The 42718-nt window shown below is 34.5% G+C and carries 41 protein-coding genes, 1 tRNA gene, 1 pseudogene and 1 other annotated feature; of the genes and pseudogenes, 7 read left to right on the top strand and 36 right to left on the bottom strand.

Annotation, left to right across the window (positions count from 1 at the left end; genetic code table 11):
* From F5ESL0233_RS08345 to F5ESL0233_RS08340, 6 genes and pseudogenes are all read right to left on the bottom strand, one after another.
* Positions 1 to 89 (bottom strand): annotated as a pseudogene (locus F5ESL0233_RS08345) (xylulose 5-phosphate 3-epimerase); the annotation flags it as partial.
* Entirely contained in the window at positions 79 to 1623 is a 1545-nt protein-coding gene (locus F5ESL0233_RS00210; protein ID WP_122058173.1) for an FGGY-family carbohydrate kinase, read from the bottom strand. The pseudogene F5ESL0233_RS08345 and the gene F5ESL0233_RS00210, both read right to left, overlap by 11 nt.
* A gap of 11 nt (positions 1624 to 1634) precedes the next feature.
* The gene (locus F5ESL0233_RS00205) at positions 1635 to 2636 is read right to left on the bottom strand and encodes a hypothetical protein (protein WP_122058171.1); all 1002 of its coding nucleotides are present in this window, start codon (positions 2634 to 2636) and stop codon (positions 1635 to 1637) included.
* 115 nt (positions 2637 to 2751) lie between these two features.
* Complete coding sequence (locus F5ESL0233_RS00200; protein WP_118898159.1) at positions 2752 to 3708, bottom strand: NAD(P)-dependent oxidoreductase; 957 nt, start codon at positions 3706 to 3708, stop codon at positions 2752 to 2754.
* Positions 3709 to 3723: 15 nt separating this feature from the next.
* Positions 3724 to 4695, bottom strand: a complete 972-nt coding sequence (locus tag F5ESL0233_RS00195) for an amidohydrolase family protein (protein WP_122058170.1) — start codon at positions 4693 to 4695, stop codon at positions 3724 to 3726.
* Between the two features lie 19 nt (positions 4696 to 4714).
* The gene (locus F5ESL0233_RS08340) at positions 4715 to 5854 is read right to left on the bottom strand and encodes a PTS transporter subunit IIC (protein ID WP_233554946.1); all 1140 of its coding nucleotides are present in this window, start codon (positions 5852 to 5854) and stop codon (positions 4715 to 4717) included.
* Positions 5855 to 5986: 132 nt separating this feature from the next.
* Here F5ESL0233_RS08340 and F5ESL0233_RS00185 point away from each other — a divergent pair, with 132 nt between their 5' ends.
* Positions 5987 to 6991 (top strand): substrate-binding domain-containing protein, encoded by a 1005-nt coding sequence (locus tag F5ESL0233_RS00185; protein WP_122058168.1) that lies wholly within the window; start codon positions 5987 to 5989, stop codon positions 6989 to 6991.
* A 739-nt stretch (positions 6992 to 7730) separates the two neighbouring features.
* Positions 7731 to 7787 (bottom strand) — a sequence feature (sodium ion sensor (DUF1646 type); this cis-regulatory element may regulate processes involved in with the transportation of sodium ions).
* 192 nt (positions 7788 to 7979) lie between these two features.
* On the opposite strand, the gene F5ESL0233_RS00180 is transcribed toward F5ESL0233_RS00185, so the two are convergent.
* Positions 7980 to 8408: a hypothetical protein gene (locus F5ESL0233_RS00180; protein ID WP_147442577.1), complete on the bottom strand. Its 429-nt coding sequence runs from the start codon at positions 8406 to 8408 to the stop codon at positions 7980 to 7982.
* Between the two features lie 16 nt (positions 8409 to 8424).
* Positions 8425 to 8640 carry a helix-turn-helix transcriptional regulator gene (locus tag F5ESL0233_RS00175; RefSeq protein WP_090093380.1) on the bottom strand — a complete coding sequence of 72 codons (216 nt, stop codon included), beginning with the start codon at positions 8638 to 8640 and terminating at the stop codon, positions 8425 to 8427.
* Positions 8641 to 8855: 215 nt separating this feature from the next.
* Here F5ESL0233_RS00175 and F5ESL0233_RS08485 point away from each other — a divergent pair, with 215 nt between their 5' ends.
* From F5ESL0233_RS08485 to F5ESL0233_RS00165, 3 genes are all read left to right on the top strand, one after another.
* Positions 8856 to 9035 (top strand): S26 family signal peptidase, encoded by a 180-nt coding sequence (locus F5ESL0233_RS08485; protein ID WP_370448327.1) that lies wholly within the window; start codon positions 8856 to 8858, stop codon positions 9033 to 9035.
* Positions 9036 to 9106: 71 nt separating this feature from the next.
* A complete protein-coding gene (gene lepB / locus F5ESL0233_RS08480; RefSeq protein ID WP_370448326.1) occupies positions 9107 to 9337 on the top strand; it encodes a signal peptidase I in 231 nt (76 codons plus the stop codon).
* 110 nt (positions 9338 to 9447) lie between these two features.
* The gene (locus tag F5ESL0233_RS00165) at positions 9448 to 9732 is read left to right on the top strand and encodes a hypothetical protein (protein ID WP_122058164.1); all 285 of its coding nucleotides are present in this window, start codon (positions 9448 to 9450) and stop codon (positions 9730 to 9732) included.
* Between the two features lie 332 nt (positions 9733 to 10064).
* Here F5ESL0233_RS00165 and F5ESL0233_RS00160 read toward each other — a convergent pair whose 3' ends face one another.
* The 10 genes from F5ESL0233_RS00160 to F5ESL0233_RS00110 all read right to left on the bottom strand — a co-directional run bounded on the left by F5ESL0233_RS00160 (position 10065) and on the right by F5ESL0233_RS00110 (position 18007).
* Positions 10065 to 10718: an ATP-binding cassette domain-containing protein gene (locus F5ESL0233_RS00160; protein WP_090093275.1), complete on the bottom strand. Its 654-nt coding sequence runs from the start codon at positions 10716 to 10718 to the stop codon at positions 10065 to 10067.
* A complete protein-coding gene (locus F5ESL0233_RS00155; protein ID WP_147442576.1) occupies positions 10711 to 12720 on the bottom strand; it encodes a bacteriocin-associated protein in 2010 nt (669 codons plus the stop codon). The genes F5ESL0233_RS00160 and F5ESL0233_RS00155 overlap by 8 nt, the downstream gene beginning before the upstream one ends.
* Positions 12721 to 12922: 202 nt before the next feature.
* Positions 12923 to 13384 carry a lactococcin 972 family bacteriocin gene (locus tag F5ESL0233_RS00150; protein WP_122058161.1) on the bottom strand — a complete coding sequence of 154 codons (462 nt, stop codon included), beginning with the start codon at positions 13382 to 13384 and terminating at the stop codon, positions 12923 to 12925.
* Positions 13385 to 13943: 559 nt separating this feature from the next.
* The gene (locus F5ESL0233_RS00140) at positions 13944 to 14525 is read right to left on the bottom strand and encodes a phage integrase SAM-like domain-containing protein (protein ID WP_122058160.1); all 582 of its coding nucleotides are present in this window, start codon (positions 14523 to 14525) and stop codon (positions 13944 to 13946) included.
* Between the two features lie 64 nt (positions 14526 to 14589).
* Positions 14590 to 14811, bottom strand: a complete 222-nt coding sequence (locus tag F5ESL0233_RS00135) for a hypothetical protein (protein WP_122058158.1) — start codon at positions 14809 to 14811, stop codon at positions 14590 to 14592.
* A complete protein-coding gene (locus tag F5ESL0233_RS00130) occupies positions 14781 to 15203 on the bottom strand; it encodes a hypothetical protein (RefSeq protein WP_122058157.1) in 423 nt (140 codons plus the stop codon). Before F5ESL0233_RS00130 ends, F5ESL0233_RS00135 begins: the two co-directional genes overlap by 31 nt.
* Before the next feature lie 34 nt (positions 15204 to 15237).
* Positions 15238 to 16065, bottom strand: a complete 828-nt coding sequence (locus F5ESL0233_RS00125; RefSeq protein WP_122058155.1) for a replication initiation factor domain-containing protein — start codon at positions 16063 to 16065, stop codon at positions 15238 to 15240.
* A gap of 95 nt (positions 16066 to 16160) precedes the next feature.
* Positions 16161 to 16958 (bottom strand): ATP-binding protein, encoded by a 798-nt coding sequence (locus F5ESL0233_RS00120; protein ID WP_122058153.1) that lies wholly within the window; start codon positions 16956 to 16958, stop codon positions 16161 to 16163.
* Positions 16933 to 17457 (bottom strand): hypothetical protein, encoded by a 525-nt coding sequence (locus F5ESL0233_RS00115; RefSeq protein ID WP_147442575.1) that lies wholly within the window; start codon positions 17455 to 17457, stop codon positions 16933 to 16935. Before F5ESL0233_RS00115 ends, F5ESL0233_RS00120 begins: the two co-directional genes overlap by 26 nt.
* Before the next feature lie 16 nt (positions 17458 to 17473).
* Positions 17474 to 18007 (bottom strand): hypothetical protein, encoded by a 534-nt coding sequence (locus F5ESL0233_RS00110; protein ID WP_122058150.1) that lies wholly within the window; start codon positions 18005 to 18007, stop codon positions 17474 to 17476.
* Between the two features lie 351 nt (positions 18008 to 18358).
* Between F5ESL0233_RS00110 and F5ESL0233_RS00105 the strand changes: the two genes are divergently transcribed.
* Positions 18359 to 19036 carry a hypothetical protein gene (locus F5ESL0233_RS00105; protein WP_122058149.1) on the top strand — a complete coding sequence of 226 codons (678 nt, stop codon included), beginning with the start codon at positions 18359 to 18361 and terminating at the stop codon, positions 19034 to 19036.
* A gap of 4 nt (positions 19037 to 19040) precedes the next feature.
* Here the strand turns inward: F5ESL0233_RS00105 and F5ESL0233_RS00100 are convergent, their stop codons facing one another.
* From F5ESL0233_RS00100 to F5ESL0233_RS00080, 5 genes are all read right to left on the bottom strand, one after another.
* Positions 19041 to 19718 (bottom strand): DNA methyltransferase, encoded by a 678-nt coding sequence (locus F5ESL0233_RS00100; RefSeq protein ID WP_122058147.1) that lies wholly within the window; start codon positions 19716 to 19718, stop codon positions 19041 to 19043.
* Between the two features lie 5 nt (positions 19719 to 19723).
* On the bottom strand, positions 19724 to 20527 hold the full coding sequence (locus F5ESL0233_RS00095; protein WP_158593108.1) for a DUF2971 domain-containing protein: 804 nt from the start codon (positions 20525 to 20527) through the stop codon (positions 19724 to 19726).
* A 10-nt stretch (positions 20528 to 20537) separates the two neighbouring features.
* The gene (locus F5ESL0233_RS00090) at positions 20538 to 21227 is read right to left on the bottom strand and encodes a hypothetical protein (RefSeq protein ID WP_122058144.1); all 690 of its coding nucleotides are present in this window, start codon (positions 21225 to 21227) and stop codon (positions 20538 to 20540) included.
* On the bottom strand, positions 21224 to 25672 hold the full coding sequence (locus tag F5ESL0233_RS00085) for an Eco57I restriction-modification methylase domain-containing protein (protein ID WP_122058143.1): 4449 nt from the start codon (positions 25670 to 25672) through the stop codon (positions 21224 to 21226). Before F5ESL0233_RS00085 ends, F5ESL0233_RS00090 begins: the two co-directional genes overlap by 4 nt.
* A gap of 307 nt (positions 25673 to 25979) precedes the next feature.
* Positions 25980 to 26052: transfer RNA gene (locus F5ESL0233_RS00080), tRNA-Thr, on the bottom strand.
* 148 nt (positions 26053 to 26200) lie between these two features.
* Here F5ESL0233_RS00080 and F5ESL0233_RS00075 point away from each other — a divergent pair.
* Together F5ESL0233_RS00075 and F5ESL0233_RS00070 are read left to right on the top strand one after the other, a co-directional pair.
* Positions 26201 to 26899, top strand: coding sequence for an MgtC/SapB family protein (locus F5ESL0233_RS00075; protein ID WP_090093291.1), 699 nt, complete (start codon positions 26201 to 26203; stop codon positions 26897 to 26899).
* Positions 26900 to 27015: 116 nt separating this feature from the next.
* Positions 27016 to 28215 (top strand): DUF2974 domain-containing protein, encoded by a 1200-nt coding sequence (locus F5ESL0233_RS00070; protein WP_122058141.1) that lies wholly within the window; start codon positions 27016 to 27018, stop codon positions 28213 to 28215.
* 65 nt (positions 28216 to 28280) lie between these two features.
* Here F5ESL0233_RS00070 and F5ESL0233_RS00065 read toward each other — a convergent pair whose 3' ends face one another.
* The 13 genes from F5ESL0233_RS00065 to dnaA form a co-directional block, all read right to left on the bottom strand.
* A complete protein-coding gene (locus F5ESL0233_RS00065) occupies positions 28281 to 28439 on the bottom strand; it encodes a YtxH domain-containing protein (protein ID WP_118895854.1) in 159 nt (52 codons plus the stop codon).
* A 168-nt stretch (positions 28440 to 28607) separates the two neighbouring features.
* Positions 28608 to 29990, bottom strand: coding sequence for a replicative DNA helicase (gene dnaB / locus F5ESL0233_RS00060; RefSeq protein ID WP_090093293.1), 1383 nt, complete (start codon positions 29988 to 29990; stop codon positions 28608 to 28610).
* Between the two features lie 38 nt (positions 29991 to 30028).
* Positions 30029 to 30484: a 50S ribosomal protein L9 gene (gene rplI / locus F5ESL0233_RS00055; protein WP_090093295.1), complete on the bottom strand. Its 456-nt coding sequence runs from the start codon at positions 30482 to 30484 to the stop codon at positions 30029 to 30031.
* A gap of 14 nt (positions 30485 to 30498) precedes the next feature.
* Entirely contained in the window at positions 30499 to 32517 is a 2019-nt protein-coding gene (locus tag F5ESL0233_RS00050; protein ID WP_122058140.1) for a DHH family phosphoesterase, read from the bottom strand.
* A gap of 141 nt (positions 32518 to 32658) precedes the next feature.
* Positions 32659 to 32895 carry a 30S ribosomal protein S18 gene (gene rpsR, locus F5ESL0233_RS00045; protein WP_090093298.1) on the bottom strand — a complete coding sequence of 79 codons (237 nt, stop codon included), beginning with the start codon at positions 32893 to 32895 and terminating at the stop codon, positions 32659 to 32661.
* A gap of 23 nt (positions 32896 to 32918) precedes the next feature.
* Positions 32919 to 33440, bottom strand: a complete 522-nt coding sequence (ssb, locus tag F5ESL0233_RS00040; RefSeq protein ID WP_090093299.1) for a single-stranded DNA-binding protein — start codon at positions 33438 to 33440, stop codon at positions 32919 to 32921.
* Between the two features lie 46 nt (positions 33441 to 33486).
* A complete protein-coding gene (rpsF, locus tag F5ESL0233_RS00035; protein WP_090093300.1) occupies positions 33487 to 33783 on the bottom strand; it encodes a 30S ribosomal protein S6 in 297 nt (98 codons plus the stop codon).
* Positions 33784 to 33992: 209 nt separating this feature from the next.
* Positions 33993 to 36482: a DNA gyrase subunit A gene (gyrA, locus tag F5ESL0233_RS00030; protein ID WP_122058139.1), complete on the bottom strand. Its 2490-nt coding sequence runs from the start codon at positions 36480 to 36482 to the stop codon at positions 33993 to 33995.
* A gap of 10 nt (positions 36483 to 36492) precedes the next feature.
* Positions 36493 to 38457, bottom strand: a complete 1965-nt coding sequence (gene gyrB / locus F5ESL0233_RS00025) for a DNA topoisomerase (ATP-hydrolyzing) subunit B (protein ID WP_090093304.1) — start codon at positions 38455 to 38457, stop codon at positions 36493 to 36495.
* Positions 38447 to 39586, bottom strand: coding sequence for a DNA replication/repair protein RecF (recF, locus tag F5ESL0233_RS00020; RefSeq protein WP_122058138.1), 1140 nt, complete (start codon positions 39584 to 39586; stop codon positions 38447 to 38449). Before recF ends, gyrB begins: the two co-directional genes overlap by 11 nt.
* An 11-nt stretch (positions 39587 to 39597) precedes the next feature.
* A complete protein-coding gene (gene yaaA / locus F5ESL0233_RS00015; protein ID WP_165777840.1) occupies positions 39598 to 39819 on the bottom strand; it encodes a S4 domain-containing protein YaaA in 222 nt (73 codons plus the stop codon).
* Positions 39820 to 40043: 224 nt separating this feature from the next.
* A complete protein-coding gene (gene dnaN / locus F5ESL0233_RS00010) occupies positions 40044 to 41174 on the bottom strand; it encodes a DNA polymerase III subunit beta (protein ID WP_122058137.1) in 1131 nt (376 codons plus the stop codon).
* Positions 41175 to 41347: 173 nt separating this feature from the next.
* Positions 41348 to 42718: a chromosomal replication initiator protein DnaA gene (gene dnaA, locus F5ESL0233_RS00005; protein WP_122058136.1), complete on the bottom strand. Its 1371-nt coding sequence runs from the start codon at positions 42716 to 42718 to the stop codon at positions 41348 to 41350.

Here is a 42718-nt window from a genome sequence, read left to right as displayed (position 1 = left end):
CCTAAGTCATGTGTTAATTCAAACGTTTCCCGCCAGGATAGATCTTGTGGTAAAGCTTTTTCGTAAATTCCGAGTGCATTAGTTGTCATGATGCACATTCAACTCCTTTTTTAACTTGCTTAAATTATTCCAGGCGCCATCTAGCGCTTGTAATAATGAACAATAAACTTGATACTTTTGATTATAAATCCTAGTTTCTTCACGGCATGGTTGATATTGAGCTGTTACTTTTGTCATTTTACCTACTGCAGTCGGTAGATCAGGATAGACACCACGGCCAACGGCACAAGTTATAGCTCCCCCTAAGCCTCCTAATTCAGTTGCAGCAGTAATTTCAACTGGCAAGTTTAGGATATCTGCAAACATTTGGACCCAATGCTTAGAGTTACATGCTCCACCAGACATTCTAATTGCAGTAGGATTATGACCCAATATTTTTAATAACTGATCCAGATGATAACGGTGGGCAAAGCAAATCCCTTCATAAACTGCTCGAATCATCTCAGTTTTAGTGGTCGAACTTTGCAAACCAATAAAGGCACCTTCAGCATTTGGATTTACATTACTACTTTCATATAAAAATGGAAAGAAAAATAATTGAGCATAATCTGCCTTGGTGGTATCTAGCATTTGCTCCAAATAATCATAAATTGACTTATGATTTTGCTTAGCATTTTGAATTTCATCTGCTAGCAAAATTTTGAGCATCATATCAAGATTACCGGCAGAAGTTGGACTTGATGCTTCAATTAAGTTATCACCAGTAGGAAAAATAGAATTCATTAAGCCTGAGTCAAGTGGCGCCAACTGGTGACTAGGAAAGATATTCATATTCCACGTTCCAGCAATCATACTAAATAAACTATCATCTAAGACACCAGTTGCTAGGGCACAAGCATCAATATCGAACATCCCGCCATAAACTGGTGTGCCACTGACTAACCCTGTTATTTTAGCTGCCTGACTTGTTATATGCCCTGCTAAATCAGTTGCATTAATCAATGGTGGTAACTTAGCAGAAATTTCTGAAATACCAAAGAAATCATATAATCTTGTATCGTATTGCTTAGTTGTCAAATTAATTAAATTATTACCAGATGCATCCCCTAGCTCCTGCAAAATATTACCGGTTAAAAGATACCGAATAAAATCTTTATTAGATAGGATATAGCCAATTTGATTGTACTTAGCCGGTTGATTATCTTTTAACCAACACAAAATAACCGGTGCCTGACTAACCATGACTTGTTGATGGCTAAGGGCATAAATTTTTACTAGTTGCTGATTTAACTCAGTCGCAATACCTTTAGCTCGATTATCCGTCGACAAAATACCATTCATAAATATTTTGCCTTCCTTATCAAGCGCATATAATCCTTTACCATGACCCACTACTGTAACTGCACTAATTTGCGTTGCTTTTAAGTGGGCATTATGCAAAGCCTCTTGAATCACACGACCAATATCTACTAATAAAGTTGACAATTTAATTTCTTGAAAGTCTGGTTGGGAAGATATACGTTTGGTTGGAAACGAAGCCAAGCCTAGTTGTTGCCCTAATTCATTGCAAATGACGACCTTAGTATTAGTTCCACCATTATCAATAGTCAAAAAATAATTCATTGTACTTCACCTTATTTGTCACAAATTTGATAGATGGCCACTTCATTAGCTTCACGGTTAGCCGATAGTAAATATTGTTGTTGTTCCTTTTGATAAACTAACACATTACTTGGGCCAAGATGACTAGCTAATAAATCGCCAGTTAAATCAACATTTTTAATCAGTTTTAACCCCTGTGCTCCTGAACGCCAACCAAATAAAAAGTAGTTATGGTCCTTAATTCCTCCACCCCATAGTGCATGCCCGAAATGGGTTTCTTTAGTAGTTCTTGCTAGAGTATGGAAATTGCTATCATACATTCTTAAATAAGAGCCATGAAATCCATCAATTGCCAAATATTCTAATTGTCCATCGTCATTAAGATCAGTTGCTACAATATCAGAAGTCGCAATACTTGATAATTGTTGCAGTTGCCAATCATCCACTTTAGTTGGATAATCTAAGCGAAATATACCTTCTTCACCAGTAATTAAAGAATAACCTGCCATCCTTTGATAACCATGATTTTTGGTAATTCTAATTGGTAAAGCCTTTAAAGCGGTAATTTTTTGTGGTTTATCTTTATAAATACCTACCCAGACTTTTCCGGGATCAGACCAATCATTCGTATTTTTTTTGGAATTAGCAATTGAACAGCCGATATACCAATAATCGTCTTTAGTTTTGGGGATAATATCAAAGCGGTGGATATAGGGAAACTCCCCCACAACACTTTGATCCCAACCCTGCCCATTGAAAGTTTCTTTTACAATCCGGCAATGTAAAGAATTAAAGCCTGGATAAAACTTTTGCGTTGCTAAAAAATTTAATGTTCCTGGTATCTGAACCATAGTCATTGTTCCACCAATGTCTGACCAAACAGTGGACTTGTTAAAATTATTATTTAAATCATAAGCATAGCATGGCTGATTTTCTTCTGAAGCTACTATGATAAAATCACGATTTAAGGCTTGTAATCGCATAATTGCATAACAATGATCAAGCTGATCACTAAAAATTTTATTAAATTTCATACTTCTACCTCAGTTATAATTTTTGAAAAAAGGAATCCCCTCCTAGCACGAAACTATTTGGGGGATTCCTCAATAATTGAGCCAACTACCAGTGTTACTGGTAAAAGTTAAGCTATTATTTATTAACTTGGTTTAGTGGTTTCTTATCACGTAAATATGAAATCAAATTCTGTGAGGCTTCACGTGCAATCGCTGTCCGCGCTTCTAAAGTACCCGTTCCAGCATGCGGCGATAGAACAACATTATCTAAATCACGTAAAGCTTGTGGAATATCTGGTTCAGTTTCATAAACATCAAGACCTGCTCCTGCAATATCACCATTTTTAAGGGCTGCAATCAAGTCAGTTTGTTTAATCAATTGTCCCCGCGCCGCATTAATGATGTAAGCTGTATCTTTCATCTTTTTAAATACTTCCGCGTTAAAAATTCCATTGGTTGAAGGAAGGGCTGGAGCATGCAAAGTAATTACATCTGAAGTTTGAACTAAGGTATCAAAATCCACATATTTAACATCTAATTTTGCTTCTAATTCAGGAGTTAAGCGATGGGCATCATTATAAATAACTTTCATACCGAATACTTGCGCAAATTTAGCTACTTCAGAGCCAATACGCCCCATACCATAAACACCAAGTGTTTTACCCTGTAAACTCATCCCCATATACTGTGGTTCAGAGACATCAATCCATTGCCCGCTGCGCACAACTTTATCATAAAAATGAAGATGTCTAACTGTCGCCAATAAGAGGGTAAAAGTCATTTCTGCTGTTGGAACGCGTACACCTTGAGGACAGTTTGCTACCACAATACCCTTTTGCTTAGCATATTCAATATCAATATGGTCAAAGCCAACTCCATTAGCAGTAATAATTTTGAGGTTAGTACCGGCATCGATCAATTCTCGATCACCCTTCATCCCCATAATTAATAATCCTTCATATTCAGATAAATGTTCTAAAACCCATTCACGCGTCTCTTTTTCTGGGTCATAAGTAACATCAAAATTTTGTTTCAGTTCAGTTAAACCTGCTTCAGGAATAATTCCTGTGACTAATACTTTTATTTTACTCATCTTTTTACTTCCTTACTATATTTTCTTCAAAACTAGGTCTTCACTATCACGAACTGCTTGTATATTTTGCGGTTTGAAATAAATCCGGTTAGCATTATTATACATAACATCTTCTAATTCCGATGCAGTAAAGATATCAGTTTCTTCTAACCAAGTTGCTAAATTATGATATGAGTTAAAAGTCGAAGACCATGGTGAATCGGTTCCCCAAAGAATTCTTTTAGCCCCCAAAATATCTTTTGCTAAAGCTACATCTTTTTGACAGCGCGGAAATGGAAATTCTGTTTCATGTTCAATATCTTGAATTGCCGCAATTTCAGTAGTTATATTATTATATGGTTCCCATTGCTCTAAAGCATTAGCTAAACGATTCAAATGATCAGCACTAGGGAATGATAAATGACAAACTACAAAATCCAATTTAGGATAACGTTGTGCTAAATTAACAATTGCTTCGGGTTGATAGCTAAATTGCGTATAGTCACCATAATCAACGGTAATCACAAATCCAGGATAATCAGCAAAGTAGTGGAACATTTTACCTAATTCTGGTGAAGTATCTAAACGAAATGGATGATGATAACCATGTAACCCACCACCTTGACTAATTTCTAACTTAATTGCCCGAAAACCTAAGTCTTCTACATGCCGGCGAACAATTTCCATTGCATTATCGGCAAAGGGATCAACTGAAAAGGCTGCAATAAATTTATCAGGATATTTTTTAACAGCTTGATAAGAATAATAATTTTGAAAGCCATATAAGCTGCCCTGAAGCAAAACTGCCTTTTCAACCTCATCGTCTTCCATTACTTTTAAAGCCGATTCGGCAGTAAAATTATCGTCACCCCAGCCTTCAGGAATCAAATTAAGAAACATCCCATTGTCCCAAATTGCCTGACCTTTGCCTAGGGGAGTCATTCTCCCCTTAGCAGATAAACCAGCTAACGAGCGCACTAAATGCATGTGTCCATCAATTTTTTTCATAATAATTATCTCCTTTCGATTAATAAGTTATTTTTTCATCACTACCAGAATAACCTCTATTTTTATCTGCCATTTTACTTAAATATTGCCAAATTTGTGGACGATACCGCCGTAAAGCAAATAATAATGCCAAATAAATTAAAACTACTAAGCCAATTAACAATGGATTTTGCGAAACAAACGCCGCAAATACTAAAGCATTCAGGGGGCGAGCCATTAAATTAAAGCTGGTAATCAAGACTATACCTGCTGGAAGGGCAACGCTGTAATGAGAGACTGCTCCCGTATAAAAACTACCGAGCCAGCTAGAAGCATATAATCCCAAACTAAACCAAACAATTCCATTAGCAATTACTTTTAAGATATTCCCCCGAGTTAGAGCAACAATCGATTCAACCATGAACGGTAAGGAAATCAAATCAACAATTGGCAGAGTTTTATTACCTGGAAGGATACAGGCTATTAAAACCATAATAGGAATTAAAATTACACCTGAAATAATTGTAGCAGGCTCACCATACCCAACTCCATCATCAACCCCCAAGAACCACCGCTTTTTATTAGTAGTCTCACTAACACTTTCCTTAGCTTCAGCCGTATTTTTGTGCGTATTTTTATCAATTTCGTCTGCTAAAGCCTCAGCTGCGGTATAGACATCTGTCGCCAACCAGCTCCAGTTAGCAATATCAAAGCAATACTTAATCCCCAAAGAAGATCCCTGCTCTAAGAAAGCCTTAGTTTGGTATAAGTCACTTTCAATTGGAGTTTGATTATCTTCAATATATAATTTAAAAGATCCATCAAGTATTCCTTTTAATTCTTGATACCAACCATCGTTTGTTGGATTAAACTCACCTAAGTTCATTTTTAAATGAGTAGCACCTAATTCATGCATTTGTTCTAAATACACCGACAACTTAGAATTTAGCTGTTGCTTGTTAAATAAAACATCGCCTACGCTGTAATAAACTTTATATTTATTTGTTTTAGCAATCTGCGCTATATCCTGTAATTCCTGCTTTGAACCATTTAGAAGTTCACTTCGAATTTCAATTGCTTCAAAGCCTAAATTTTGTGCTACTTTAACGTATTTCACTTGCTCAACAGCAGTTTTTTTATTTTGAAAAGCTGCTGTATTAACAATAAAGTGATTAGTCACCTGCTCACCTACCTTTACTGCCTAATTGATTAGCATATCACTATGTTAATCGGTTAACTATTTAGTACAACTTGATTCTTAGTCAAATAAAAATTACGATATATTTAAGATAATATTGATTGAGGTTTAATTATGGAAAAACTAACTATTAGAGATATTGCAACTATGGCCAAGGTATCAACTGCTACAGTTTCAAATTATCTCAATGGCAACTACGATCGGATGTCACTAAAAACACGCAAACATTTAAATCAAATAATCAGTCATACCAATTTTAGGCCTAATTCAACCGCGCGAAATTTAGCCAAGAATGAAAATAAAACAATTGGGGTTTCTATTGCTGATATTACTAATCCCTTCACTTCACAAGTATTATCAGGTATTTATGAACAATGTGATAATTACAATTATCGCGTATTATTCACTAATGCTGCTAATAGTGAGCAAAAAGAAATCGATAATATTACACGCTTAAAAAATGATGGCGTAGCTGGAATCATCGTTGATCCAGTTAATCCTGACAGCCCCATCTATCAATCCCTCTCAAACCAAAATACAGTCATGGTTGACCGCCAATCTTCTAATTTAATTATTGACACAGTTGCAACGGATAATATGACATCAGTACAAGAATTGGTGCAAAAAATGCAAGCTAAGCACTACGACAACCTTTATTTTGTTACTTGGCCTTTCCAAAATATTAGCACTCGAACCCAACGTTACCAAGGCTTCATCAAGGCAACTCACTATTCTACTTTAAACCATTTAGTTGCCGTGCCCCATCATGGGAAAAAAGTAGAATATCAACAATTTACTCAGAATATTAAGACTATAATGGAACAAAATACTGCTGCTAAAATTGGCTTCTTTTGCATGAATGCTCGCGTACTCTTACATTTACTGCGCACTATGCAACAACTAAATTTTTCTTATCCAGAAGATTATGGCGTAGCAACTTATGAAGAATTTGATTGGATGCAAGTAATGACACCACCAATTAGCTGCATTCGGCAAAATTCTGAGGCAATTGGTAAAACTGCCATGCATATTCTCCGACAGAAATTGGAACATAAGCAGGCGTCTAAACCACAGCTGAAATTAATTCCTACAAAGCAAATCCTACACGATAGTTTTTAATTACTCTTTTTAATAAAATTAATGCTTATAAAATTTAGTTAACCGGTTAACAAACTTTACAAGTATAATTGTATGCGCTTTCTATATTTTGTCAAGAAAATATTGCAAACACTTTCACAATTTTTGCAACATTTTATAATTTCCTAGGAAATGACCCATTTAAGCCATACTTAACTAATTACTACCACTTAATCTCTATCTGTACTAGTACAATTATTTTGGCAAACTTGCTTGGAACACTTAATCGTGCTTTAATATCTTTAATTTAAAATCAGTAAATTAGTTAGGATAAAAGCAAAAATTACTTCTGAATGTAGCAATGAGAGTCTAATTCAATAAATTCATAAGTTTAGGAGCAAGACGATAGATTAACCAAACTAACTCAAAATAGCTTATTTCAATTAAAAAATTAGTTCCAAACATAAGAATAGTAACTACAACTCCTAACCTTACAATCATAAGACTTACTTTAGAATATATCTTCAATAATGATAAATTACTTTTTAGGCAACAAGAAATATTAAACAACTAATATCAATTGTGCCAATAATTATAAAATGAATTAGATTTTATCAAAATTAACATTGTAGAACCTAACAAAATTCCAGCTAGTAAGTTTCCAACAATAGGTAAGAATTTGAAATGACTAAATAATTCGCCCAATATCTAATAAAATCAAGATATATTGGCTAATAAAGTTTATTGATTACCTTTTCTCAAGCTAAAAAACTTTCAAGCTATCTCTTGACCCAAAGAGACAAATCTTGAAAGTTTTGCATTACTGTAAACTCCAACCACAAATTTTATATTTACCCTAATTATAACGAAATAATTAGTTGGTTACAATATTCAACCCTTTTCAAACGTATAATCATGTGAGTGACAATTAAACTTTACCTTCTTAATTAATAAATTTCAGCATCACATAAAATCTATTCTAAAATTAAATTTAAAAACAAACCGTCACTACTGTTTGAAAATTATTTACTTATTTCCGCAGGTAATTATACAGACCCAAAATTAATTCAATTAAAAGTAATAAATTCCATAACCCTACTAAGACTGCAGATATAATAACTATAACCATTACTTGTTCATTATATCCTACACTCTTATTTAAAATCATACCCCAAGCAAAAAGACCAAAGCCAATCACAAATAATAATACCTTAGTAATTCTATATGCCTGCTGATCTACTTTCATCGTTAGATACCTATCGCGTTCATCATCATCTTGACTGGTACCCACATCTTTTGCACGCAAAAAACTACCAATAGTCACAATGATAGCTAAGACTAGCCATACACTATCTTTAAGCAGTTTAATCCACTCAACTTTATATAAAAAATCTCGCCCTAATTCATACAGGCTCAGGACTGAACATAATAAAAAGAAAAATGTTTCTAAATAGTACATCAATTTCCTTTTTTGATTATTTTTTTTCATTCTCAAAGTACTCCTGCAAGCAAAATAAGGTTTCAATATTAGTAGCAAATACCTGTGCTAACTTATAAGCTAAAATAATTGATGGTTGATAGCGTTCTTGCTCAATTGAATTTATTGTCAGTTCATTTACCCCTACTTTTTCAGCAAGTAAAGCTTGAGTTAATTTTCGCTTTTCTCTTTCTTTTTTAACTAAGTTTTTGATAATACCATCTCCATTTTTTAGACGATTATGTTAATTTTATAATTAATATTCTATTAAATTAAATTAATAAAATCAATCAAGCTATAACATTAATTGGATCTCAAAATATACTTTAATTGAGATATAATAAAAAATAAGCGGAGGATAATTTATGAATACAAATAAAACCACTAAAAAAGAAAGTTGGGGGAAAATTTATCTTTGATGTCATCGTTATGACGATAATTACTCTGGGAATCTTTTTTCTTTTATTACAATTTTTGATTTCAAATAATCGTGTTTCAGGAGCATCTATGCAACCTAACTTTGAAGATAATGACCGCTTGGTTACATGGCGTAACTTTTCATCTAAGCACAATGATGTCGTGGTGCTACGTGCCCCAAAAACTACTTAAGACGTTCCTAGAGCCCTGTAAAACGAATTATTAGACTTCCTGGCGATACCATTATTTCTAAAAATGATCAAATGTATATCAATGGCAAATTATTACCAGAACCATACTTAAACAACTATTTTAAAAAAGCTGACAATGATGCAGGTGAACCCTTTACCACTAATTTTACTTATAAAGTCCCTCAAGGATATTACTTTGTAAAGGGCGAATACCGTGATATTTCCAGAGATTCCCGCTTTTTTGGACCAGTTAAACGTAGTGCCATTAATTGGAAAAGTTGTTTTTCGGTACTATCCCTTTAATAAAATTCAAAGCTATTGATCCACAATAAAAATGAGCAATTGCTTATAACGCTTAATTGTGCTTTAATATCTTTAATTTAAAATTAGCAAATTAGTTAGGGGGACTTAAATTGAATGCATTTAAATCACATTTAGCAAATAATCAAATAAAATATAAAAACAGATCACCTAAGCAAAAAGCCGTTAATCGAATTCAGATGCTTTGGTCATTTTTTTGGGCATTAATGGCTATACTATTTCGACAAGAAATATTTGACTTTTGTCATAGTATCAATTATTTGCGTCAGCTTCCTAGCTCTTTAATAATCATCATTTATGGTTTAATCGTAGGCTTTTTATGTGCTTCTACCTGGAATTTTTTTAAAAAGAGTACGATTGATTTACTTGAAAAATAAGCAAAGCAAAATCAAAGTACCAAAAAAAGTAGTCTCACGACTACTTTTTTAATATACATAATAATGTTAAAGGCTCTGCATGGTAACAATATTTATGTTCCGATTGTGTTCTTAATTATTCTTTACAAATAAAATTATCCTTAATTTATCTGCCTAAAACATTGGTAAATCAAGGATAATTAATTTAAATAATTCTTCTAAATGACTAGAGGCATAGAGGTTTGCAACTTCCAGCTTTACCACAATAACTCTTATAGTCACCAATAATAAAATCATGTGGGGCAAATTGTGATTATTGTTAAATAATCTTTTATTAAAGCTTGTCCGTTAAGTTAATCCATAATTGACCTTAAATCAATTGCAATGTCGCTGTTATTGATAATATACGGGTCATGCGACACTATCACAATCGTTTTACCCTCACTTTGGGCAAACTTAAGCGCGTTAAAGATAACTTCTCTATTCTTTGGATCAAGCGATCCCGTGGGCTCATCACACAAGATTAATTCGCATGGCTTTAATAAACACCGTGCAAAAGAGATACGTTGTTGCTCTCCCCCAGACAATAATCCTACTTTGGTCTTTTCATTTGCTTCAATATTTAACTTGTCTAATAATAATGACTTTCTTTCTTCAAAGGAAACTTTTAATTCTTTAGTATCTAACTTAGCCAACTGCAAATTCTTTTTAATGCTTTGATCATTAAGTAATGCATAATTCTGAAACAGATAACTAATTTTTGTTTGAAGAAGTTTGCGGGCTTTGGCACTATTGATTTTAGGAGCTTGTTTATTAAATAGTACTAGTTGTCCGCTATTTAAGTTATCAAGCAAGCCAATTATATTGAGCAAAGTTGATTTCCCCGATCCACTAGGACCATAAATAGTTGTGATTTTATTACTTGTTATTTTCAAATTTACATTATGGAGAACCTTCTTTGCTCTGAAGTTTTTATTTACTTTTATCAATTCAACTATATTATTCATTTAGCAGCCCCCTTATTGAATTCTTTGAAAATATTTTTAACCCGACCAAACTCACTATAAAGTCAACACCTATTGCAAAAATTAATAACACAATACCTGAAACACTAACTTGGCTGCTACTAAACGTAAATATTACGGTAAGTATTATCTGAATTACCCATAGTAGCCATAATCCCAAGCTACTTCTTGCTATAGATATCCCCAACGTTTGTTTAATTGCATACGTACGTCCAAATATAGAAAAATATAGATAAACCAATGAAATCGAAATAACTAAAAATGTAACTAAAGTAATCATGATTGAGATAATATTAGCCATTATATTACCTTCCGCTTGCTGCAATACATTTAATTGGATAGCGCTAGCTCTAATTAATTGCGGGTAATTATCGGTCAAATTATATTTTTTAAATAATGCCTGGTATTTGGTTTTATAAACCTCTTGCGGCGTCTTCCCGTGTAATGCTATTTTTAACGGGTCTCGATCATTTCCAGTGAACATATTGCCATATTCATCAAAAACTTTAGGTGACCTTACATAAATATAGCCATAATTCCTAACCTTTTCTCCGGCTTCATCAATAATCGACTGATTATTATTAATATATATTATTCTTGGATTGTTAATTTTTAGATCTTTATATATATACTGCTTTATTTGGCTTTGTAATTTTAAGTTCGATCTATACTTCTTAGCTAATAAAATACTTGGTCGTTTATTAACTTCGTTTTCTCTGACCCTTGTTCCATCACTTTTATATAATGGATTAAATCTTAAATAATTTGGATTGACGGTTACAAGCTGATATTGCCGCTTCATTTTACTATTTGGACCGCTTATTCCTATAGTATCAATCAAAATTCCGCCATTCTTATTAACATCTGGATAAACAACACTATTTAGCAGTTTGGATTGATTTTGAGGATTAATTAAATCCTCTTGATTATATCCAATAGAAGTTGGAAAAAATACGGCATAATCATTATAAACAGCAGATTTATTGTCATTAACATTAGCAACTATAGATTGATACATTAAATCTCCCAGTGGCAATGCAGAGGATAAGACAAGTGTTAATAAGATACCTTTTACAACATATACAACTACGAAAGTTGCTTTTGCATAAGTACGCTTTATTAATAATCTACTAGTGGGCAGTATATTTAATATAAATGCAATTAAGAATATAACCAAACCAAGTACAACCATTACTAGGCATGCTGAGGAAATTAATGGCCAAATAAGTTCGTAATGCTTATTCACTATTGCTAAAATTAAAGCAGGTATAACTCCTATTCCCGACCCTAATAATAATGGCATAGTTGTCTTTTTCAGCGCAGAAACGATTGAATATCCAAGCAAGCGATAAATGCCCAGATCTCTACTAATAGATAAGCAGTAAATTATAATAAGGACCAATTGAAAGAATGTCATAGTAATCGCTAGTTGTTGAAAATTAACTGGCCCTGATTGATCAAGATTAGGAACAGTGCTTGGATTAAAATCATTCTCGGTAAGCTTAACGCCTAAATCTTTATTTAACTTTTTACTAAGTATTCTCCTGAATTTTCTGACACCAGTTATATCTTGGGTTTGCAAATAAAATAACCCTTCTCTGGTTTGCGGACTTTTATATATATCTATTCTTTTTATTGTAAAATCTGCAATGCCATATTTAACAAGAGGCACCCTGCTTTTTGAATATTTAGTCGAATATTTATGACCGTTCCTTAGCTTGACCTTGAAGGACTTGGCTAGAGCGCTCGAATCCAAATCGCTTACTTCAAAAACCGTATCATCAACTGTTTTTGAATAATCAACTGTTTTGGGCCCAAGTCCATGCCCCTTATAACTAGCTATTTTCAAAAAAGGAATGTTGAGTAGCTTGCTTGTTTTACTAATGTCTGCGACTATTTTCTTATATTTTAGATCGCTTGTAGACTTGAGCGGCAGACCTAATTGAATATAAAAGTTATTCAGGTTACTTCTATCTTGATTCATTACCTTATTATGCCGGTCCGTCATAAATAATAGCCATAATAAAATTGTAACAGCTGAAGTAATTACTAGGACCACCCTTAAAAACTGCTTGAACATATCTTCACCATATTTATCTTAATAAACAAAAGGCTATATATAAACTTTTAAATTCATATACAGCCCTTAGTAAAAAATACTTAAATTTTCTTCTAATTAAAATTTTCTAAATATACGGTGCCCAGTACCATGCTTGTGCTGTCCCATAGCCTTTGGCAAGAGCATAAGAAAACTTATTGGCTCCTGCATATACAGTAGTTGTATCTTTTCCGCCTACTGCTGCCGTTGAAGAATGTCTTTCACTATTATGATAATAATTTGAGTGAGACCATTTATATCCATTAAAATAATTATGATGATCTGCAAAATATACCCAACGACTATGCGGCCACCAAGGATAACCTGGTGAGTATGTCGTTGTAGCCGGTGAATCAGACTTCTTAACCGATTGTGAAGTAAAAACTGGAGACGAACTTTCAATAACTTTATTATTATCATCAAAAGCTACATACCCGCTGTTAGGTACCTTTGAACTCATATCAGTTGTTGCTGCTTGGCTAATAGCAGGGAGGCCTGATAATGAGACAACCGCTCCAGCAATTACTAGTACTGTAGATAATTTTTTCATAATATTCACATCCTAAATATTTATAGTTCTAGTAGTTGTAAAAGTACTCCTAGGCTGTACTTTTGATATATATTTTAATATTTTAATATTTTTGTTATTAATTATCAAGTATTTTAATTTAATTTAAAAATATTATTATTAATAACCAAATCCGACATCTCAATATTCCTATCTTCATCTACATGCACATAAGTTTTCATAAACATTTTAACTGTATGGCCCATACGACTTGCTGCCCATGGATAAGACATTCTCGGAGTATTGCCTAACTTAGTCGCTACTGTATGCCGACAAGTGTACATGCTAATATTTATTGTGAATCAGAAACATCTTTACCACACAAAAATTATCTAATTCTATTTTTGTGGCAGTTGTGTGGCAAAAGTTAAATATTAACAACTTTACATAACTATCAACTAAAAATAAAAAACACGAAAAAAGCCCATTATCAAGATATTTATAGAACCTCAATAATAGACTTCTTAAAGTTAATTTATAAAAACTTATGCTGACTAGAGGAGTAATAGTTGCTTCTTTAGTCCTTACATGATATTTTCTTTTATTCTTTTAACTTCTTCATCTGAAAAAACATACTTCTCAGATGAAACAGAAAATTCATCATTCTAAAGAACTTCTTTAAAGCGTTCTTAGGCACAGGGTTTACAACCACTATACCTTCCTCTTGTAACAAACCAAAATAACTTCTCAAATGTTGAAGTTGCTTATCAATAGTTGAATGTCGTGATACACCTGCATTTTTATGTGTTGAAATATAATTTCGAGCAAATGCTCTTACCATATTTTCGTTAACGTCTCTTAGTTTTGTCTTTCCAAAATAAGAATCAACTAATCGACAAGTATAACTCCAAGTTGAATAAGTAACCTTATTCCAACGCCCAGCAGTATTTTCCTGCTCACAGTATTTGGAAAGAGCTTTAGCAAATTCAACTTCAGATTTAGGTGAGTATTTACCCTGGTAGTAATCGTTCCACATCTTTCTCTCAAGTTGGGTAGCTTCTAATCTTGTTGTAGCAACTTGACTTGGGATGCTAACTACTTTACTAGTTTCTTCATCTATAGGTTGAATTCTTACTCGGTACTTACCCTGCTTTTTTCCAGTTCTAATTCTAGAGATTGCCATTATCATATTCTCCTTATAAAAAGAGAGTGTCTAAGTGGCACCCTCATTTTACACCTTTAAAGTTTTAATTTTCAGAAACTTTTTGAAGCCAAATTTGAACTTCACTCAAGTAATAATACTTACGACCGCCAGAATAATAGCAATGTGACGGTAGTTTTTCTAACTTAAGTTTTTTGGCTGTTTTCTTTGCAGAGGTCAAACATCTCCATAATGTCGTTGAACTCATGCCTAAGGCTTGTGCAAGTTCCTTTTTATTCAACTTTTTTTCTTCGACTTTGGTTGCCATCCAACCGCCTCCTTCAGGGGAACGCCATCTTTAATCCCTAAATTTTTACTGAAATCTTGTAACATTTTTATCAGATCAGTCACATCACTATTTTTAATGATACCTTGATGTTCATTGACAGCTGTCTTGAGCGCTTTAGAGGGATGAAAATGGCCAAGCATGTAGTCATTTTGAACAAACCAGCGAAGAAACTCGAAGAACACATCTAAACCTTTATCGCCCCAGGTGTAATCAATCAAAAAGATAATACCTGTAGCACCATTAACTAAAAACCAGGCTAACTTATTATCTAACCAAGTGTCTGCGTAAGTGTTGAAGTTACTTTCTTCCGGTTGAGCTTGAAGTAACGTTAGCCATTCATCGGCCCAGTGATAACCATTAATTAAGTTCATAATATTCTTAATTTCCTTCCACTCTTTTGCCCAATTAGGCTATTTCTTTTTCTTTGTCATCTTTGTCTTCGTCTTTAATTGTGAGCACCCAATGTCTAGTGATACAGTCAACTAAATAAGAAGACATTTTGCTAGAATCAACTAATTTAGCCAGATCATTACCTATTCTGTGTGCCTCACGATGTTTAAACTCAGCCTCTATTCGAATCCAATCCTGAGTATTTTTTGCTTGTGTATAATATCCACTGCTTTTATTACTAAGTCCTTGCTTTCGTTTGTTATATATCCTTAAAAAGGCATCAGATTTGCGGCTGTTCACATAAAGAGTGTCTACTTCACCTGAATTACCAATAGTTTTCATCTTTTCAAGGCCAATTTTGCGTTTGGTTTTCCCATTCAAGAATTCGTATGTATCAGCTTTAAGCTTTTCAGCAATATTGTCAACCGAAAATCCGTAGTTTATTAGATCAACAGCAATATCAATACGTGATACGTGGCCTTTAAATTTAAGACAAATATTACCGATCATATCAAACCAGTCAATTTTGATGTCCGTCATTTTTGCAAGTGCTTCGTATAGTTTTTTACCTTGACCGTAAAACATCACTGTTACACCCATCCACGGTTGTTTCCAGCTCCACAAAATTAGTATCTTAGCTAAATCATTACCGTACTTAAGAGAGTTCGTGTAACCATTTAGACCATGTTTCTGCTCTTCGGCTTTTCCCAGAATTTGATTAAAATGAAACATACGCTTAAGGGCTTGTACTTCGTCAGGAGTCTCATCATTGTTCAGTACACTGGCTTTAATGGGTATCATTAAACTTATTTGGTCTATACTAATAGTATTTATTTTTTTCATTTTTATCCCTCTTAACAGGCATATTATTATTTAACGCCTGTAAAAGCAGCGCGTTCCACTTGACCGGGCGTCCGCCCGGTCAGCTGCTTTAATGTCTAAAATGGCCAATAGTCCTCTTGCCTAAACGTGTTTACTTCATTAGTTTTGAATAAATCTACAGCAACCTTTGGAATATTTACATCAGTTAAGTCTGGTGCCACAAATGGTTGTGGTAATGGATTGTTAAAGTAATCACTGTAAGCCCAGCCATGACCTGGTAAGTTATTATCAACAAAAGTAATCGAATCTATGTCACATTGAGGGAAAATTAATCTTAAGCTGATTTTATCTAGCTGCTGCATGGCGATCCTTGTACTAAATTCTGAACTTATGTTCACATCCAAAACTGAGGAATTTAATCTTTGAGAGCATAATACTGTAAATATGCCGCCCATTTGACGTGACTTAAATACTAGTTGCTTCATATAATCACTTATTTCTTTGGCTGTATCTTTATCAGCTTCTGCCATTGTTGCCGAAAACTCATCAAAGATCAAAACGATAGGTCTCAAGTTAAAATCAACCCAATCTTTGCCCCAAGCATTGTTATGCTCGTATCTATCATTCATGAGCTTATTTAATACACGCAACTCCTTAGCGACTTGAAATGGTGTTGAAGCAACACAAGAAGTATGACCATGACCAAGAATGTTATCAAACATTTTGCCCAGATTGTAAAAATCGCTACGTTTGGTATCACATATAACAGGGAAGGCACCTATAGCCATTGCAGTTAACAGAATAAAAGTGGCAAGCCACGACTTACCACTTCCGGGACGACCTACTATTTCACAGCCTGCTTGACCTCTAAGGTTAATCCTTAAGCCTTCATCGATTTGAAAAGAAGTCTTCATTTGTTAACTTTCTCCCTCTAGTCCGCTTTTTTGTCACTATAAAGCAAATTGGATATTGACTACTAGGAACAACAGACCAACCAGATAACTCCCTCTGTAATGCTGAAGTTAAGTCAACATCTGCATTAGGACAACCATTAGTATTAACCATTAATTTGATCCGATCTTGCCCAATCCTAATTGCTTTGAAGGTAGGGGCACTTTCTCGACGATTATAGCCGAAGATAGTACGATAAACAGGCCTACTGTCCTCTATCATACGATTGGAAGAAGCAGCATTGGAGACAGCTGTGATCAACCATCCCCAATTTGCACTTCTACGCATCTCGTATTCCATTAAGGCAAACAATGGCAAAGCAGCAATGATTAAGGTCAAAGCAAAGTTTGAATTACCTGCTAAGGCCGATATTAAATAAAATGAAAAGCATAGAATTGCCCATACTATTTGAACAGTGCCGAAGGTTACAGGGCTTACGCCCCTAGGTTCTTTTAAATCCACTGTAAGCACGCTGTTATTAATCATCATTTATTACTTCCTTCACTGAAATGTTAACTTTATGAACATCAGCAGCATTCAATGATTCACCGCTGCCAAAGTGGTAATGTGCCAATTTGTCAAAGGCAACAACCACAGGAACTGTCGAACCAAACATAATATCCTGCAATTCTTGCTGGCTAAAAATCGGTTTATGATCTTTAACTTTTACCTGAAGTTCTGTGCCTAAAGGCAACCAAGCTTTTTTACTGGTTACACGAACTGAGTAGACTGTTGCAGTGTTCAGCTTTTCAGGATCATTAAAATCCGGTGTTTCTTGGAATTCAGCACCTGTAATAGTGAAGTACTTACCTAATGCCTTATCCAAATGCTTATCCAATGTAGCTTGGACAGGTGCATTTTTACTTACACGAACGTCAGCAAAAGTACTTTCTAACTTGCTTTTTGCAGTTTCAGCAACGTTGCTTACCTTAACTGCATTAGCAGTGTTACCATCTTTAAAGTTTTTATTTTGGACGTTATTACCCAAAACTGAAGAATTTAAATTTACCATTTAAATTTCCTTTCTACGTAAAATCACTTAATATTTTTTTCAAACCATTTATCAACGGTTCAAAATCATTGAACCAAATTATGTTTATTTTGAATAACACTAAAAAAAGCCTAAAAATGGGCTTTTTTTAGTGTTTTCTTTTTTTAGGAACTTCATTTTTAACGTTTAAAAGTAAAAATTTTTTAGTTATTTTTTTATCTAAAATCATTTTTGAAAGTCAGAGACGTCTGATTTTTGTCTAAGTTGAGAAACACAACTGCGATTTTCAATTTAGCTTTATATTTTAAACATCGATATCGATTTTATATTTTGAAAGGAGAAAACAACGGGCCCGTTCTAGTTATCTAGAACATGCAACAAAGAAAAAAGAATAAAATCACTCTCTTAACAAGTTTTATTCAAAACACCAAATCAACCTACGTTCAAACTGGACAAGAATTAAAAAAATATATTAAGAAATTGGAGATGCCATATTCTAACTGGTATAACTTCGATGACCTTGAAATGGAAAAGAGAATCAGCAAATTAGCTCAGGGCTCCAAACCAAATTCAGAAGAATTACAAGGCTTTGCACTCTGGCTATTTAAGGATTCTACACAATGGCGTAAGTTTTTCTTTCCAAATGAGAGAGCAACTTATACCTTCATCAGACAGATTTACAACGATGAAATAAACAATATTTTTTCATCAAAAGAATTAAATCAAAAACTTCAACAAAAATTGACTCTTTTCACCAAATCCAAAATTAAAAATGGTGTAAATCATCATTCTACTACTGCAATTGAACTTACATACATCATCTTAGGGTTGCTAAATTTTAAGATGCTGGATGAACTACGTCTTGGAAAGAATAATGAAAAAGAAGACTTGCAAAAGTACGCTATTGATTGGATTAATACTAATCTTTACTCAAATTCACCACTAGTTGAACAATTAACCACTCAATTACGTAATACTTTGGATTTAGATCACAACAGAAAAAAAGAACTGGAAAAAGTTGTATTGCGACAACTTATCTCAGTTCTATAATCATCTAGTCTGTTAACTGCTTATAAATATCCTCCCATTTTACTGGAAGAAACTTTTTAGGCTTAGGTTCATCATTTTCATCAGGTTCATCAAACAAGCTTAATTGTTCCGCTTTATTACAAACACTTCCAACGGGGCCATCACCTTCAACAATGGCATCGAAAGTATATTCCGTGCGTTGAACTTTATTTTTACCAATGGGTTTCCACTCACTGAAAATGATAGGATCACCAGTAGAAGTTACTCGCTTTAATGTATCTCCCTGTGCCATGTTAGCAGAGATAATAACATTAGCACTCTTTAACACTTTTTGACTTTGATCTTTGGATTTAAATGTTTTGAAATATACATCTCTGAAAGTATTAGCCATATTCATGACCAGCATTTCAACATTATCTTCCATAATTTCAATTCCATAAAGTGTAGACAAAGCTAACAAAAAGTTATTTTGCATTTCATTTATGTCCTTACTCTGCCTTGTAGCAAAGGATAATTTACGTCTAAGTAGCTCCACTAAGAATGCTCCTTCACCTGCTGAAGGCTCAAGAAAAGTTGCAGTTAGAGAATTAACTTTTTCTTTTATTTCAGGCTGATCCAGCATAAGATCCACAGTTTTCTTTGGCGTAAAGACTTCACCTATATCTTTTACTCGATCAGCAGATTTAATTATTCTTTCTGACATTACATTTACCAACTAATTTTACTATTAAAGAATATCGGATTAGGACAATATTTCTTTGCAACATTCTTAATTTTAGATTTTTTACTATTATCTAGTTTACTACCAAAAATGACTTCTAAATTTCTTATTTTTATTGGAATATCAATACATTGAATAGGACAATCTTCACTAATCTTAGTATAGATAATGCCTAACATCATTTGACTGAAATCATATTCATCTTTTGGTCGATGCATATTATTTATTAATGTAGGTCTAAGGTGATATCGGATTTCAATTTGGTAACTCCATTTTAGATCCTTATATTTTCCTAATAAATCATCAAAATATGATATACCACTGCCAGTTGGATTGGATATATTCGGATATAAAAGTTTTTCATCATTTGTATAATTAACAGTTATCTGTTCAACTTTAGGAGGCATAAACAATAAATTATATTTTTCATTGTAAATTTCTGTACCTTTAGTAAATTCAAATGGTTCTACACATGAAAATGAATTCATAAAAAGTTTATTTCTTTGAACAGGATTCCCGTAAACAGTATAGAAGGGATATTCTGATAAAGATATGCAAACACCTTTGCCGTTTAAACCATATTTTTGGAACATTCTTTTATTATCTTTAAGGGGAGTCCATCTTGATGTAAAAATCCAACGACCTGCATTATAAGAATCTTGTGATTTAGCTTCTTCGGGATCATCCATCGCAGTTAAGTTATTAAATCTTAGTGTACCTTTTTCAAGTATCGTAATTAGTGTATCTACTGAAGTGTAGTGGTATAACCTTTTCTTAGATAATTTATTCATAAATATTGTCCTAGCCATTAAAAACTATATCTGTAGCATCAAATCCAAAATTTTCTATTGAATTAAAATGTAAAAGCTTATTACCATCAGATATATCTTTAATAAGTCTAAACTCATGCTGAAATTCATACCTTTTAAGCTTATAAAACATTTTAGCATTATCATCTATTTGATATGCATTTATGTCATTTGGATCATAATATTGTACTGGACCACCTTTAATTTTATGATTAACACTTTCTTTAAATAATCCTCTCACATTATTTACACCAAACAAAATACGATTCCCGTCTTCCGTCATTTTTAAATCATTCAAAGTTCTTCCATTTATTTTATAAGTATTAAAGCCATCATCAGTTTTCTCAATATTTTTAAAACGCACAGCAAAGAAACTACAAATACCATAATTATCTAACATGTAATCTGGTATTGTCGCATCTAAACTCATATTTAGAACATCATGAATATTTACCTTATAGCCAGCTATTGTTAAATTTTTTAAATTATTAATATTCTCGTGAATAGTTCCTTCATATTTATCCCCTGTTTTACAATTGTTTTGCGATTTTTCTAAATCTATAAATTGCCTTAAAGGAGTAAAATACAAATTTCCAGTTTTAAAATCATTTATATACCTTGGATTATTTTGAATAAACTTAAGAAGGAACATTATAGTATCCGGTTTTAAGTTGTCCATCATTTCATAGCCTGCACTTTCGTTTCAATGAAATTAATCTCAGATTCTGATAAATTATATTTTTTATATAGTTGTTGATCAATTTCAGAAATCGATTTTGACCAGTCAATATCAGATTTAGAAGTAAAATTCTGTAATGGTATAAAAGACCAAGTTACTACTGGATTATGCTGCGTTGTTTTCTTTATATCCAATAAAGTTCTTAAAAACTTTGTACAAAGATATTTTTTAACTGCCAAAGCTTCATCCAAATCATCAAATGCACCTATAGACATAAATGTTTCAGTACTACCCATTCCTGGCGTTGCCACGAAAGGTGAGCTCAAAGTCTCTCCAAATGTTCCATTACCATTAACTTGTGGTAAAAAGACTTTATATTTATTTATATTATGTGAATTAAAAATGTATTTCCTTTTGATATATCTTTCAGTTCTCTTAGCATTAAGTCTCCCAACTATTGCATAATAATTATCTATTTCTCGTTTTGAAATATTGGATTTAAAGACTTCAGGTAGTCTTTCAAATATATTAGAAGAAACATCAAAAGCATGTCCCTTACTTAGTTTACTAATAGCATCAGGATAATCTTCATGTAGTTTCTTTGTAAATTTAAAAGAAGTTCTAGAATACACCATAGAACTGAAACTAGTAAAGTTTGAATAATATACCTTTTGTAATATATTTATTAAACTTTTATCTGGGACAAAAATATTTGCTGGTTTATATTTATCAGAAATTGAACCAAATACTTTATTATTATCTCTTAGAGAAATGATTATTCCGCCTTTTATGTCAGTATTTGGAAATACATCAGCACTGTTAGCCACATATTTTTCTATTTTGAAATGTTCATCATGAAGCATCTTTTTATTCCAGTCTTTTGGTGTACTACCAGCGTTAAATAAAAATCTAGCTGGTGTAATCAAAGTTACCAAATCTGAAAGTTTATATGACAAATCCATAAATTCATTATAAATAGGAGCAGTAAAGTTACTCTGATCCCCATGTGCTTGGTCTTGATAAGGTGGGTTTCCGATTACAACATCAAATTTCATATTTCCAAATAAATCCTTAATCTTTTTAGCTTCATCATTAATACTCTTTTTAGAGTCATCAACGATATTCTCAACATACTCCGCATTGATATCCCAATCAGAATGATAACCGGCTAAAGTTCTTTTAGCTATTTCTCTAGCCATTGGTGTTTTAGCAACTAAGAAAATATTTTCCCTTAAGATTTTTTGCCACAATAGCAGCTCATCTTCCAAATTGAACTTACCTGCACGTTGATTATTCATCTTTTGAAATTCTCGCCAATAAATCGAAGTAGCTACATACAAAGGATACAAACCTGTTTTGGAATTTATTTCCAAAACATGCGCATCCCTACTCAATGTTTTATCAGTATACTCGGTTTGAATCCAACGTCTAATAACTTTACCATCTTGATATGGTTGTTCAAAGTGCTTGTCGTAGAAAGATAGACCACCTATTGTCTTACCTAAATGCATATTAACAACGCGCCATGGAGTTAATACTGTTTCCTTATCAGGATTCCTAAAAGTACTGAAAATGTCTGCTAACTTATCAACTCTTTCAAGAGGATCACTACGGTCTAATTCTTTAACCTGTCGTCTTATAATCTTCCCGGCTTCAATGAAAACATCAGCATCATAGTACTTAATAAACTGGTTAAACAGCTCTTTAGTTATTCCTTTAGGCATGAATTCTTGCCAAGAAATATCATCAATATTATTAACAAATTTTCTGATTGAAACATCTTCATCAAACTTAATATCCATACCATAAATCATCATAGGAATTCTAATAGAAATACCTCGTAAGATCGAAATCATGGTACGACGTTGCTTTTTTAGCTTCTTAACCTTATCTATAGCAGCTTGTTCTTCTGGTGTTCTTTCTCTTGGCTTTTTCTTCCTACCTTTTTCAGCTTTATCGTATTCTTCTTCATCTAAGCCTTGATGATTAACATCAATCTTCATTGGTTTCTTATCTTTTTTAGTAGTACCAATGATACCTTTTAAATTGTTAAAGGCTTCTAAGTCTGCATCTTTAATCAATAGCAATTGGTCACTATAAATGAAATCATCGTCAAAACCGGTTCTTACAGCTTTTTCAGCATATGCACGTTTAATCTTTGCAAGTAATCTATCTACCTTAAATGGTTTCATTTGTTGGTTACTTTCACCAATAATTGGTAAAAAGTTCATCAACTTAGCCATTCTTTGACGCTGTTCCTTAGTTTGAATCTTACCAACGCCAGTAGCTAAACTAGTAGATTCAGCCATAACAGTTAAAGCACGATCTGGAGCAAAATCAAAGATATAACAATTCTCTTTTTTACCAAATTCTGGTGATGAATATGGTGTTTGTGCTCTAAAGGCAGCTTGTAAGTACTGCATAGCACTATTAGTATTGGACAAGAAAATTACCCCTGTCCATTCGGGAATAGTTGCCCCTGTAGTTAGTTTTCTTACCGTTAAGGTAATTGTCTTTTTACCTTCCTTATCAGCTTCTGCAATAGCTTTATTTTCAGCCTTAGCGTCATTATCAGTACCAAGCACTGTATCAGATTTATCATTTCTAACAACATTTAAAATCTTATATTCTGAACCAAAAACGGGATGCTGCTTCAATAAATCTTCTAACGCATTTGCTTCTTTAATTCCAGGTAAAATCCATAAAGTATGACGTAATCTATTTCTGAATTCACGTGTTGAAAAAGGATAATTAGTAGAACCTGGATTAGTAATATTATCTAGAAAATGCTTAACATCACTTTCATAAACAAACTTACCATTTTTGTCCGTTCTAAAGAATTCCTTGAAGTTAAAGGTATATTTATCAAAATCATCACCAGTAAACCGAGGGTCTTTAAAATGGGCATTCATTTCAAAAGTAAACATTGATACTTTAGGTAAACCAGAGTATGGATTTTCTACACCGGGATGCATTTTAGCCCAATTACTTTTAGCCTCTTGTTCCATAGTGTAGTCCCAAGTAAAGACATGATCTTCATCATAATCAGAAATAATATTGAAAGGTGTGCCTGAAAGATCTAATTCTTTAGTATGTTTTTTAACTACTAGATTTAAGATATTTTGAGTTAACTCTGTCTGTGTACCTTCATGCGCTTCATCAACTATCACTAAGTCCCAGTTAACCTTGAACAGCTCTCTATTTTTATCTGAAACTTTTCCGCCTACGGCTTCTGAACCACCTAAATCTTGAATACTTGCAAAATAAACATAAGGCTTTCCAGTTTGCTCTAAGTCAGTTATATCTTTATGTCCTTGCTTTTTAGAACCATAAATATAACCGGCATCTGGCATCCCTATCTTATTAAAGTCATCAAACCAACCATCATCAACAACTGGACGATGAGTCATAATCAGAACTTTTTGGTATTTTTCTTCTTTAATCAGTTTTAAAGCAGTTAAAGTCTTACCAAAGCGCATCTTGGCATTCCAAAGCATCTTTTGCCCTGATTTAAAACCAACTTTAGTTTTATCTACTGCTTCTTGTTGCTCCGGCCGTAAAACTATCTTTATTTTAGAAGGTGGAATAACTCCGTCTAAACTATCCTTACCCTCTTTTACAGCCTTGATAGCCTTTTTTGCAGTAGCTAAATCAGTTTCAAACCATTCATCACCTGCTAAATCTTGACTATGCTTAATCCCTGATCTTTCAAGTACATAGTGCACATCATGATCAGAGAACCACCAACCATCAGACTTACGATAGGCAAGTTCAGCCCATTCTAATTTAGCTGGTACTCCGGATGTCTTCATATATTGATTAATTCTCTTTTGAGCCCAATCACGTAAATAAGGACTGTTGTCAGAATTATCTTCAGCAAGATCACCAACACCAGTTTTTCCAACTTTTTGGTTACCTTCATATACTTGAAATTTACCAGAAGAATTATCTGCTGTTTGAATATAAATTAAATTTCTTTCATCATTACTAGGCTGATATGTAGTAGTTTGATAAAGATATTCTGATTTCTCAGGCTCTTTAAAGTCTGTAGCATCAATCTTTTCACGATAAAAGGCACCTACAAACCATGAAGTAAGTGCAAATAATTGTTTTAATGCTTTTAATGCTTCTTCTTTAAAAGTATCTTCTAAAGTATGTGCTGCAACATTACCCGGATTTTTAATATCATAAAAAAGCTGTAATGAATAGTCATCAATGTAAGCACCTTGCTTTAAACGCTTAAGGACACTATCAAAAGTTTCTCTCTCGTCTATCTTAAGAAACTTTTGATCTGCAACGTCTTTTGCAATATTTTCTGCAATAGTTCTAACAGAAGTTAAAACATTAGGATAAAGTCCCATAGCGTAACTTAATTCAGCTTGTGACGCTCTATTAAAATATTGTCTGGTTAGCTCATTGGTATTCAAGAATTCAAAATTACTTTTCATCGTGTGCTGTTCCTTTAATTCAACATAAATCATCTTAATTATACAAAACACACGATTAAAATTCGATAAACACACAAAAAAACGGGCCTCTAAGCCCGTTTTTAAGCCATTTTGACACTCTCTAAAATAATAAAATTCCTTCTAAAAAACACGTTGTGTGTTTTTATGTGTTTATTTCAAAATATTTCCTTTAATTTAAATTATTTTCAAAACATTTCATTTTAGTTCAAATCAACAAAAAAGCCTTCAAATCAATACTTTTAAGTACCGATTGAAAGGCTTTAAATAACTTATCGCATAAAAATAATGCTGACTAGAGGATTCGAACCTCCGACCTCATCATTACTAGTGACGTGCTCTGCCAACTGAGCTAAGTCAGCGTTGTTAACTCAACAACGATATTTATTTAACCATATTAGTTGCTAATATGCAAGTCCTTTTTTGCTTTTTTTTATTTTTTCTTAACTACAATACTATCTCTGTTATTAAGCGTATAATTAAATTTGGATTTAAAAAGGGAGGAATATAATGGCTATTTTAATACCATTCGCTACAGAATTTTCTTGGATATTGCGGATTATCGTCGCTTCCTTATGCGGCGCTTTAATTGGTTATGAGCGCGCTATTCAAAGAAAAAGTGCAGGGGTAAGAACCCATATTGTTGTTGCCTTTTCATCTTCATTATTCATGATAATTTCTAAATATGGCTTTAACGATCTACTTAAGATGTCTAACATTGCCTTAGACCCTTCAAGAATTGCTGCTCAAATTGTTACTGGAATTTCCTTTATCGGTGCTGGAACTATTTTAATAAAAAAGCAGCAAATTTCCGGTCTAACAACTGCAGCCGGTATCTGGGCTACAGCAGCTATCGGGACAGCCATCGGCTCTGGACTTTATTTACTGGGTATTACAGCCACCTTGCTCTTGTTTATCGTTCAAATGCTGTTTCATGATGATAATTTAATAGATAGAATTATTCGTCATATTCGCTTTAATATTCAAATTGAAACTGTCAATAAGCCGCATATTCTACAAACAATTGAGCATGAGTTGACTGCTAATCACGTTGAAAGTATTTCTGTAAAAATAATGGATGTCAGTGATGAACGAATTATCTTTGTTGTTGATGGCATTATTAATAATAATATTGATGAAAATAATATTATTATGGCTTTGCGCAAATATCCGGATATTAAACGAATTAGTTATACAACTAATGGGTAAATCATTAAATAATAAACATTAAGCAATAGTTAATTCTATTGTTTTTTTGTCCTTATTTTTTCATTACGGACCAAATCAATTTAAAATGTAGTTATATATCAGAAAGGGGTAATTTTATGTCTAATTCACTTGATTATTTACGTTGGCGTGGTGACTTACCATTTACCGAAAAGCCGTTCAACAGTGTCGATGCCTCTTTATTAGCATCCCTAGCATACTTACCTGCCGATAATTCTGTTGTTAACCATACACTTGGTGAGTTAGCCAAAAAGTTGCAGAGCTTACCCTCTTTTCAACATCAAATGCATTCCGAAACTGCTGCTGAAATTTTATTACTTGCTGAAAGCCCGCGCATAGGTGAGATAAAAATTCTTGACTGGACTACGCGCTTGGAGAAGGAACCACATCCCCTCCAATTTAGTGCAGCTACATTTATTATTGACGATAACACAATTGTTATTGCCTTTCGTGGTACTGATGGTTCAATGATTGGCTGGAAAGAAGATATGCGAATGAACTATTTGCCAGAAATTTATGGGCAAAATGTTGCTGCTGAATATCTAACAACAATTGCTAAGCAATTTTCAGATAAGCGAATTTATCTTGTAGGTCATTCAAAAGGGGGAAATTTTGCTCAATATGCACTAAGTGCAGTTGATGCCAACATTCAAAAAAGAGTTATCAAAGCAATTAATTTTGATGGCCCGGGCTTCTTTCGTAAGGTATATACCAGTGACGGTTTTAAACGTGCCCTACCCCAGATGAAAACTTACATTCCACAGGGATCAGTTTTTGGTGCTATGCTCGATCATCCTGAACAAACTTTAGTTGTTAAAAGTACTGCCCCCATGCGCAATCAACACGATCCACGTCGTTGGTCTGTTGCTCGCGATAGTTTTACTTTAGCTGAAGGATTATCTGCAGGCAGTCGGGTAATTCGCCATGCACTGATTAATTTTAATAATTCGATTCCTAAAGAAAGACGCGGCGAAGCTTTTGCTGATTTATTTGAAGCATTTGAAAACATGGATATCAACGAGTTACATCAACTGACCAACAATAAATTAGTGGGTACTTATCGGTTAAGTCGTGCTTTACTGGCGCTTGAACCGCAAGAACGCAAATTGCTCACCCAAATTTTTACCAGTATTTGGGTTTCATATAAAAACAATATGACTTTACCTTTAATGGCAAATAATTATGAACTTTACCCTAAAAGCAACGATTCTGCAGTAGCTCCCATATTTTATGAATTTTATGATTCAGACCATCCCCAGCTTAAATTACCAATAAAAGTTAAAAACAAAAATCATTAGTGTTTCACATGAAACATGAAAAGGCGAAGGACAAATATGTCCTTCGCCTTTTTAGTAGTTGAGCGTTATTTCTTCATGTTTTCTTTAACGTCATCAACTTTATCTTTTACATTTTCGGTTGCTTCTTGCGCCTTATCTTTAACGTCTCCAGCAACTTGTTGCATTTTTCCTTTAACTTCATTAGCTTTACCAGCTAATTTATCTTTTAATCCTTTATCAGCCATAATATTATGTCCTTTCCCTAAAAAATTAGCGAAAATAATATGTTTACCTCTTAATAGTACAATTTATTATAATCATTGTCACTAAAAACGCTTTATTTTTTACAAGTTTCTTTACCACTATTAAACTATAAAGCTTTATTAAATAACATATATAATTTATATTGTTACTCATTTTGGTGGTTGATCGTGACTATAATCGAGATTTGAAAAGCGATTATACGGTTTGGAAAACATTAATTTTACAGTTCCACGGCTACCTGAACGATTCTTTTCAATAATGACCTCTACTTCACCATTTTCATTATCAAGATCACTATTCTGTTGGGGACCGTCTTCTTGATCCTCATCATGATAATAGTCATCTCGATATAAAAATGAAACAATATCCGCATCTTGTTCAATTGAGCCAGACTCACGAATATCTGATAAAATTGGCCGCTTATCTTGACGCTGTTCCACTGACCGCGATAATTGCGATAATGCAATAACTGGGACATGAACTTCTTTAGCAAGCTTTTTTAATTGTCGAGAAATTGCTGAAACTTCTTGTTGCCGCGATTCACTACGTGGACCTTCAATCAATTGTAAATAATCAATTACTATTAGACCTAAGTCGCCCGTTTCCTTAGCCAGCCGCCTTGATTGGGCCCTAATTTCGCTCATTTTAATGCCCGGAGTGTCATCAATATAAATTTGCGCAGTTGCTAAGGAGCCTGAGGCAACAACTAATTTTTGCCATTCTTCCTCATCCAATTGTCCCGTTCGCAGATGTTGCGAATTAATTAGCCCCTCAGAAGATAACATCCGTTGAACAAGTTGCTCCCCACTCATTTCTAAAGAAAACATGGCTACTGTTTTATGAACATGCAAGCCCACATACTGTGCCACATTCAATGCAAAAGAAGTTTTACCCACACCTGGTCGAGCTGCAATAATAATCAACTCATCGTTATGAAATCCAGTTGTCATTTTGTCTAATTCGACAAAACCTGTCGGCATCCCTGTAACCATATTACCATCTTCAGGGATTTGATTAATCTCTTCAATCGTTGAATTGACAATTTCTTTAATTCCCCGAAAACCATTAGCATTATTTTCAGAGGAAACATTCATAATTTCGCTTTCTGCATTATCCAGAATATCAGTTACATCTTCTGAATCTTGCATCGCATTAGTTATGATTTTTTGACTTGCAGAAATAAGACGCCGCAATAGTGCCTTGCGATGGACAATTTTAGCATAATACACTATATGAGCAGCTGTTGGCGTTGCCATTGCCAGGTCAGAAACATAAGCAATACCGCCAATATCATCCAATTGATTTTTCTTAGTTAATTCATCCTGCAGAGTGACCGGATCAATCTCATCTTCACGATCAGATAGATCTATCATTGCCTGAAAAATTAATTGGTTAGCCTTTTTATAAAAATCACTTGGTTGAACTTCAGCACTGGCATCAGCTATTGCCGCTGGATTAATAAAAATTGCGCCTAAAACTGCTTTTTCCGCTCCATCATCATGTGGTACCTGTTGCGAAATAATATTATCCATTAATTAAAACCACTTTTATCAGCTTGCACTTGAACATGTTAATCTTGTTCAGTAATATGAACGCGAATTTTGCCCTCTACACCTTTAAATAACTTAACAGGCACATTGGTATACCCTAAAGTTTTAATTGGCTCACGCAGGTTTAATTTGCGCTTGTCCACCTTGATACCAAACTGCTCTTCCAAGCCCTCAACAATTCGCTTACTTGAAATTGAGCCAAACAAACGTGAATCAGACCCAGCCTTTGATTTAAAATTAACTACAGTTTTATCTTGGTCAAGAAGAGCCTTTACTTTTTCAGCTTCAGCTTTTTCACTTTCATAAGCAGCTTTTTCATTAGCAGTAACCCGCTCTAAAGTATGCATATTGGCCTTAGTAGCCGCCTTAGCCAAGCCTCTCTTAATTAAATAATTTTGGGCATAGCCATCAGGGACTTCCTTTACTTCACCACGTTTCCCACGACCTCTAACGTCTTCAGTAAAAATAACTTTCATTGTTTTCTCCTTTACTATTCATTTTCTTGCTCATAAGTATCCACTGCTTCAACCAATTTGGCAAGTGCCTCATTCACAGATACATCTTTTATTTGGGTAGCTGCATTAGACAAGTGCCCCCCGCCACCCAGCTTTTCCATAATGACTTGCACATTAATTTCACCCATTGATCGAGCTGATATACCAATCGTATCTTTACTCCTACGCGTAAGCGCAAAGCTGGCCTCAACATTTTTTAAATCAAGGGCTGTATCTGCAGCTTGAGCAGTAATAATTGGATCTATTATCTTATCATCAGGTCCACATAAAACAGCCATCTGAGGTTTGATCATTTTCAAGCTACTAACTAAACGAGTACGTTCTAAAAAACTATCAATATCCTCTTTAAGTAGTTCGCTAACCCCAACAGAACTAGCACCAATTGAGCGCAAATAACTCGCTGCATCAAAGGTTCGGGTCCCTGTACGCAAGGAAAATTCTTTAGAATCAACTGTAATCCCTGCTAGCATTGCGGTTGCTTCAAGATCCGTCAAGACTCGTTTGCCAGAACTAGGCTGCTGATACTCAACCATTTCTGTTACCAATTCACAAGCTGATGAAGCATATGGTTCTACATAAGTTAGCATTGGATTTTCGGGAAATTCTTCCCCGCGGCGGTGGTGATCAATTACAATAATTCTGTTTTTCAAGCGATTATATAATTCTTTAGAATAGGTTATCGAATATTTAGAATGATCAACCATCACTAATACCGACTTATCCGTTACATTTTCTAAGGCTGCACTAGCTGAAATAAATAAATTAGTCTTCTCCTTTGCTTGCTGCAACTTATTAACTAGCCGGCCAACATCATAATTTGTCTTATTTAAGTCTAAAACAACGTTAGCCTGCACCCCGTGCAGCCGTGCAATCTTAACCACGCCAATGCCACTACCAATTGAATCCATATCAGGATTGGCATGGCCAACCACAAATACCCGATCAGCTTCCTTAAAGAGCTCACTAATTGCCTGTGAGACCATACGCGCTCTTACGCGCGTCCTTTTCTCCATCGGATTAGACTTACCACCATAAAAACGCGCTGCTTGCCCTGGTTGGCTTAAAACCACTTGATCTCCGCCACGTCCTAAAGCTAAATCCAGGTTAGATTGCGCTTGATTGGCCAGCTCAAGAATCAAACTACTGCCAAAAGCTATTCCAATTGATAGGGTTAAAGGAGTATTATTACGACTAGTTTCTAAGCGCATTTTGTCTAAAACTGAAAACTTATCCTGTTCCATTTTAGTCAAATCTTGCATATGAAGTAATAATAAAAAATGGTCTTCATCAATTCGCTTTAAATAAGCATTATAATTTTTGGCATATTCACTTAGAGTATTTTGTACATAGGAACTAGTTGTCGATAGTTCTTGATCACTCATCGTTTCACTTAATTCATCATAATTATCAATAAAGATTTGACCAAGCACTAATAATTCATTATTATATTTTTGCTCAATTTTGGCATAACGGGTAATATCAAGTAAATAGACCACATTTAAATCACCTTGAATAACCATTTCAAATTCATGGCTATCCCAATTAACGATATGATTTTCAGCAGTTTTAGCTTTGAGTGACTCGTCAATTAACTTATCTAGTTCTGAGTCAACTGATTTAATCGTATGCCCAATTAAATCTTCATCTTTTAAATAAAGTTGTAAATATGGATTTACCCACTGAATTTGCCGGTCATCATCATAAAGTAAGATGCCCAGTGGCATCTTAATCATCGCCTCTTGCTCACTACGCTTAATTCGATAAGACAAATTGACAGCAAAATTATTGGCATTACCTGCAAGGATATAGCTACCATAAACAACACACGCGACCGTAAGAATAAAAATTACTCCCATCGCTAACCCAAATAAAGGGTTAATAATTAGCGCTACAATACTACCTAACAGAGACAAACCTAAAATGATAATTACTGAAGCAGTTAACCGTGAATCCTTAACAAAAGCAGGTAATTCATTACGCAAAAAATCTTTCATGTAAGATCCTTCCTAAAGTAATGTAAAACACATCAGTTTTATTATACCTTGTATTTACAGGATAAGAAACTTTCTAATACTTAACTAAAAAACGTACTAAGTTTTCAAAAACTTAGTACGTTTAAATTTTTATTCGACTAATTAATCTTCAGTAACAAATGGCAACAAGCCCATAATGCGAGCTCTTTCAATTGCCTTAGCTACTTTACGTTGATTCTTAGCGCTAGTGCCAGTGACACGACGTGGTAAGATTTTACCTCTTTCTGAGATAAAACGTTTCAACAGATCAACGTCCTTGTAGTCAACGTAATCAATATGGTTGGCTGCGATAAAGTCAACCTTACGACGACGGTGGCCGCCTCTTCTTTGTTGAGCCATATCCTAGGTCCTTTCTTTAAAAGTTAGAATGGAAGATCGTCATCCGAAATATCAATTGTATCACCCGAACCAGCGAACGGATCCTGCGTTACATCCGACTGATTATTAATTGGGTTATTTTGATTAGATGCTCCCATATTAGGCGAACTAGTGGTATTTGGATTACCAAAGTTGCCGGTATTATTCGGTGTAAAATCACCATTTTGGCCACGGGCTTCACGCTCTTTGCGTGATTCAAGCAGTGAAAAGTTATCAACGACAACCTCAGTCACATATACTCTTTGCCCATCTTTATTATCGTATGTTCTGGTTTGAATCCGGCCATCAATACCAACAAGTGACCCTTTTGACGTAAAGTTACAGAAGTTCTCTGCGGCCTTGCGCCAAATGACACAACTGATAAAGTCTGCTCCTCTCTCACCTTGAGCGTTAGTATACTGACGATCAACAGCAAGAGTAAACGTAGCAACCGAGATTCCACTCCCAGTAGTACGTAATTCAGGATCACGTGTTAAACGGCCGACAAGTACAACTCGATTAATCATACTATAGGTCCCCTTTCCTAAATCACGAAAACGATAAAGTTTTTGCCTATTTATCTAATTTAACAGTCATTGAACGTAAAACAGCAGTATCAATCTTAGATAGACGATCAAATTCATTAACTGCATCTGCGTTATCAGCAGTGAAAACCATAATATGGTAAGTTCCCTCACGATATTTGTTGATTTCGTATGCAAAATGACGCTTTTCCCAGTCTTTTGACTCAACCATCGTACCACCATTATTGGTAATAACTTTATCATAGTTTTCAACTAGCGCCTTCTTTGATTCTTCATCAATATCAGGCTTAATAATATAAGTTATTTCGTACTTTGTAGTTGTCATACTAGTGCACCTCCTTTTGGACTAAATGGTTCTTGCTAAAATTCAAGAACAAGGAAAGTAATCAATTTATTACTCACAATCCCTAATTTTAGCACAATACTAAAAAATTACCAAACTATCTTCACGTGATCCTACAAAAGATTTTACTCTCTTCATAGAATAAATACGTCAAAATGCCTGATAATTTTTTAAAAATTTATAGTTGAGGCTTAGTCTTTTATATCCTCATCTTGGCTTTCTTTTTCACCAACTGTTTGATCTTCTTCTGCTGGAACTATTGCCAAACTGGCCACCTTATTTTCAGCATTAATTTTAATTAAGCGAACCCCAATTGTACTACGCCCAGTTTGCGAAACATCATCAATTTTAAAGCGAATCATAATACCATCATTGGTAATCACCATAATATTTTGGGTACTATCAATTACGGTCACGCCAGATAAGGGACCATTCTTTTCAGTAACATTAGCAGTTTTAATTCCTTTACCGCCACGCCCCTTAGTTGGATATTCAGCAGCAGATGTACGTTTGCCGTAACCTTTTTCAGAAATAACCATAATTTCATCTTGATCACTCACAACACCAGATCCAACTACATAATCATTAGCACGCAAGTTAATACCACGTACGCCAGCAGCTGTTCTACCCATTGAACGAACTGTGGTTTCATTAAAGCGAACTGCATAACCTAAATGGGTTCCAATTAAAATATCCTGTTTACCATCAGTTGATAAAACATTGGTTAATTCATCACCATCGCGTAAAGTCAACGCAATCAACCCACTATTTCTGATGTTAGCAAATTCACTAACATGAGTGCGCTTAACAACTCCTAACTTAGTAATAAAGAATAGATATTGATCATTTGCATCTTCAGGGATATTAACGATTGTTTCAATCTTTTCTCCCTTTTCCAATTGCAATAAATTAACTATTGGTAAGCCTTTAGCGGTCCGACTAAATTCAGGAATTTCATAGGCTTTCTTAGAATAAACTTTACCTTTATTACTAAAGAATAGTAACAAGTCATGGGTACTGGAATACATTAATTTTTCAATAAAGTCGCCATCTTTAATTCCCATTCCCTTGATGCCCTTACCACCACGATTTTGCGTTTTAAATTCATTAATGAGCATCCGCTTGATATAGCCACTATGGGTTAAAGTTAATAAGACATCCTGCTTTTCAATTAAATCCTCATCTTCGATTGAGATGACTTCACCATCGCCAATCTTAGTGCGACGTTCATCCCCAAAACGTTTTTGTGTTTCTAACAATTCTTCATAGATAATCTCATTAATTCGCTCCCGATGAGCTAGAATATCCTTATAATCAGCAATTCTAACTTGCAATTCTTTATATTCTTCTTCAACTTTATCGCGCTCTAAGCCAGTTAAACGTACTAAACGCATATCTAAGATTGCTTGTGATTGCTTATCATCAAGTCCGAAACGACTAATCAAAGCTGCTTTGGCAATATCACTCGATTCACTCTGTCGAATAATTCGTACGATTTCATCAATATGATCTAAAGCAATCTTCAATCCAGCTAAAATGTGAGCTCTAGCTTCAGCTTTACCCAGCTCAAACTTTGTCCTACGGGTAACAACATCTTCTTGATGCTTAAGATAATATTCAAGCATTTGTTTTAAGCTTAAAAAATGGGGTGCGCCGTCAACAATCGCGACCATATTCATCCCAAAATTTGCTTGCATTTGCGTTAACTTAAATAAATTATTTAGTACAACACTTGCGCTAGCATCTCGTCGAATATCAATAGTTAGGCGCATTCCTGTCTGATCGGATTCATCTCGAACTCCAGTTATACCATCAATTGTTTTAGCCCGTGCCAAATCAGCTATTTTCTTAACTAATTCCGCCTTGTTAACTAAGTAAGGTAACTCAGTTACAACAATCCGTTCTCGGCCACTCTTTTCAGTTTCAATGTCAGTATTAGCCCGTACGACAATATTACCACGGCCAGTTTCATAAGCACGATAGATGCCACTATGACCCATGATTGTCCCACCCGTTGGGAAATCAGGTCCAGGAATTGCTTTCATTAACTCCTTAGTCGTAACATCGGGATTGTCCATCACCATATGTATCCCTTTAATAACTTCTGATAAATTATGTGGTGGTATATTAGTTGTCATTCCTACTGCTATACCACTTGTACCGTTTACCAAAAGGTTCGGAATTCTAGCCGGCAAAACAATCGGCTCATTCTCAGAATCATCATAATTCCGCTGCCAGTCAATCGTATTTTTATTAATATCCCGTAACATTTCAACCGCAATTTTACTCATGCGGGCTTCAGTATACCGCATTGCGGCTGGCTCATCACCATCAACCGAACCAAAATTACCATGTCCATCTACTAACATGTAGCGGTAACTAAAATCCTGGGCCATGTGCGCCATCGCTAAATAAATCGAAGAATCACCATGGGGGTGAAACTTACCCATAACTTCTCCCACAATTCTAGCTGATTTTTTATATGGTTTATCCGGTGTAACTCCCAGTTCACTCATACCATAAAGAATACGGCGCTGTACTGGCTTTAAGCCATCCCGAACATCTGGTAATGCTCGAGCCACAATAACCGACATGGCATAATCAAGAAACGAACTGTTCATTACGCTAGTCAAATCAACATTTCTTATTCGATGATCCTGACCTTGATTGTCGTTATCCATTTAAACCTCCCTATGCATCTATATTTTCAACGTATTTAGCGTTTTCTTCAATAAATTTACGTCGTGGTGCTACCTCATTACCCATTAATAATTCAAAAACTTCATCTACATTTTTAGCATATTCAGGACTAACTCGATCAAGGCGACGATTTTCGGGATTCATAGTTGTCTCCCACAATTGCTCTGGATCCATTTCACCTAATCCTTTGTAGCGTTGCACCGTTGGCTTAGGACTAGGCTGGAGACTACCTAGGTAATCATGTAGCTCTTCATCAGTATCAAGGTATCTGATTACTTTACCCTGGCGCACCTGATATAGAGGTGGACGTGCAATATAAACATATCCCTTTTCAATCATTGGTTTCATATAGTTATAAAACAAGGTTAGCAACAGGGTTCTAATATGAGCCCCATCAACGTCCGCATCTGTCATAATAATTAGCTTATGGTACCTTGCTTTAGAGACATCAAAGTCAGCGCCAAAACCCGTGCCTAAGGCTGTAAACAAAGATCTAATCTCTTCATTCGCTAAAATACGATCCATTGACGCTTTTTCAACATTTAAAATCTTACCTCTAATTGGTAAAATTGCTTGAGTCAACCGCGACCGACCTTGCTTAGCAGAACCACCGGCAGAATTTCCCTCAACAATAAACAATTCAGAAATGCTGGGATCATTACTGGTATTATCAGCTAATTTACCAGGTAAATTAGCAATTTCTAAGCCCGATTTTTTCCGCGTTACTTCACGTGCTCGCTTAGCAGCTGTCCGTGCCCTTTCAGCTAACTGCGCCTTTTCCACTATTTTGCGTGCAACTTGCGGATTCTCTAACAAAAAGTTGTTAAAAGTTTCAGAAAACGAATGATCAACCGCAGTTCGAGCGTCAGAATTGCCCAGTTTAGTTTTTGTCTGTCCTTCAAATTGTGGATTTGGATGCTTAACTGAAACAACAGCAGTCATGCCTTCCCGAATATCTTCACCTGAAAGATTATCATCATTATCCTTTAGCAACTTGGTCTTATGGGCATAATCATTAACTACTCTCGTTAAGGCCGTCTTAAAGCCAGCCTCATGCATTCCACCTTCATAAGTATGGATATTGTTAGCAAAAGTCATTAATGTCGTTTTATAACCAGTAGTATATTGCAAGGCAACTTCAACATTAATGTCATTGTAAGTGCCGTCAACATAAATTGGTTCAGTAAATAGAACGTCATTACCCTTATTTAAAAATGAAACATATTCTTTTATACCACCTTCAAAGTGATATACATCAGTTTCAGCACTTTCTTTTCGCTGATCAGTAAAGGTTAACTTCAAACCTTTATTCAAGAAAGCTAACTCGCGAATCCTATTTTTCAATACCTGATCATCAAATGAAGTAGTCTCTGTAAAAATATCTGGGTCGGGAAAAAAGTGAACAATTGTTCCATGCTCACTCGACGGTACAGTTCCTGCAAGCTTCATTTCAGTATTAACCCGACCATGGTCAAAGTCAATGTAATACTTCTGGCCATCACGCATAGTGGTAACGTCAAGTTTAGTTGATAGTGCATTAACTACCGATGCCCCAACACCATGCAATCCACCAGAAACCTTATATCCACCACCGCCAAATTTTCCACCGGCATGTAAAACTGTAAAAACAGTTTCCAATGCTGGACGTCCTGTTTTCTTTTGAATATCAACCGGAATACCACGTCCATCATCTTGAACAATAACACTACCATCTTCGTTAATAGTGACTTCAATTTTAGTGGCAAATCCGGCTAGACTCTCATCAATACCATTATCAATTATTTCCCAAACCAAGTGGTGTAATCCTTGAGAACTAGTTGACCCAATATACATCCCAGGTCGTTTACGAACAGCCTCAAGTCCACCTAAGACTTGAATTTGACTGGCATTATATTTATCAGCTTCTTTTTCGTATTGTTTAATTTGATCAATATTTTCTTTTTTATTATCGGCCATTCAATTTCCCTTCTTCTAAATAAATTTTTCCAGACTTCATTCGAAATATTTTGGGCTTTTTTATTATTTCCCAGGAAATACCTGCAAGATCTGTTGTTGTTATAAAGGTTTGCGTTTTACCATGAATATAATTTAGCAACGCATTTTGACGGTTGTAATCAAGTTCGCTCATTACATCATCAAGCAAAAGCAGCGGATACTCATCTGTTAAATGATGAACTAGTTGTATTTCCGCTAACTTAATACTAAGTGCGATTGTCCTTTGTTGTCCTTGGGATCCATATAAATGAGCATCTTTATTATCTAATTCAAATTCAATATCATCCCGGTGTGGACCACTTAAAGTCGTTCCCTTCGTAATTTCATTAGTCTGATTTTTTTGAAAACTAACTCGCAACTTACGATAAACTTCTTCTAAACTGTCATGACTAGTAATATCACTAACTGAAGGTCTATAGGTAACTTGCAGTAGCTCTCCACTTGAACTAATGTGCTTATAAGCCTCTTTAGCATATTTATCCAAATATCTTAAAAATTTAAATCGTCTTACAATTATTTCTGCAGCTACCCCAGCCAATTGATCAGATAGAACCTCTAAGAAGACAGTATCTTTCGTTCTACCTCTAGCTAGTTGCTTAAGGTAATTATTTTTTTGCTGTAATACTTGCTTATACTTACCAGCAAAGTAAAGATATTCCGCATCAATCTGGCCAAATTCTTGATCCATAAAACGCCGCCGCAGAGCCGGCGCCCCCTTAATAAGTTCTAGGTCTTCAGGAGAAAATAAAATAGCATTTAACTGTCCAACATACTTAGAAAGTTTGGCTTGCTCAATACGATTGATCCAAGCTTTTTTACCTTTTTTTGTAATTAGGACGCGCAAGGACAAATCAAGCTGACTTTTATAAACACGACCTGAAATATTTGCATACTCCTGTTTAAAAGCAATTAAATCTTTGTCGTTATTTGTACGATGCGATCTAGTTAATGCCAAAAAATAAATAGCTTCGAGCAAGTTTGTTTTTCCCTGCGCATTTTGTCCAATAAAAATATTAACGTTAGGATCAAAATTAATATCGCATTGGTGTAAATTACGATAATGTTGCGCAATAAAATGCTTAAGGTACATCTTTTTGTTGCTTACCGAAATTTATATGTTTCGTCAGCTATTTTAACTTGATCATCAGGTCTAATTTTTTTACCACGCCGATTCTCTTTGACTCCATTAAGAAAAACCGGATTTTCCTGCAGGTACCATTTAGCTTGTCCACCCGATGAAATGATACTTTCTTCTTTGAGAAATTGACTCAGGGTAATATATTCGCCCTTTACTTTAAATTCCTTAATAATATCCACCTTCACCACTATAAACTTCTAATATTTCTTATTATTAAGTATATTCGTTTCATCACTAAAAGACAACTTAAGTGGCAATATAAAGCCCTATAACCGCTGTTTTTCAAAATAAACATTTTATAGTAAAGGACTCAAAAATAAAATACAGCCCCCATCTTGACCATTTTAACAAGGTCATACAAAAAAAAGCCATTAGTTTAAATTAATAGCTTTTTTTAATGGCTTTTTTTCTAAAAAGTTCTAACTGGGGTAATTAATTGGACAAAGTCAATGTCCGTTTTATTTGGATTAACAGTAAACGGACGCAGAGGTTGCGTAAATTCCATAATTACTGCATCAGATACAGACGCGCGCAAGGCATCACGTAAGTAATCTGGGTTAAATGATATTTTTAAATTGCTACCAGTGAGTTTGCGAAAACTTACGTTTTCTTCAACATTACCGATTTCTGCCGACTCACCCGATAATTTAGCACTTTGCTTTTCTGTATCTAAGGTTAAATCAACTACGTTATTACGCCCAGCATGCGTCAATAAACTTGCTCGATCAAGTGCACTAGATAATTCAGCCAAATCAAATTCAACTTGAGTTGTACTTTCAGTTGGAATTAACCGAGCTGTATCTGGGTAACTGCCTTCAAGTAACCGCGAATAAAATAAGATATTACCAATTTCAAATAATACTTGGTTTTCACCTGGACAAACTTTAATTTGAGGATCTGTCTCACCAATAATTCGCGCTAATTCTAATAAGCTTTTTCCTGGAATAATTAAATCAGTTTCAGTTGGTGCACCTTGATATAAAATTAAAGCACGACTTGATAAGCGGTGTGAATCAGTTGCAACGGCATGAATTTTATTGGGACTAAAGGTAAAATGAACGCCCGTTAATACGAGGCGACTTTCTTGAGTAGCAACAGCAAATTGGGTTTCATTGATAATTTCACGGAAAGTTTTTCCCGAAATTATAAAAGCGGAATTGTCGGGAATTTCCGGTAATCTTGGGTAAGTATTGGAATCTAATCCATTAATCGTAAATTCGCTATTTTCGGAAACAATTTGGGTTTGAAAGCTTTCTTTTACTTCTAGTGAAAATTCCTTACCTGGCAACCGTTTGATTATTTCACTAAAAAAGCGTGCAGGTAGTACAATTGATCCTGGAGAGTCGACTTTTAAATCTTCACTGACTGGAATGCGAATTTCAATTGATATTTCAGTATCACTTCCTGTCAGTAGTAATTCATTTTCAGATAGGTTAAGTTTGATACCACTGAGAATAGGAATTGCTGTTCTAGAAGAGATTGCATGCATGACGTTATTTAAATTATCGATAAATAGATTTCGATTAACAGTAAATTTCATAGTTGCCTCCTGTAATGGCTAATTTCTTTATATATTAATTATATATTTATTTAAGTAGTATTAGTAGGTCCTGTGATTTGTGTTGAAAAAGCAAGTTGACCCTAAAATAACGTAATTCGTACGGTTAAGAAGTTGTGTATAAGTCAATATCTTTTCCACAAGGATTAATTTAGTTAGTGATCGAGCATTTGCTTTAAATCAAAAACTGCAGTCTTAATATCTGAATTAGTTTTAATTTCTTGGCTGATTTTTTCATAAGCATGCATTACGGTAGTATGATCTTTACCACCGAATTCTTGTCCGATTTTTGGCAAACTAGAATCAGTTAATTCACGTGACAAATACATGGCAATCTGGCGTGGTATCACGATTTGCCGAACTCTTTTCTTACCTTTTAACTCAAAAGTTGAAGTTTGAAAGTAATTTGCAACAACTTCTTGAATTTTAGAAATTTGCAGTCCTTGATTTTTTTGTACTAATTTTAGGTCGGCCAATGCTTCACGCGCTAAATTAACATTAATATCTTCATGCTCAATTGTGGCATGTGCTTGTACTTTGACCAGTGCCCCCTCTAGTTCCCGAATGTTAGTATCAACTTGTGAAGCAATATAATCTAAGGTGTTGTCATCAATAGTGAGGTTTTCCGCTTCTGCTTTTTTGCGTAAAATTGCAATTCGCGTCTCTAAGTCTGGAGGAGTAATTTCAACTTGCAAACCCCAGGTAAAGCGAGAAACTAATCTTTCAGATAAATCGGGAATTTCAGTTGGTAAGCGGTCACTAGTCATAACGATTTGTTTTTGATCGTTATAGAGCGTTTCAAAAGTATGGAAGAATTCTTCTTGAATTCCTTCTTTTTTAGCAAAGAACTGAATGTCGTCGACTAATAATAAATCGCAAGTTCGGTATTTTTCCCGAAATTGATCTTGCGTTTTATTTTTGATGGAATTAATAAAATCATTGACAAAAGTTTCGCTTTGAATATAGACGATTTTGGCATTTGGACGTTCAGCTAACATTTGATGACCAATGGCCTGCATTAGGTGGGTTTTACCTAATCCCACACCACCAAAAATAAAAAGTGGATTATAAAAACTACCAGGACTATCCGCAACTGCTAATGCAGCGCCAGCAGCTAACTTGTTTCCTTCACCTTGGACAAAGTTATCAAAAGTATATTTTTCGTTTAATTTAAGATTGCGGACAAAAGCATTAGGTGTGGTCTTTTGTGTCTGAGCTGTTGGCATCTTTGGCTGTGAACTCGGTGTAACTAAACGCTCGGTGCTACTAGTTTCTTCAATTCGAAAAATCGGAATGACTTCAATATTGGCATAACCATATGCTGATTGAATTAATTGAGCAGATAGGTTCTTTTCCCAATAACCTTTGGTTACCGGATTCTGAACGGCAATTTTTAATTCATGGCTGGTCTGGTCAAAAGAAATAGGCTTGGTATGTTTGAACCAAGCATTATATGCGACTTCGTTAAAGCGTTGATGCATTTCAGTATTAAAATGCTCCCAAAATTCATTAATATCAAACTCCAA

The sequence above is a fragment of the Lactobacillus sp. ESL0233 genome (genome assembly GCF_003692995.1).
Taxonomy (GTDB): Bacteria; Bacillota; Bacilli; order Lactobacillales; family Lactobacillaceae; genus Lactobacillus; species Lactobacillus bombicola.
Note: the sequence above shows the minus strand (reverse complement) of the source record. Positions and strands in the feature narration are given on the sequence as shown.

What these genes read in the sequence shown, in the direction of transcription:
- F5ESL0233_RS00100 (WP_122058147.1), bottom strand. Translation starts at nt 19,718, where the DNA reads ATGTCAGAAAGAATAATTAAATCTGCTGATCGAGTAAAAGATATAGGT.
- F5ESL0233_RS00105 (WP_122058149.1), top strand. Translation starts at nt 18,359, where the DNA reads ATGCAACAAAGAAAAAAGAATAAAATCACTCTCTTAACAAGTTTTATT.
- F5ESL0233_RS00130 (WP_122058157.1), bottom strand. Translation starts at nt 15,203, where the DNA reads ATGAACTTAATTAATGGTTATCACTGGGCCGATGAATGGCTAACGTTA.
- F5ESL0233_RS00180 (WP_147442577.1), bottom strand. Translation starts at nt 8,408, where the DNA reads ATGTACTATTTAGAAACATTTTTCTTTTTATTATGTTCAGTCCTGAGC.
- ssb (WP_090093299.1), bottom strand. Translation starts at nt 33,440, where the DNA reads ATGATTAATCGAGTTGTACTTGTCGGCCGTTTAACACGTGATCCTGAA.
- dnaB (WP_090093293.1), bottom strand. Translation starts at nt 29,990, where the DNA reads ATGGATAATATTATTTCGCAACAGGTACCACATGATGATGGAGCGGAA.
- gyrB (WP_090093304.1), bottom strand. Translation starts at nt 38,457, where the DNA reads ATGGCCGATAATAAAAAAGAAAATATTGATCAAATTAAACAATACGAA.
- F5ESL0233_RS00085 (WP_122058143.1), bottom strand. Translation starts at nt 25,672, where the DNA reads ATGAAAAGTAATTTTGAATTCTTGAATACCAATGAGCTAACCAGACAA.
- rpsR (WP_090093298.1), bottom strand. Translation starts at nt 32,895, where the DNA reads ATGGCTCAACAAAGAAGAGGCGGCCACCGTCGTCGTAAGGTTGACTTT.
- F5ESL0233_RS00155 (WP_147442576.1), bottom strand. Translation starts at nt 12,720, where the DNA reads ATGAATCAAGATAGAAGTAACCTGAATAACTTTTATATTCAATTAGGT.
- F5ESL0233_RS00160 (WP_090093275.1), bottom strand. Translation starts at nt 10,718, where the DNA reads ATGAATAATATAGTTGAATTGATAAAAGTAAATAAAAACTTCAGAGCA.
- F5ESL0233_RS00135 (WP_122058158.1), bottom strand. Translation starts at nt 14,811, where the DNA reads ATGGCAACCAAAGTCGAAGAAAAAAAGTTGAATAAAAAGGAACTTGCA.
- dnaN (WP_122058137.1), bottom strand. Translation starts at nt 41,174, where the DNA reads ATGAAATTTACTGTTAATCGAAATCTATTTATCGATAATTTAAATAAC.
- gyrA (WP_122058139.1), bottom strand. Translation starts at nt 36,482, where the DNA reads ATGGATAACGACAATCAAGGTCAGGATCATCGAATAAGAAATGTTGAT.
- F5ESL0233_RS00210 (WP_122058173.1), bottom strand. Translation starts at nt 1,623, where the DNA reads ATGAATTATTTTTTGACTATTGATAATGGTGGAACTAATACTAAGGTC.
- F5ESL0233_RS00095 (WP_158593108.1), bottom strand. Translation starts at nt 20,527, where the DNA reads ATGAATAAATTATCTAAGAAAAGGTTATACCACTACACTTCAGTAGAT.
- F5ESL0233_RS00120 (WP_122058153.1), bottom strand. Translation starts at nt 16,958, where the DNA reads ATGAAGACTTCTTTTCAAATCGATGAAGGCTTAAGGATTAACCTTAGA.
- F5ESL0233_RS00110 (WP_122058150.1), bottom strand. Translation starts at nt 18,007, where the DNA reads ATGGTAAATTTAAATTCTTCAGTTTTGGGTAATAACGTCCAAAATAAA.
- F5ESL0233_RS00200 (WP_118898159.1), bottom strand. Translation starts at nt 3,708, where the DNA reads ATGAGTAAAATAAAAGTATTAGTCACAGGAATTATTCCTGAAGCAGGT.
- F5ESL0233_RS00195 (WP_122058170.1), bottom strand. Translation starts at nt 4,695, where the DNA reads ATGAAAAAAATTGATGGACACATGCATTTAGTGCGCTCGTTAGCTGGT.
- F5ESL0233_RS00140 (WP_122058160.1), bottom strand. Translation starts at nt 14,525, where the DNA reads ATGGCAATCTCTAGAATTAGAACTGGAAAAAAGCAGGGTAAGTACCGA.
- F5ESL0233_RS00070 (WP_122058141.1), top strand. Translation starts at nt 27,016, where the DNA reads ATGTCTAATTCACTTGATTATTTACGTTGGCGTGGTGACTTACCATTT.
- F5ESL0233_RS08485 (WP_370448327.1), top strand. Translation starts at nt 8,856, where the DNA reads ATGACGATAATTACTCTGGGAATCTTTTTTCTTTTATTACAATTTTTG.
- rpsF (WP_090093300.1), bottom strand. Translation starts at nt 33,783, where the DNA reads ATGACAACTACAAAGTACGAAATAACTTATATTATTAAGCCTGATATT.
- F5ESL0233_RS00065 (WP_118895854.1), bottom strand. Translation starts at nt 28,439, where the DNA reads ATGGCTGATAAAGGATTAAAAGATAAATTAGCTGGTAAAGCTAATGAA.
- rplI (WP_090093295.1), bottom strand. Translation starts at nt 30,484, where the DNA reads ATGAAAGTTATTTTTACTGAAGACGTTAGAGGTCGTGGGAAACGTGGT.
- recF (WP_122058138.1), bottom strand. Translation starts at nt 39,586, where the DNA reads ATGTACCTTAAGCATTTTATTGCGCAACATTATCGTAATTTACACCAA.
- lepB (WP_370448326.1), top strand. Translation starts at nt 9,107, where the DNA reads ATGTATATCAATGGCAAATTATTACCAGAACCATACTTAAACAACTAT.
- F5ESL0233_RS00125 (WP_122058155.1), bottom strand. Translation starts at nt 16,065, where the DNA reads ATGAAAAAAATAAATACTATTAGTATAGACCAAATAAGTTTAATGATA.
- F5ESL0233_RS00090 (WP_122058144.1), bottom strand. Translation starts at nt 21,227, where the DNA reads ATGATGGACAACTTAAAACCGGATACTATAATGTTCCTTCTTAAGTTT.
- F5ESL0233_RS00205 (WP_122058171.1), bottom strand. Translation starts at nt 2,636, where the DNA reads ATGAAATTTAATAAAATTTTTAGTGATCAGCTTGATCATTGTTATGCA.
- F5ESL0233_RS00150 (WP_122058161.1), bottom strand. Translation starts at nt 13,384, where the DNA reads ATGAAAAAATTATCTACAGTACTAGTAATTGCTGGAGCGGTTGTCTCA.
- F5ESL0233_RS00185 (WP_122058168.1), top strand. Translation starts at nt 5,987, where the DNA reads ATGGAAAAACTAACTATTAGAGATATTGCAACTATGGCCAAGGTATCA.
- F5ESL0233_RS00050 (WP_122058140.1), bottom strand. Translation starts at nt 32,517, where the DNA reads ATGAAAGATTTTTTGCGTAATGAATTACCTGCTTTTGTTAAGGATTCA.
- F5ESL0233_RS00075 (WP_090093291.1), top strand. Translation starts at nt 26,201, where the DNA reads ATGGCTATTTTAATACCATTCGCTACAGAATTTTCTTGGATATTGCGG.